Source organism: Aliirhizobium smilacinae, assembly GCF_006335145.1.
In the GTDB taxonomy this organism is placed as follows: Bacteria; Pseudomonadota; Alphaproteobacteria; order Rhizobiales; family Rhizobiaceae; genus Neorhizobium; species Neorhizobium smilacinae.
Genome location: NZ_VDMN01000001.1, coordinates 1,705,832 through 1,762,548 on the forward strand (window position 1 = coordinate 1,705,832; position 56,717 = coordinate 1,762,548).

A 56,717-nucleotide genomic window follows, 5' to 3' on the forward strand; every position below is an offset into this window, starting at 1 on the left:
GACCGCATCGATCGACATGACCAAAGCAATCCGCAACATCCAGGCCATTCTCAACAAGAATGGCTTCGATGCGGGGACGCCGGACGGCAAGATGGGTGCAAAGACGGTTACAGCAATCAAGGCGTTCCAGAGCTCGATTGGCCAGGAGCCGAGCGGCAAGGTGGACGACGCCATGGTGCGCGAGCTGCTGGCCCGCAACGGATAAGCTCCAGTCGCCGGAGCGAAGACGATCCGTTCGTCTCCGCTCCGGCTTTTTTCTTCGCGTAGAGGCACCCTGGCGCCACATTGCCAATCACGACCAAACCGACCGGGTTTGGGGTGACGCGGCATATTCGCCACTTTGCGAAGAAAACGGCCAAATCAAAGGCTTGCGATACTCTTACGCGCCTCGATGGGTTTGACACCTTGCGGCGCGCACAGGCATGTGGATCAAACATCTTCATGCCTTGTTCACCCGGCATGTGAGACACTTTCCCACCACCGCACCAGACAAGCGACCGATCGCCTGCCGGATGCGGTTGTTCTGTTTCGCCTTGTCGGGGTCAACCGTGACGATCTACCTGCCCATAGCAGAGCTTTCGGTGAATATTTTCATCATCCTCGGCATGGGCGCGGCTGTCGGTTTTCTGTCCGGCATGTTCGGTGTCGGCGGCGGATTTCTGATCACGCCGCTTTTGATCTTCTACAATATTCCGCCTGTCGTGGCGGTGGCGACCGGTGCAAACCAGGTTGTAGCCTCCTCGGTTTCCGGCGCGATCACCCATTTCCGGCGCGGCACGCTGGACATGAAGCTCGGCACGGTGCTGCTTGCCGGCGGTCTTGTCGGGGCGACGGTGGGCGTGTGGATATTTTCGTGGCTGCGCAGTATCGGCCAGCTCGATCTGTTCATCTCGCTGCTCTACGTCATCCTGCTGACAACGATCGGCCTGCTGATGCTGCAGGAAAGCCTGCGGGCGATGCGCAAGGCGAAGCTGAACCAGCCGCTTCCCCTGAGACGGCCCGGCCAGCACAACTGGGTGCACCGGTTGCCGCTGAAGATGCGGTTCAAGAAGTCGAAGATCTATCTGTCCGCCATTCCGGTCGTGACGCTCGGTTTCCTGATCGGCATCCTGACATCGATCATGGGTGTCGGCGGCGGCTTCATCATGGTGCCGGCGATGATCTATCTGTTGCGCATCCCGACCAATGTCGTCGTCGGGACGTCGCTGTTCCAGATCATCTTCGTCACCGCCTATACGACCATGGTGCAGGCCGCGACCAACTATTCCGTCGATATCGTGCTTGCCTTCATTCTGATGGTGGCCGGCGTGATCGGGGCGCAATACGGCGTGCGCGTCGGGCAGAAGCTGCGCGGCGAACAGCTGCGCGCGCTCCTAGCGCTTTTGGTTCTGGCGGTCGGTATCCGTCTTGCCATCGGCCTGTTCATCCGGCCGCAGGATCTCTATTCGGTCGCAGTCGGGGGGATCGGTTACTGATGTTTTCCCGCCTCGTCCTTCTCTTCTCTCTGCTTTTCGTGCCGGCAACCCAAGGGTTTGCGCAGATCCCCATGGGTGAGGCCTCGACCGCCAAGGAAGGGCTCGACATCGGGGTTTCGACCAACGAAATCGCCATCACCTCGGATTTCCGCGGGGCGGACCTGACTGTCTTCGGGGCGATGACGAATGCGGACGAGCTGCTGCTGGCGATCGGCAATTACGACATCATCGTCACGCTCGAAGGTCCGCGGGACTATTCCACCGTGCGCAAGAAAGAACGGATTTTCGGCATCTGGATCAACACGGATTCGATGATATTCGAGCAGGTTCCGGAAAGCTATTCGATCGCCAGCACGCGCCAGCTTGACGACCCGACCCAGTTGCCGCCGATCAATACGGCCGGCGTCGGGATCGAACATCTGGCGCTCAACCCGATCGGCTATATCCGCGACGTCGGCGAACTTTCCGACTTTCGCGAGGCCTATCGCCGGCTCAAGCTTTCCAGCGGCCTTTACCAGAAAGAGGCGAGCGGCGTTCGTTTCGTCTCGTCCAGCCTATTTCGCGCGTCGCTGAGACTGCCGGCCAATGTGCCGGATGGCGTGCATATCGTGCGGGCCTATCTGTTCAAGAGCGGCACGCTGCTGACCCAGCGCGAGATCCCGTTGCGGGTGGTGAAGACCGGCCTCGAGCAGGCGATCACCGATGCCGCGCATAACCAGCCGTTTGCCTATGGCCTCGTCTGCGTGCTGATCGCGCTGGTGACCGGCTGGGGGGCCAGCATCGTCTTCCGCAAGGATTGATCATTGCCGATCGTTCCGCCTGCGCCTTTGCTTGCGCGATCCCTACTCTAGTTAGCGACTATTGCCGCAAACCCAGACTGCCATCATGTTGAAAAGCATCCTCGACCGCCTGCCCGACTTCAACCATCTGCTCGATCCTGCGCAATTGCGCATACTGATCAGGCGAAGCGAATTCGGCCTGATCGCGATGGCGGCAGTGGTTGGCGTATTTGCCGGCCTTGCGGTGGCGGCGATGAGTTTCATCGCGCATGAGATCCAGGTGCTGATCTTCACGATCGGTCCGGACGAGAGGCTGAGCGCCGCGACCATGCTCGATCCGATGGTGGTGATGTGGGCGCCGGCGGCGGGCGGCGTGGTGATGGGGATCGTGTTCCTGATTCTCAAAAAATGGCGCAAGAAGCCGATGGTCGACCCGATCGAGGCGAATGCGCTGCATGGCGGCCGGCTATCGCTCACCGACAGTATCGTGGTTGCAGTACAGAACCTGATTTCAAACGGTTTTGGCGCGTCGATCGGGCTTGAAGCCGGTTATACGCAGCTCTCCTCCGGTATCGCCTCCAAGATCGGCCTGCTGCTGCAACTGCGCCGCTCGGACATGCGCGTGCTTGTCGGCTGCGGTGCCGCCGGTGCGATCGCATCGGCCTTCAACGCCCCGCTGACCGGCTCCTTCTATGCTTTCGAGCTGATCATCGGCACCTATACGATCGTCAGCCTTGCGCCGGTGGTCGTCGCGGCGCTGGCTGCGACCTTCGTGACGCGGCTGTTCGTCGGTGAAGAATTCATGATCGATATCGGGCAGATCGGGAAGGTCGTTCCCGCCGACTATGTTCCGGCGGTCATTCTTGGCATCGTCTGCGCCGGCGGCGGCATCCTGCTGATGAAAGGCGTTTCGCGGGTCGAGGAACAGGCGCGCAAAAGTTCGATCTCGCCGGTCTTCCGCCCGGCTCTCGGAGGCCTGATCGTCGGACTGCTGGCGCTGATCGATACGCGGGTGCTTTCGGCCGGGCATGGCGCGCTGCATGAAAGTCTCAATCAGCATATGGCGATCGGAGCGGTGATCGGGCTTTTGCTGCTCAAGTCTGTTGCATCGGCGATCACCATCGGCGCCGGTTTTCGTGGCGGCCTGTTCTTCGCCTCGCTGTTTCTCGGGGCACTGATCGGCAAACTGTTTGCCTATTCGACCCCGTTCCTGTTTGCCCATACAACGCTGACGCCGGTGATCTATGCGGTCGTCGGAATGAGCGCGATGGCGGTGGCCGTGATCGGCGGCCCTTTGACGATGACGTTTCTGGCGCTGGAAGTCACCGGCGACTTTCCAATTACGGCGCTGGCGCTTGCAGCCGTGATCACCTCGTCGCTCGTGGTGCGGACCAGCTTCGGCTACTCGTTCGCGACTTGGCGTTTTCACCTGCGTGGCGAGGGTATCAGGAGCGCCCATGATATCGGCTGGATCCGCAATCTTACGGTGGACAAGCTGATGCGTTCCGATGTGAAGACGGCGCAGGCGGCCATGACGCTGGAGGAATTCCGCAAGGAGTTTCCGCTCGGTTCGACGCAGCGGGTGATCGTGGTAGACGAAACCGACAAATATGTCGGGATGATCCTGACACCGGAAATCTATGCGGCACCGACAGAGGGCGGTGAGGAGAAGCCGGAGCTTTCCTCCTTCATCCGCTACAAGAACGACGTGCTGTTGCGAAGCATGAATGCCAAACAGGCGGCTGCGATGTTCGACCGGACGGAGGCGGAAGCGCTGGCGGTGGTGAACAACCAGATCGAGCGCAAGGTTGTGGGACAGCTTTCCGAAAGCCATACGCTGCGGCGCTACACGGAAGAACTGGACCGACGGCGGCGCGAGATTTCCGGCGAGCTTTAAAAAGAGAACGGGGCAGAGACCTTGGTCCCTGCCCCACCATTACATTACATCGCAGGCAGGATGGCGATGTCGCGCACTTCGTTGTCGGTACCGGTGATGGCACCGACTTCGGTTGCGGCGCCGGTTTCTAGGTTGACGGTGTAGAGCGTCTTGCCGGCTGCGAGATATGCGGTGTTCTTGCCGCCTTCCTCACCCTGGATGTCGAAGGCGTAGGTTGCCGGCGTTTCCTTGATGCCAAGCTTGCCGATCGCCTTCAGCGTGCCGTCATTCGGCTTGGTCTGCTGGATCAGCGCGCCGATCGTCGCGTCGATGTTGTACATCGCGGTCTTTTCCGGCTTGCCGATCGAGTTGGTATAGGCGGCAGCGACGATGTTCGGGGTCTCGCCCTTGTGCATGTCGCCGTCTTCAAAGGCGAGAACGCCATCGACCGTCACGGCACCGGTATCGGGGTGGACACGGTGATTGGTGGTGCCGCTCATGAAGCGCAGGCGGTCTGCCATCGGGTTGAAGTCGACGACGACCGGCGCTTGCGTGATGGTCAGCATCTTGTCCATCTTGGCGACTTCGGTGGCGGCACCGGTTTCGAGATTGATCGAGACGATCGCGTGTTCCGGCGTGACGCCGATCACGGTCTTGGTGCCGGGGCGGAAATCGATGCCGACCAGCTTGGTGACGCCGGTGACTTCCACGGTCTTGGTGACTTCAGGCTTTGCGGTGTCGAACATGACGAGCGTCTTGTCACCGGTGAGGCCGAGGACGGGGGCGGCGAAGGCTGAAGCGGCCGAGGCGACGAGCATGGTGGATGCGACGAGTGCGGTGCGAGCGATGTTCATATGTCTTCTCCCGTTGTGTTTTTCAAAATCGGAAAGAGCTGCCCGGCGCATGGCCTGTGAAGCGCTCTCGAAAGACAGACACATGGGCAGATGCATTTGGATGCAGCGCTTAAAAATATTTATTCGTCTGCATCCATTCCCTCCTCCGCCGTGTCTTCCATATGCGGCTCAAGAAAGGCTGCGGGAAACTTCAAGCACTGGACGAGCGCATGTCCGCCGTGGCAACAGCAGGATTAGAATATTCGCAAATCAGCGAATGCTCTGTGAGAGAGGACGGCCTGGCCTTGGCGACAGACCAAACGACGGATCTCGAAGGGGCGCTTTTCGCCTGCGCAAAGGGTGATCGCAGCGGGTTGCGCCGCATCTTCGACCATGAGGCCGGAAGGCTGGTGGCGGTGGCGCAACGGATCGTCAGACGGCGCGACCTTGCCGAAGAGGTGGTACAGGAAGCCTTCATCCGCATCTGGACCCATGCGCACCAATATGCGCCGGAACGCGGATCGGCGCGTGGCTGGATCTATGCGATCGTGCGCAACCGGGCGCTCAACATGCTGCGGGACGGAAGCCGGGAAGATCTGGTTGCCGAGGACCAGCTTGAAACGCTGCAGGACAGCGAGCAGCTGGAGCAGATCATGGGCGCATGGCACAGGCTGGACCGCAACAGCCGGCTGAAGGAGTGCCTCGGCCGCCTGGACGAGACCAGACGGCGCGGCATATTGATGGCCTATGTCGGCGGTTATACCCATGGCGAAATCGCCGGACGCCTGAGCCTTCCGCTCGGCACCGCTAAATCCTGGATAAGACGCGGGCTTTTGACATTGCGGGAGTGCATGGCATGAAGCTCGCCCCCGAAAACTTTCCTCATATCGCTGACGAATATGTGCTCGGTCTGCTTGGCGAAGCGGATGTGAGCGCGGTGGAAAACGAGATCGAGCGCAATGCCGCTTTGGCCAATGCAGTTGCGGAAGCCCGGGAGCGGTTCCTGCCGCTCGACACCAATGTCGATCCGGCAGCCGTATCGCCCGTTCTGTGGGAAGCCATCGAGACCCGGCTGCCGGAACAGGCGACGGCAGCATCGCCGCCGATCGCTTCTGTTTTGCCGAGAATTCCGATGGCCGGGAACGACAACCTGCGTTCGGGCTGGCGGGCCACGGCGATCTCGGCGATTGCCGCATCGCTGATCCTTGCCGGCGGGCTGGCGTGGAGCGTGACGCGGGTGGTCGAGCCGCTGGTGGTGGCCGTGCTTGTCAACGAGGCCGGCGACGTGCAGGCGGTGGTCGAGGATTTCGGCAACGATACGGCCAGTATCAAGCTGCTGACCGATTTCCCCGTGCCCGCGGACAGAACGATGCAGGTGTGGACGCTTCCTTCCCGCGAAATGGGACCGATGTCGCTCGGCCTGCTGGAGGATGCCCATTCGGCCAGGCTGAGCGGATCGGCGCTGCCCAAACCGCAGGATGCGCAGCTATACGAAATCACGCTGGAACAGGCGGGCGGCTCGCCGACCGGGCGGCCGACCGGGCCGATCCTGGCCAAGGGATTTGCCAAGCTGGCGCGTTGACGGCGGACGGCTCACAAGTGCGCGCAACCCCTGCCTTGGGATAATTGCAGATCCGGTTTCCTCGATTATTCTCCGCATTGCGGAGGAACCCATCGGGGGAGGATCTGATGGCCGAGATTGCGCAGCCGGTAACGCGCCCGCTCGGACAGGCGGTAAGCCTGATCTGCCGGGACGGCGTGGTTCTGCACGCTCATATCTGGCCAGCGCGAGGTGATGCGATCGCGCGCGTCATCATCAATCCCGCCACCGGCGTGCTTGCCCGCTATTACCATTATTATGCGGATTTCCTCGCCGGCGAAGGGTTCGAGGTTTTGACCTACGACTATCGCGGCATCGGCCTGTCGCGGCCGGTGGACCTGCGTGGCTGCGGATATCGCTGGCGGGACTGGGGCGAACAGGATTTCGATGCGGCGCTGCGGTTTATGAGCGGACGGGAGCCGGCGTTGCCGATGATGGTGGTCGGCCACAGTATCGGCGGCTATTTGCCGGGGCTTTCACCGGAAGTCCGCAGGATCGACCGGATGCTGACGATAGGCGCGCAATATGCATGGTGGGGCGATTATGCGGCGGGGTATCGCCTGCAACTGTTCTGGCGGTGGCATGTGGTGATGCCGGTGCTGACGGCGATTTATGGGTATTTCCCCGGCAGAAAGCTCGGCTGGCTGGAAGACCTTCCCGCAGGCGTGGCCAACGAGTGGAGTTTTCGCGGGCAGCGGATGGAGCGGACACATCCGGCGGATGAGCGCGACGATGTACTTGCCCGCTTTGCCGCCGTCACCGCGCCGATCCTTGCGGTTTACGTAACCGACGACGATATCGGCACGGCTGCGGCGATCCGCCGGACGCTTTCCTATTACCGGAATGCCGAGCGTATCGAAGCCAGTCTTGCGCCATCATTTTACGGTTTGGAGGCGATCGGCCATTTCAGTCTTTTTCATTCGAGGCATGCCAGCGGTTTCTGGAAGGATACGCTGCGCTGGCTGAAGGAGGGCGTGAACCCGTGGGACAAACCGGCTTGAGAGGGCCGGATTGAGACAGGTCAATGTGCGACAAGAGGCCGGTGCGAAGATGATTTCGACCAGGGAGGTCACCCAAGAGAGGTCGATACAATGTTCAAGCACATTCTTATTCCGACAGACGGTTCTCCGCTGTCGACCCAGGCGCTCGAAAAGGCGCTCGACTTCGCACGTGAAAGCAATGCCAAGGTGACGGTGCTGGCGGTGATCGAGCCGCTGCAGGTGTTTACCGTCTATCCTGTCGGCATGGACATCGCCTATGCCGAATACGAACAGCGGTCGAACGAACAGGCAGATGGTATTCTGGCCGACGCCAAGGCCGTTGCGGCACAGCGCGATCTCGAATGCGAGGCGGTAAAGATCCAGAACGTCGATCCGGCCGGCTGTATCGTCAAGACCGCCGAAAAACATGGCTGCGACGCGATCGTGATGGCTTCGCACGGGCGCTCGGGCTTCAAGGCCTTCATGCTCGGCAGCGTGACGATGAAGGTGCTGGCGGGCTCGAAGATCCCGGTGCTTGTTTATCGGTAAAGGGACTTGATCCGCCGGGCGTTTTTAATGCAGATTCCCGGCATGAGTGAAGACTTGCAAACCATCAGAGACATCGGCTGGAGCCTTTGGGACCCAATTGGCCTTAACACGCACAATGGTCCACCTGCTGAGGCTATCGATGAATACGATAGCTACCTTCTCGAAGCCATTGCCATGCTGCGGGATGGCAGGCCCCTGCAAGACGTCATTGCTACACTTGTGGACATCGAAAGCGAACATATGGCGCTTGGTGAGTCGCCTGACTCGGAAGAACGCGCTACGCAGACGGTTCTGGAGTTGCGGCAGATAATCCTCAACCCATGAGGCTGCCGTAGCGCACTGAATAGATGCGGTCGCGGCCAAGCAGGTGGGCGACCAGCGTTTCCTGCCGGAACAGGCCCTGCATCGCCCGGTGGCGGAGATCGAGGCCGCCGGTGAGAACGCCGAAGGCCGGCATCAGCAGACGATGGCCATCGCTGGCGAAACAGGGCCGTCGGACCGACTTTTCGCGGCGGCGGACGGTGGCGGCGGGGTGGAGATGGCCGGCGATCTCGCCTTTCGAGGAAATCAGGCTGGGCTCATGGCGGAAGGTGAGGCCGCCATAGATTAGTTCGTCGCTGGATATGCCGGGCAGGTCCGTCGTGCCATCGGGATCGTGGTTGCCGTTGATCCAGATCCAGTCGCGGCCGCGGGCCATGTCCGTGATCATGGAGCGCAGGTTTTCCGGCAGGAATTCGGAACCGCGGCGATCATGAAAATTGTCGCCGAGCGAGACGACCACTTTTGGATCGTAACGGGCGATGACGGCGGCGAGGATGTTGAGCGTGGCGATGGTGTCGTAAGGTGGCAGCATCATGCCGCGGCGGGCGAAGGCAGCGCCTTTTTCCAGATGCAGGTCGGAGACGACGAGCATGCCGGTTTCAGGCAGGTAGAGACCGCCGAGCGGATCGCAGACGGCCGCGACCCCGTGGACGAGGATTTCCTCGGTGCCAGCCGTCGGGTTGGTGCTGATCATGGTGCGGGCTGCTAGCCCGAGGCGGTGCATCAAGGTCGTTCGTCTTTCTGTATCATTCCTCATTCCTGTGACAAGCACAGGAATGAGGGAGTTCCATATTGCCGCCCCGCTCGTAGCGCCCTAGAGTCCAGCCTCCGCAATCAGTTCTTCCGCGGCCTCAGCCAGCACCGCATCCTGTGCCTCGCCCGGCACCTGCTCCTTGCCGATCTCCAGCATGATCGGCACCGCAAGAGGCGAAACGCGATCGAGGTCGCGGTGGGTGATATGGCCTTTGATTCGGGCCAGCATATCGCCCAAACGGCCGATATCCAAAAGTCCCGAAGCCGCATCGCGTCGTGTCGCTTCCAGAAGCACGTGGTCCGGCTCGTGGGAGCGTAGCACGTCGTAGATCAGGTCGGTCGAGACCGTGACCTGACGGCCGGTCTTTTCCCTGCCCGGATGACGGCGTTCGATCAAACCGGAAATCACGGCACAATTGCGGAACGTGCGCTTGAGCATGTAACTTTCATCGAGCCAGGCTTCCAGATCATCGCCCAGCATGTCCTCGTCGAACAGATCGGAGAGGCTGATGCGGCCGGCGTCGATCATCGCGCCGATGTCGTTCAAGCCCCAGATGGCGAGCGAATAATCGGTGGCGACGAAACCGAGCGGGCGGGCACCGGCGCGCTCCAGACGGCGGGTCAAGAGCATGCCGAGCGTCTGGTGAGCGAGGCGCCCCTCGAAACAGTAGGCGATCATGAAGAAGCGTTTTCCGCGCGGAAACGTTTCGATCAGCAACTCGTCCTGTTTCGGCAGCATGGAGCGTTCGAGCTGGATCGAGAGCCAGTCGCGGACCTGATCCGGGAGGGTCGTCCGACGATCGGGATCGGCCAGCATGGCGCGCACCTGATCCGCCAGATAGGTTGTGAGCGGGAATTTTCCACCGGCATAGGCGGGGATTTTCGGGTCGAGAGAATGGGCGTTGGAGACGAGGCAGACGTTTTCGCGGATGCCTTCGAAGCGCAGGACCTTGCCGGCGAACAGGAAGGTATCGCCCTGCACCAGCTGTTCGAGAAAATATTCCTCGACCTTGCCGAGCGTCATGCCCCCTCGACCCAATGTCCCCTTGGCGTTGCGCCTAACGAGTCGGACATTCAGCTCGGCGGCTTCGACGATCGTGCCGAGGTTCATGCGGTATTGCTGGGCGATCTGCGGATTGGAGACGCGCCAGCGGCCGTCCTCCTGTCTGCGGATCTTGGCATAACGCTCATAGGTGCGTAGCGCGTAACCGCCGGTGGCGACGAAATCGACGATGCGCTCGAACATTTCCCAACTGAGATCGGCATAGGGCGAGGCCGAGGTGATCTCGTGGTACAGTTCGAGCGGATCGAAGGGTTCGGCGCAGGCCATGCCGAGCACATGCTGGGCGAGCACATCGAGGGCACCCTCGCCCACCGGCGGCGTATCCTGGGCGCCGAGATAATTGGCATCCAGCGCCGCCTGACACTCCATCACCTCGAAACGGTTGGCGGGCACGAGGATTGCTTTCGACGGTTCGTCCATGCGGTGATTGGCGCGGCCGATGCGCTGGGCAAGACGGCTTGCGCCTTTCGGTGCGCCGACATGGACGACGAGATCGATGTCACCCCAGTCGATGCCCATGTCGAGCGTCGAGGTGGCGACAACGGCACGCAACTTATTGTCGGCCATAGCCGCTTCCACCTTGCGGCGCTGGCTGGCATCGAGCGAGCCGTGGTGGAGTGCGATCGGCAGATTGTCCTCGTTGAGGGTCCACAGCGTCTGGAACAGGAGCTCGGCCTGGAAGCGGGTATTGACGAAGATCAGCGTCGTCTTGTGGCGGCGGATTTCCTCGTAGACTTCGGGGATCGCGTAGGTGGAAACGTGGCCGGACCATGGAATGCGGCTGTCTGTGCCCAGAATGGTGATGTCGGGGGCGGCACCGCCGGTAACGTGGACGAGGCCCGCGGGGGGCGACGGGTTTTCGCCTTGAGGCACCAGCCAACGCTGCAGGTCCATCGGATCGGCGACGGTGGCGGACAGGCCGATGGTCTGCATTTCTGGCGCATGTTTTCGCAAGCGCGCGAGGCCGAGCGAAAGAAGATGGCCGCGCTTCGACGTGACCAGCGAATGCAGCTCATCGAGGACGACGTATTTCAGGTCCTTGAAGAACCGTGTCGCTTCCTTGTTGGCCAGGAGAAGCGCCACCTGTTCGGGCGTGGTCAGAAGGATATCGGGCGGATTGAGCTTCTGGCGCTGGCGCTTTGACTGCGGCGTGTCGCCGGTGCGGTTTTCGACCGTGACCTCCAGGCCCATCTCGGTGACCGGCTTCATCAGGTTGCGCTCGATATCGACGGTCAGCGCCTTGAGCGGCGAGATGTAGAGCGTGTGGATGCCGGTGAAGGCAGAGCCCGGCGGGATTTTTCCGCGATGGACGAGGTCGGTCAGCGAAGGCAGGAAGCCGGCGAGCGTCTTGCCGGCACCGGTCGGCGCGATCAGCAGCATGTTTTCGCCAGATTGAGCCCGGCCAAGGAGCTCCAGCTGGTGGGCACGCGGCTGCCAGCCCTTCTCGGCGAACCATTTCAGGAACGGCGTGGGCAAGGTGGCGGCTTGAATGCCGGAGGGTTTGGTTTCGACGAGATCCACGGAATGAAAGATAAGCGATCAAACGTGGAATAGAAGGCCGGCTTTCCTTATCCGCAATTCCGGACAGAAAACCGCGCAGCACTTTTCCTGGAATTGCTTACCGGACGATATAACGATCCGTACGGTGATTGATGGCAAGCGTAAGGTTGAGCGCCAGCGCCGCAAGCACCGAGCAGGCGATTATAAACGGACTGGCGACAAAGAAGGACAGGATCAGCACGACGCAATCCAGCCCGAGCTGAACGAAGCCGGCGCGCCAGCCAAAGCGATCCTGCAGGTAGAGCGCCAGAATTCCAAAACCGCCAAGCGAAGCGCGATGGCGGAACAGCACCAGCATGCCGCAGCCGATCAACAAGCCGCCGAACAGAGCAGCGGTGACTGGTTCGATATTGGAAAAGCCAATCAGTTTCGGCAACAGGCCAGACAGAACGGACGTAAGTGCCACGGCGGAAAAGGTTTTTATCGTAAAAACGAGGCCGAGACGTTTGTAGGCCAGCCAGTAGAACGGCAAGTTCAAGAGGAAGAAGGCAGCGCCAAAACTGATATCCACCGAATAGCGCAGCAGAAAACCGAGGCCGGCGGTACCACCGATCATCATATGCGCGGCGGACAGCATGGTGACGCCAAGGGCCGCCAGCATGGAGCCCGCCACGACGCCCTGCACATCCTCGATGATCGAATGTTTTTCCGAACTCGATGCCCAGAAGCCGATGGGGCTTTTCTTGTTCGTGACGTTTGCCATTGTCAGCGCACCGCGATGTATCGATCGGAACGATGATTGATAGTGAGCAGCAGGTTGAGAATGACCGCACTCAGCAGCGACCACATCACCGTTATCGGGCTGACCACGAAAAAGGCAGCGGCCATGACGCAGAGGTCGAATGCCAGCTGCACGAGGCCTGCGGGCACCTTGAACCGGTCCTGGATATAGATGGCGAGAATGCCGATGCCGCCGAGCGAGGCCCGGTGGCGATAAAGCCCGAGCAGACCGAAGCCGATAAGGATGCCGCCGAGAAGTGCTGCCCAGAACGGATCAAGGTGCTGGATGACGATGAATTGTCGTTCCAGTTCGGTGATGAAAGAAACCATCAGGATGGAAATGAAGGTCTTGAAAGAAAAGCCGACACCCAGACGTTTGAACGAGAGATAATAGAAGGGCAGGTTGACGACGAAAAACAGCACGCCGAAAGGGATGTCGAAAGCGTAATGGAGCAGGAAGGCGACACCCGCCGTGCCGCTGGTCAGAAAACCGGCCTGGCTGAGGAAGTAAAGCCCAAGTGCGGCGACCATGGAGCTGATGAACAGGCCCTGGGCATCTTCCAGCTTTGTGTGGCGAGCCGGATCAAGGCTATAAAAGCCCAGCCGGCGCTTCTGTGCGCTCTGTTCGTCGGCCAAATTATTCCCCTTTTTTCGCGATTGTGCATCGCGATAGCGGCTTCATCAAGCGTCATCAACACAGCGTGAAGGCGCGACACAAAATCGCAAGAAAACGCGGCTTCACTCCATCTTTCGCGACAGAAACAGAATGCCCTGGACAGGCTTTCCGGCATCCATGCGAATGGTGGTGCACTCGATTTCCAGAAGTTCCAGCCGGTGATGGGCAAGCAGCAACCGGATATGCGCTTCCGAATGGGCGTAACGGAGGCTATCACGCAACACGAAGCCGACGTCTACTCCGGCATCCTCGACCGAGAAGACGAACAATCCATAAGGCGCGAGGAGATCGGCGACAAGCGGGAAAACGGTTTCCAGCGAACCGAGATACATCAGCACGTCGGCTGCCGAGATGAGATCGGCGCGATGTGCTGATAAGTCGAGGCCGAACAGGCCGGAGGCTTCAGCCGCCAAGCTGAAGTCGGACTGGCCGAGATGATCGTAGAGCCCCTTCTCCTGCGCCTTGGCAAGCATGTTCGAAGAGAGGTCGAAACCTTCCAGACGCCGCGTGCTCTGTCTGATTTCCGCGCCGAACAGCCCCGTGCCGCAGCCGAGATCGACGGTGAGCGCAAACGGCGCATGTGCCGCAACCAGCTTCCAGAGTTTTCCGGGCACAGAATAATCGAGCCTTTCGACCAGCGCGGTATCGAAACGCTCGGCATATTCGTCGAACAGGCTCTCGACATAACGGCTGGGCGGACTGGCGGGCGCTTCCTGCGCGCCGATGACGGCCAGTTTCAGTGTTGCACCGAAAACGTCTTCGGGTTCGAGTTCCAGTGCACGGTGATAGGCTTCCGCTGCCGTTGATTGCTCGGCCTTCTCGCGATATTCGCCGAGACGGAACCAGCCCGCGGCCCAAACGGGTGCGAGTTCCAGTGCCTGTTCCATAAGTTCGGCGGCAGCGGCGAAGTCGCTGCCTTCCGCCAGCATGCGAGCATAATCGGCACGGCGGTCGGCGATCACGTCACCGGAAGAGAACTGGCTCATCGATATTGTCCTGAAATCCTGCCGCTCATTGCCGAAGCCACAAAAAAACTCAAGTTCTATTTGAGAGGCTGACGGCAATGCCTATCTGACGGTTGCTAGCGGTCGTTACCGCGGTTATGGCATTTTAAAGCAACGGAGACGACCAAGAATGGCGGATGGCGTGAACAAGTTCCTCGGCGACTCGATCGGCCGGACGATCATAAAGCTGATCGTGGTCTGCCTGATCGTCGGTTTCGTGCTCGCCTTCTTCGGCTTCACGCCCGACAACATCATCGACAGCATCCGTTATTATTTCCTCGACCTCTGGTATAACGGGTTCCGGGCGCTCGGACGGGTCGGCGACTACCTGCTGCTCGGCGCGATCATCGTCATTCCGATCTTCGTCATATTGCGTCTGATGAGCTACCGCCGCTGATGACCATTTCGACTCTTCCTTCGCGGCGAGGTTTTCTCGCGCTTTCCGGCCTGACAATTGCAGGAACCGGCCTGCTGCTGGCCGGCTGTTCGACCACCGCCGTGCTGACACCGACACCGGGTTCGCAGGACGATACGGTGGCTGCATTGCCGATGGTCAACAAGCTGCGTGCGAGCAAAGGGCTTTCGGCGCTGGCGCTGGATGTATCGGCGCGCAAGGCAGCGGCCATCCAGGCAATCCGGATGGCAAAGGCCGAGGAGATGAAGCATCTGATCGGGTTCGGCGACGATTTCGGTGCCCGGATGAAAAAGAGCGATGTGGCGCTGCCGGCTGCGGAAAATATCGCTGCCGGCCAGAAGTCGGTGGAAGCCGCCGTGCAGGCCTGGATCGACAGCCCCAAGCACCTGGAAAACATGCTGGGAGGTTATCGGGGGCTCGGCGTTGCCATGGCAGCGGCGAAGGACGGCAGGCCCTATTGGGCCATGGTTCTTTCCGGCTGATCAGAGCGCCTGCGCGGCCCAGTGATCGACACGGGTATCGCGCAGGTCACGGATCGACGCCGCTCCGGCGCGGTCGAGAAGCTTCGACAGGCCGCGGTTGATATCGCCCGGCAACGCAGGACCTTCATAGACCATACAGGAATAGACCTGCACGAGATCGGCACCGGCACGGATCTTTTCCAGCGCATCCTCGGCGCTTCCGACGCCACCGACACCGATGATCGGCAGAGCGGAACCGACACGCTTGCGCATGCGCGCCAGGACCGCGGTCGATTTCGCAAAAAGCGGCGCACCGGACATGCCGCCGGCTTGCTTTGCCGTGACCTGATCCTTCAGGCCTTCGCGGGACAAGGTCGTGTTCGAGACGATCAGGCCATCGAGATCATGGGCGAGCGCTTCGGCTGCGACGTCGTCGAGACCTTCTTCGGTCAGATCCGGCGCGATCTTCAAAAAGATCGGTACGAGCTTTCCGGCGCGGCCCGCCTCTTCATCGCGTGCGGCAAGAACGGCGGACAGAAGCGCTGCCAGACTTTCGCGCGCCTGCAGGTCCCGCAGGCCGGGCGTGTTGGGCGAGGAAATGTTGACGGTGAAATAGGTTGCCACCGAATAGAAACGGTGGATGCCGAGGACGTAATCGGCGATGCGGTCGGCGCTGTCCTTGTTGGCACCGATATTGACGCCGACGATACCTGCAGCCGAGCGACGCGCGGTGAGACGGCGGAAAGCAGCTTCATGGCCTTCGTTGTTGAAGCCGAAACGGTTGATGACAGCGCGATCCTCGACCAGACGGAAGAGGCGCGGCTTGTCGTTGCCGGCCTGCGGTTTCGGCGTCAACGTGCCGACCTCGGTGAAACCGAAACCGATCTTCAGCATCGCATCCGGCACTTCGGCATTCTTGTCATATCCCGCGGCAAGGCCGACCGGGTTTGCGAAACGGATGCCGGCCACCGTCTGCGCCAGGCGCGGATCGGGCTTCGGCGGACAGACCGGCGAAATGCCAGTCTTCAGCGCGGTGATCGACAGGTTATGGGCGGTTTCGGGATCGAAAACGAAAAGGCTGCGGGAGGCAATACCCGCTAGGCGGCCGATCATGGCATTTTCTCCGGGAAGGCATGCTGGCCATCGACGCCGATCAGGAGCGGCATTTCCCAAAGGACGGCCGACAGAGGCAGGATGCCATACAGATGAGGGAAGAGGTCGCCGCCACGGGACGGCTCGAATTTCAGGGCATCGCCGAGAACCAGCGTATTCACGGCGACAAGCAGCAGCCCATTGAGGCCGGCGAAATGCAGCTTTGCCGTCTCGCGCGCCTGGGCGCCGGTGGAGAAATGGATATAACCGTCGCGGTGGTCGATCTCGGCGCCTTCGAAGACGCCCTTCGCCCTGGCTTCACGCCAGATGGCTTCGGGCACGATCTTGTAAACGGTATCCGTCATCACACATCTCCATTGAGATTTTCGGCTTGTGAGAACTTTGGGGTCTTGCGAACCGTTAATGCCGATAAGCGGCGATGCGGACCGTTTGCCGCAAAGACGGCCAAATGTCCATCTCTATCGGAGGAGACAAATATGCGCAGATTGGCAAACATCATTGCCGCCGCTTCCGTGGCCGGCATGGTTTTTCATGCAGGTGCATTACAGGCGCAGCAGCGATTCCAGCTGCAGCGAACGGATAAGGGCATCGTGCGGCTGGATACCGAGACCGGGGCCATCACCGTCTGCCGGGATGAAAACAACGAACTGACCTGCCGGATGGCACCGGACGAACGCGCTGCCTATGAGACCGAACTCGACCTTCTGGAAAAGCGGGTGACCGCGCTGGAGGAACGCCTGAGCCAGACGCCGCCGGAACGATTGCCGAGCGATGCGGAAGTCGATCGGTCACTCTCGATCATGGAGAGGTTCATGCGGAGCTTCATGGGTATCGTGCGGGAATTTACCGGTAAACCGGACCCGGCACCGCAACCGGACAAGACCTGACGCATGTCACGTCATGACATGGCAGTCTGATGTGATGCTGTCGCATAAGCGATACAGATAAAGGTGCGTTCTGCTCGCTCAAGATGTGTGACGGGACAAGGCGCCCTTGTTTCGACTCGTCAAGAGAGTTACAAATTGACGCAGGCCTTGAGGAGGGCCCGGGATTTCGATCTCAGCAAAACTATGCCTTTGGGAGGAGGCGTGGGAATGCAGACACTCACAATCATCATCGCAGACGACCATCCATTGTTTCGCGGCGCGCTCGTCCAGACCCTTCAGGCAATGGCGGAGGATGTCGTGATCATCGAATGCGGCGAGTTTTCCGCCGCGCTCAAGGCGGCGGACGACCATCCGGATGCCGACCTGATGCTGCTCGACCTTGCCATGCCCGGGGTCAGCGGGTTTTCCGGGCTGATGACGTTGAGGGCGCAGTATTCTGCGCTTCCGATCGTCATCGTTTCGGCCACGGACGACCATGGCACCGTGCGCCGGTCGATCGAACTCGGTGCCTCGGGCTTCATCCCGAAATCGTCCAGCCTCGACGACATCCGTACTGCGGTCAGAACCGTGCTCGACGGCGGAATTTTTACACCCGGCATAAATTGTGGCCAGACAGAGGACGATCCGGTGCTGATCGAGATCCTCGACCGGCTGAAGACGCTTACCCCGCAGCAGAACCGGGTGCTGACCATGCTGGCCGAAGGACTGCTGAACAAGCAGATCGCCTATGAGCTCGGCGTGTCGGAAGCGACGATCAAGGCGCATGTCTCGGCGATCCTGTTGAAGCTCAATGTCGACAGCCGGACCCAGGCGGTGATCAAGCTCGGCAAGATCAACATGGCCATGGTCGCTTAGCCACATACGAGAGGATTTTATTCCTTTCGGCCTTTACGCGCCCGTGACCTTCGGTTAAAATCGCGCGCCGGGCGAGACCTTCTCCGGTATTGGCGTGCAGGTTGGAATCCACTGGGCGCGTCATCTCTGACTGAAGGTTTCAGTCGTCACGGTCCTGCGGGACGCGGATTGGGGCTGGGCAAAGGCCGGGGCACGGGCGACGATGCTGTCACATGACGCCATATGGAACGCGATCGACAGGCTTGCCGAACGTCACCAGTTGACGCCGTCCGGGCTTGCAAGACGCGCAGGACTGGATCCGACCTCGTTCAACCGCTCCAAGCGTCTCGGCCCTGACGGGCGGCTGCGCTGGCCCTCCACGGAATCGATTTCCAAAGTACTCGATGCGACCGGTGCGACGATCGACCAGTTCATGAGCTATCTGCCCGCAAATGGCCGCAGCCAGATCCCGGACGGCAATTTTCCGCCGCAGGCCAGCAATATTCCGCTGCTTGGCTTTGCTCAGGCGGGGGCCGGCGGCTTTTTCGACGATGGCGGTTTTCCTGCCAGCCAGGGTTGGGATGTGGTCGAGTTTCCAGCCGACCCGTCGCGCAAGGCGGGCGTCTATGCACTCGAAGTGCAGGGTGAATCGATGATGCCGCTCTACCGTGACGGCGATGTTCTGATCGTCGAGCCGGGGGCGCAGGTCAGACGGGGCGACCGCGTCGTGCTGAAAACCCGCGAGGGCGAGGTAATGGCCAAGGTGCTGGCACGCCAGAGCCCGAAAAGCGTCGAGGTGATGTCACTCAACCCGGAACACCCCAACCGGGCATTCGACCTTGCCGACGTGGAATGGATGGCGCGGATCATCTGGGCGAGCCAGTAAGGCCTGTCTCCTCGGCTAGCAGAAGCAGGAACAAATTCCCAAGCCGTCAGTAAAGACCGTTCGGAAAATAACGCAGATAGAGATCCTGCAGCCTGCCATTGCGCGCCAGTTCGGCAAGCGCCTGGTTGAAGGCCGCGACCAGGATAGGATCGGTGCGGCGGACCATCACCGACAGGCCTTCACCTAAGAACTTTTCCGAAAGATAGGGACCATCGAAGAGCGCGCAGCATTTTTCCGAGGCCTCGCTGGAGACCCAGAAAGGCAGCCTCAGGCCATCGGAAAAGACCGCGTCGACCTTCTTTGCCTTCAGGGCGTCTGTCATTTCCGTGTCGTTTTCGAAAGGCACGGCGGTGACGCCCGGGAAAAATGCCTTCAGCATCGCCTCATGCGCCGTCTCCTTCACAACACCGACCCGACGGCCCGAAAGTGCGCCGGCGGTATCGCCCGGAATATCGATCGAGCGGTTTCTGGCAAAACGCGCCGGAATGCCGATATAGGCGCGCGAGAACAGAAAGCGCTCCAGCCGCTCCGGGCTCATGGCGATGCCTGCCATGACCGCTTCACCGCCGTTGGTTTCGAGCGTCTTTTCCAGATCGCCGAAGGGTAAAGCCTGGATCTGGCATTTGGCCTCGAGCTTCAGCTCGGCGCAGATTTCCCGCGCGAGGTCGATATTGAAGCCCGAGAGGCGGCCGGTCTGGTCGGTGAAATTGAAAGGCGGGAAATCGGTGGTCGTCAGAATGCGCAGGCGTACGACCGTCGACAGATCGGGACGGGCCAGACGTTCGCGGCTGTCGAACATCAACGGAAGGGTATCTCCTGTCTCCGCGCTCAAGGCTTTGCCGGGTGCTGCGAAAGCGGCCGTCATCATCATGAAGACCGCAAAGAGATCGCGCGCCCCCCGCCAAACTGGGGATGTAATCATCCGGTGCCTCATTATGATCGTCTGCGGGTCAGGCTGGGGCGCCCCTTTCGGTTCGCTCCTTGGGGACGGTGTAACAGAACCATGCGCTTCGGGGAATATCCACCGCAGGGATCGGCGATTTGTGACGATGAGCCTGACGCCGGGACACCGGACGGTATTTCGGACAACCACCTGAGTCGCCCCGGGGAGCGGTGGGCAGAGGCCGATCCGGAGAAGGAAGCCGCAGCACTTGCCGCGCTCGGTTTCTCAAAACCGTTGATCGCCAGGTTGCGCGAGCAGGCGCTCCGTCACGGCACGTCGATCGAGCCGGAGCTGCTTCGCTCCGGAAAAGTGGGCGATGAGGCCTAGTACGGGGCGATCGCGCGGCTGCTGCGGCTACCTTTCATCGGCATCACCGATCCAAGCCTCGTACAAGACGCACTGTCCCTTGGACAGCCAACTCTCGAGACCGACGGTGATCAGGCTTGCCCATCGCGGCTGGGCGCCGGAGACCGTCATCGCACCGGAAGCGGGACGGCTGGCTGCAGCCTTAACGACCACGCCAACGCTTGGCCGCTTTCCGGACTATTCGATATGCCACCTAAGTCATTGTCAAGGCAGCTGGAGCGGGTGAAGTGCGTAAATGGAGCGGGTGAAGGGAATCTATAGAGCCACCTAACATACTGCAATACATCAGCTTTTCTTAGAAGGTCTACCGCGATACCGTTGGCAATACCGTTATTTTGCATCGCTGCGACACGAGGGCTGTCTAGTTGCTCTGATTTATAGCGCTAGCTGCGTGAAACGCTAGCCAGTCTCTCGATTAGGTAGCCGAAGCAGCCTATCTTCCCTGCGCACAGTAGAAATGCGCCAGGAGTAAATAGTGGAAGTTCGCGACATTCTAGAATCTGAGGAGATGCGCCACGTCGTCGAGGCGTTGACCGCATTGCGGCAAAAGTTCTCCTCTCATAATCATAGCGAGGAGCGCCTCTGGCCGATGGCGCAAGTACGCAACGGCCCCTACAAGGCCGAAAAAATCCTTCAGATCATTTCGGATGAACGCGATTACTACGCCGGATATAAGGACGTTCTTGCAGCAAGTTTTGCTGGTTGGCTTGTTCTTCCCCGTGATCGGGAGATCCGCGAGATTCTAATGGCTCAGGCGGTGCTGACGCACATGGATCGGGCTGAGCTCGCTGTCGGGAATGACGGGCTAACCGTCGAAAAAGACATTGCGGCTCGATACCTTTTCACCGGGCTGGACTTTCTGATCGAGGTTTTCGACTGTCTGGGCGGTTACCAAGCCTTTCGCTCCGGCGCAGCTATTGACGCTTTGATTATTGCCTACGACCCCGTCGAGAAGCCGATAAACACCGCCGTAAGAGCGCTAGTGTATCTGCATCACGCCGTTGATCGCTTCGGTCGACCCGGATTCGATTTCACGCCCAGCCTCAATAAGGCTGTGGTGATATTTGACGCTCTGAAAGAGCCCAAACGCGGCTTCGATTTCAAACAGAAGTACGTGTCGCGGTCGCTTCTTCATGATCGGTGGAGCAAAAACAAGCAGACCTTGGCGATGTTGTATGCAGCGTCGACGATCAAGGTCAATCGGCGGACCCTGCTCTATTTCCTTCTGGACGGTTCGTTTTCATATCACGAACATCGAAAATACATAGATCTCTGGATGGGGCGTGCACGCTTTGTCGCGTCCCACATTTTCTCGCGCATGAAGGATCAAGACCTCCAAAAACGCACCCGCCAGCTTTTGGGCGAAGGTCAGGCTATGTCTTTTGCTCCTCCGAAATTGAGTGGTGTCGAGAATGAATGCTTTGAAGAAGTTTTTCGGAATTATATCAGATAGATAATCTCACTTAGCTGTCTAATTTTTTAGCCACTATCCATGGAACCGGCAACAATTTAAAACAAGTGAGACACCTGTCATCTTCTGTTTCGTCAATAACGACAACATAGGAGACAGGAAATGACCCACCCGATTGCCTTAGATCGGAAACTTGAAGAAAGCCCGATGCCGCCAATCGTCTTTCCCAAAACAGGGTTTGTTCGCCTCAAACAGATACTCGCACCTAGGGGGCCTCTGCCAATCAGCCGCTCGGGTTTTTGGGCAGGCGTAAAAAACGGAAGGTTTCCGAAGCCCCGTAAAATATCGGCGCGGGTCACTGTATGGAGGGCAGAGGACATCCATGCCCTCCTCGCGAAGATTGATCAGGGCGACCTGACTTGAATTCGAGCATGTCTGCAACGACGACAAAGGTCTCGGACTAGGCACGCTATGCCCGCCACCTCGCTCTCCCCTGAGCGATTATAAATAAAACCAACCCCTTATTGCCCACGCCCGCCGGAGAGCCATCGGCCTCCGAATGCGGACCTGTGCCCAATGGAGCTATTTATGCACCCCCTAAACAAGAAGGCCAGTATCCACTCGTGGATATTGGAACATCACCGCCAGCTTAACGAAGCAGTGCGACGTCGCCTTCCAGAGTCACAGCTGAGATCGAATGCAATCTTACGCCAGCAGGCCGACGTGATGGTCCGCCTATCGAGAATTTCACTGGCCTACCACGTAGGTTGGAATTCACTCGACGATGGAAGAAGAAGTGCCGCCTGCCGATTTGAATGGGCACGTCTTCAGATGTTCATGGCTGCCGAGATTGAACCTATTCTCCGGCATTCCGACAGGCAGTTCTTTCACGTAACCGTGGCCGACAAACGGTGGCGCGTTGCGCCATCTATAGCGACGCGCGCAAGCTTCGATGCCGTCCGTCGGAAGGTTCGCTCTTCGATCCAGAAGCTCCGCGACGAGGGTTACAACCCCATTTTCGTGGCTGCATTCGAGATGTCTGGTGATCGCAACTTGCGCAACGACTACGCATTCGAGCCGCACGTTCACATCCTTATCGGAGGCGTACCGGAACTGGCATTGAAAGGCGCGTTCCAGGTGCGATTACCTCGCGCGTCGAAGGGGCGCGACAAGCCTCTGCGGGTAGTCGATGTCCCAACCGACCAGCTCGGATACCTGCTGGGCTATCTCACGAAAATGAAGCCTCAGGATAGGGTTCAATACATCTCCAAGGGCCGGAAAAACCGGAATACGAACCGAATGCCCCCTGCCGAAGCGGATCACTGGCTGCGTTGCATGGCAACCATGCCGATTGCGCAAACGATCCAGTTCGGCGGCTTCGCAAAGCCTGTCACCTCCCGATTTTCCCACCTCGAAATGGCAACCATTATTGGAGATCTGAAATGAAAGATTCAACGAAGCACCGTGTTAAGCGTTCTAACATAGCTGCCGATGGCAAGAAGTCGGGCGTGGGCGATAAGGGGTTGGCAACTGCACCTATGATCAGGCCATCTCCGTCTAAGTGCCGCAATACGCCTTCTCACGAACAACCTGCGGCACCGGCACTATCACAAAAACAGGGGCTAGCCCCGGAATCCGCCCAGCGCTTTCATAGCGATACAAGAGTCCAACTATCAAACGTTTCGGTTACGCTTGTTCGCGGTGACGACGACCTTCTGTATTATCGTTTTTATGCGGAAGGCCGACACGCTCTTATTCCCGCGCCGGAGGTCATTACCAACGACAGCCGAGTATTTGGCGAGCTTGCGAAGATTGACGTACTCGCTACTCTTCCAGAACAGAAGCGCCTTATCAAAGCTCTCATCGCCGGGGCACAAGTGGAGGACGGGTCGAAAGTCGTAACGAGGCTAGGTTACGAGGATGCGGATATTCCTAGATACTTTGTGTATGGCGATGGCAGCATCATCAGTCCTGTCGAGGTATCGAACATCTATCCTTTGGTGGGGAGCAACAAGGTGTTCGCGTCCAAAGGGCGGTTTCAAGCGTATGAATTTTTTGTTTCGGCGGCGTTGAGGAACCAGTCGATCCCTATCACTGTATTCTTTTTCGCCCTGTCCGAAGTGATCAAGCCGTTTGCGGTAGCGGCTGGCCTCAACGTCGAAAACAAGATCATGGAGCTGGTGGGCGGTTCGACCAATTATAAATCCGCCCTCACGAGTATCGTTGCCGCCTCCGCGTGGGGTTTTGCCACGCAACAGGATGGCTACGCAAAACGCTGGAATATGACTGATAATAAGATCGAGGAATATTTTCGAGATTATAATAGTCACCTTCTGGTTCTAGATGAGGCTACGCTTGCGTCGAAGGATGTCCATAAGCGCGGTGAAATGATCGCGAACGTCGTACACCGCGTGTCCTCCGGTCAAGGCCGTGGCCGTAGCGGCGTCGAAGACAGAGGCCACTCAGTGACCGTGCTGTCAAATTCCAATCAACCGATAAGGTCATTGCTACCACCTGAGCAGGACGTCATTGATGCCCTTGAGGTGCGTCTGATCTCTTTCCAGATGCCGCAGCGGGCCAACGGGTTCTTCGACACAATCCCGTTGAACAGCGACGCAGTTGGTACGGCAATGGGACGAGTTTTTCGGACCGTTCAGAAACATCACGGGCTGGCCGCACGGCGCCTGATCCGCAAGCTTCTTAATCTAGCCATATCCGACAAGGCGCATTTGCAGAACATCATCGAGAAGGCGGTTGCCAAATTTCTTAAGGCAGCGGGGATGATAAGCGCGGACGTCGGCACGTTGGACCATCGGCGTATTCAGCCTTTCGCACTGGCCTATGCGACGGCCGTGGTGTCTTTTAAGACCGGAGCCTTTCACAAGCAGCGATGGGGGAAAGTCAGGAGGTCCATTTTAAGGGCTTGGACCGATCACGCCTCTTTAGGTCGAGAAACGAGCCAGGATTCCCACCTCCATTCTTACATGACGGATTCAGGTAACAGTTTTGTCGACTGCAGAAGTGGATCAAAACCCGAAATCTCTGATGGCACGTTTGGCAAACTGGCGGGCTTCTTCATCACCGGCAGAGACGGGCGACTTTATTTAGCTGTTCCCGCATCGCAGGTAGAGAGCATGGGGCTCTCGAAGGCAGCCTTGAAGACGTGGAAATCGAAGGGACTTCTTAGAGCCGATAGTGGCGGGCTTCAAACGAAATTGCGCCTGAGGAAGGTCAAAGGCCAGGAGAAACAGGACGCATTCTATCGTTTCCTACTCGCTGCCGTACCAGACAAAGTAAAGCTCCTCGAATGAACGTTTAATGCGTTGGTCGGCACACCCATGGCTAGCCCTTTTTTTTGCAGCACCGCACCAAAGCTGTGCCCGTTGAAAAGTCGACGAAACGTTAAGATATTGATTTTCTTAGACTAATGATGTATTGTGACAACGTTCGCATCGATTTTGATCGAACTCGAATGTCGACCGAGAGCGCCGCTTTGGGCGCTCTCTTTGATTCAAGGAAGCTAAAAATGAGCACACCGCAATTCGACATACCGGCACTCGGCAAAGCCAAGGTCACCCTACCGCACGTTTCCATTCTGAATGGCCCGCGACCTCAGTCTGCCGCACGCGCTGCGGATGCACAAATCGCTTCGGTCGCCGCTGGCGTCGCCACCGTGATCCTCGTCGGCCTTGATGATCAAAACAAACCGCACGCGTCATGGTTTGAAGCAGAGCAGGCCGATGCCGCAGCCGTCGCGGCTGACCTGATGGGCTTTGCCCTCGTTGACATCTCGAATGATGAACTCGCTGCCATCGCCTCGGTTCTGCCAAAGGGCAAGCTATTCGAAAGCGGCAAGGCGTTCGTGCCGTTCGTCAAGCGAAGCGTCTATGATCAGCTCGCGGCCCACCTCGACGAAGATTATCTGACCAATGCTGCCGGTCGCGTCGCGGCTGCACAGGCGGCGGCAAACAGCTATGCCGTTGCGAAAAAGGTAGAGATCCCGCCGCGGCTGCCGGAGGACTGGTCAAAACTGATGATCGGCGATCTCGTGCTGGCGACCGAGGATCCGACCGAAGGCTGGTTCGAGGCGATCATCGTTGAGGCTGTAGGCAGCGACAAATACCGGCTTCGCTGGAAGGACTATCCCGACTTGCCGACCTTCACCTGCAACGTTGTCGATTTAGCCCTGCTGCACCCGCTGTCCCCGGCACGGTGACGCGCCATGCAAACGATCACAATCGTTCCGATGACAGATGCCGGCGGTCAGGGGGCTATCGCCATGTCGATATCATCACCTTCTCAGCAAGAACGTATCCGGCGGCTGAACGACACGCTGCGCACCACCTTCATCTCCGGGCGGGTGCTGCTGACGGCGTGCGTGCGGGCACTGGATGACAATCAACGGGCGATGCTGCTGCAGGCGGTGAGTGGGTTCGCCGCGTTCACGCCCAGCAACGATCCCTATGGCGAGCATGACTTCGGTCGCGTGGAGGTCGCTGGTTGCGGCTACTTTTTCAAGATCGATTATTACGACCTGGACTACCGGTATGAATCGCCCGACCCGGCAGATGCCACCGTCACCGCCCGCGTCATGACCATCATGCGGGAGGACGAATATTGAATCGGCGTGAACTGCAAACCCGAGTAAGGCAAAGCCGCGATCACGTCGCGGCTTCTTTTTTGCCTGCACCTCTCGGTTTGCGGCCTGCCTTCAAGGGCGCGGGACGTTCATCGCTCACGGCCTCAATGAAAAACATACCCACCGGCACATTCAAAGCGGATGCGAGGGCTTCCAGCACTGAGATGGTGAGGTTCTCTTCTCCACGTTCGATGCGGCCGACATATGAGCGATCAATCGACGCCTCAAGCGCCAACCTCTCTTGGGAGAGGTTGCGTTCGACACGCAGCTTACGCAGGTTCCAGCCTATCAATTCGCGAGCATTCATAGCCCGCACATGCGCACATCGTCCACTTGACAATCGACGGACTGTGAGTCCCATATTAATTTTGCTGTTTCGGCCTTTGGCTTGACTCGCTCACAACCACCACAAGGAAATCACATGACTGCCTATCTCGATGCCATGCGCCGTTATGCAACCTTCAAAGGCCGATCAACCCGGTCACAGTTCTGGCTTTATCACCTCGGCGTACTCGTTCTCGCGATCGTCGGCTTCATCATCGACATCGCCATTGCCGGGCCACGCGGTCCTGAGCCGCTCGTCTCCGCGGTCATCATCATCGCTCATTACATCCCTTCGCTGGCGATTATCGTGCGGCGGCTGCACGACACCAATCAAAGCGGCTGGCTCGTGCTGGTATGCCTCATTCCGTTGATTGGCCTCGTCGCTTTCATCGTGTTCGGCTGCATGGCATCGACACCCGGCACAAATCGTTTTGGCGCACCCGTGGGCGGCGATCCAGTTGTTGCGGCGGCTAGCGGCACCAAAGTCGAGCGGATCGAAAAGCTGGCGGCCCTGCGTGCCTCAGGTGCGCTCAGCGACGCTGAGTTCGAAAAAATGAAAGCTGACGTCCTGAGCGGCGCTGCCGCCTAACGTTGGTGGTGACCGGCCGTCTGAATAGGAATTAGAAGATGTTCAAAGCAATTTTTAGTGCGATCAGCTTTGCCCTGATGATCGGGCCGGTCCCGGCGATGGCTCAACAATATACCTACACCTCTGGTGAGGTGTGGGCGGTGACTCAAGACCTGCCATTGGCCCCGGTCACTGAAACCGGTCCCAAGCCCACCTGCAACCTCCGCACCCAGATATGGGATGATAAGGGCCTGGATATCCAGTATGTGCTGATCAACCGGGATTTCGTAGAGCCATGGGCGCGGGTTCATTCCGATAGCTGGAAGCTGCCCGCCGGTCGAACCACCGACATCACGCTCGACATGGCGGGTGGTGAAGTGCCGGTGTCGGTAACAACGGCGACCGAGACCGCGCTGGCGGGGCCGATACGGCGTGAGAGACGGAACTCCGACAACTATTTTATCTTAGAGCTTTCTGTTCAGACCATGCTGAACACCAAAGGTCGGGGGGTGGGCTTCCGCGTGCGATTTGCCGGAAATGAGCCTGCTTGGCCGGTATCGGCTCCCGATCGTTATGAGGCCTATCAGGTCAAAACCGCGCTTAATAAATGCATCGCCGACCTTCGACGCAAGGCCGCGACCTTCTACCCCGTAGAAGGAAACGCAGCGTCAGGCGGGCCGACGTCGCCCTTTGCTGAGGAACCCGAAGGCCAAGCGCAAAAAGCGCCTGCTGAGCAGCCACAAAGTGATCGGCCACAGCGAGAAAAGCTTGCCCCCTCTAGCAACGAATGGAGGTTCGCTAAAGAAGAGGAGGAAGGGACTGTCCTTTGTCTCGCCGAGACTGAACAGAGTGAAATCAAGGTAGGCTTTATCGGGCAGCCGGGCGCCGCCATGAGCGGGTTCGTATCAGGAGTTTTCGACAAAGACACCCGTGCGGTTTGGACGGTCGACGGCCGCACAACAGCATCGTCCAGCGGCTCGCTGGATGAGTATTTCGAATGGTATGCCTTCAACGACCTGCCCGATAGTCTCTTAGACGACGTTGGCAACGGCGAGGAACTACGGGTTGCCGAGTTCGGCGGGAAGGGCGCCTCAGTCCGCCTTAGCGGCGCTGGCGCCGCCATTTCCGCGTTTAAGCGCTGCATGGCGAACGAATAGACGGAAATGCAGCAAATAGCGTCCGAACGAGTAACCGGTCGTCGAAAGCTTTTGCGCGAAGCGCCCGCGCTTAGGAGATGCAGCTCCTAGCTAAGGTTCCGCGGGATTGCTCTTTATCTACTTCTAATGTAGCATCTCAATTGCCCCATAAGGGCTTTGGAGATCTCCAGCCCTCCTCAATCAGCACTGACTTCCTAGGCCCGCTTCGGCGGGTTTTTCTTTGCCTTGTGTATTTGCAACTTGTAGCACGACCCGCCGAAGCGGACCCGCCTGGTGGAGTGCAGTCAGCCTGAAACAACGTGCGGATCAGCGAGCCTGGCGAGATACGTCATTCCATCGCACCCGGGCACCGGCGCGTCGAGCGAGACTGTCTTTAATTGGTCGAACTCTCGGTTGTAAGCCCGGTGACAACGCCAAAGAGCGTTGCTAAATACGCCACTGCGCCTGGACAGCGCTCTCCTGAAGGGTCGGCTCATTGGCGTGCGCCGGCCCTTTTTCCTCATCGCCATGAACCTCTGCACTCGTTCGGCAAAGAGAAAGCCGCCTCAGCGGGCGGCTGTGGGTGGACATAATGTCAACGGACGAGGCGCGCTGCCGTCACATTTCCACTTCGATGGCACGGTTATTGCTGAGTTAATGGCAAAGATTAACTCGCGAGGAACTCTGCTTTGGAACAGGACACATTGCACCTATTTCGGCCAATCAAGCTCATCTCGGCCGTGGGTGAACGGGACATTGTGATAGAGTCCGTCGAAGATGCGGCCAGAGAGCTGCTTACGGAATGGCCAGACGATGACGGCGAAAGTTATTACGTAGCGGTCAAAGCATGTTTCGATTGCCTGCATGATAACGCTGCAACGGATTCTGTTCGCAGCGCTTTTGTACGAGCTGCCGTGGAAGCCGGCATTTTGGTCGAGCATTTAACCGGTCACTAAGACATCGGCATTTTTTGTCACCATGACCGCGCATGACAATCTTCACGCAAGCGGCGTCGGCAATGCTTGGATGGTGCCTAAAACCCCCTAGTACAGCCCGCCGGGCCGCGCGAGTATCGCGTACGGGCCCCATTCACCCGTAAGGTCGTTCATTCTCAGGAACCGCAAAGCGCTCCAGTCGTTAGCTCCTCCAAAAAATGGAGAAAGCATTGCCCACCTATCGATTCAATTTCCATAGCGCTAACACTATTAAAAAAGATCACACCGGCCAAGATCTAGCTTCGGATTTCGCCGCGTTTGAAGAGGGCGTTGCAGCCGCACGAGAGATCGTAAGCCAGCGCGTCCGCATAGGTGAACCTTTAGGACGTGACGCCTACGAGGTTTTGGACGAGTGGGGGCAAGTCGTGCATATAATCACACTGAGATCCGTAGTGAACCTCGGGTGAACCCGACATTACGAGGCGGGAGCACGCTGTTGCCGTCACGGTATGCTGCTTGTGATCACATGATCAAGCACGGGGGAACCGATTGGACGTGATGCTTACGAGGTTCGGAACAAGGGCGGAATTTCCCGGCTCTCTATCTTGCCAAAATGTTGATGATCTGACTTTCTCGAAGAGAGAAAACGCGAGAACCGGAGCAAGTATGGTAGCGGCAGGCCGAATCTTTCTTTCCCATGCCAGCGAAGACAAGGACTTCGTTCAGAAGGTTTATGGACGACTGGACGCGTCGAGTGTGTTTTACGACACCAAAACAATCGCACCCGGACAAGCTACCTTAAACGCCATGGAAAAAAGCGTCGGAGAGTCGTCGGTGTTCGTGCTTTTTCATTCGAGCCATTCGGAAAAACCGTGGGTAGACTTCGAGAAAGACCAAGCGCGGATCCATAAAATTCTAGACTCACGGACCAAAATTCTTGTCTGCCCAATCGGGGGGGCATCTCATTCAAGTCTTCCCGATTGGATGAAGCGTTACTGGACTACGACCGCTGATTACAAGGTCAACGACATCGTTCGGGCAATTATCCACCTGCAAGACCAGACATTGATTGATGCAGGAGTGCCAAAGGAGATTTTTGTCGGCCGAGAAGACCTCACGCGCGGTATCGAGCTCGATATCTTATCCGCTCCGACGCAGGTGGGCACGCCTTTGCAACATCTCATCTTGGCTGGTATTCCCGGGATGGGACGAACCTCTGTCGCGCGAAGCGTTGTGAACACCTCATTTTCTGGCATGAGACCCGCGGGACCAGTCTTCGACCTGCCGGATATGGCTGAAGCAGCAGATATTCACCTGCGCTTGATGGAGGATCTTGATGGCGCTCTGTCTAAACAAGAGATCGAACGGCAGCTGTCAGCTTTCCAACGTTTGGGCCCCGAAGAGCAGGCCTCGATGGTTTTGAGGTCGTTGAGTCATTGGGCTAAGTTAAACCAAGTTGTAGTGCTACGAACCAGATGGGGTCTTAGGGATCGTAGCAGGAACTTGAAGCCTTGGCTCGAAGCCCTTTTCCGGCTTTCCACTGAGGTTCGAAATCTTCGTCTTGTTTATATTTCGGAACGGAAGCTGCCCGCGGAGATACTGGCGCACGTCAAAAGCGCTCGCCAGTATGAGGTCACCGACTTATCCGAGCAAAATATCCAATACATTCTGAGCAAAAAAACCAACAGTCGGTACTTTGACATGGATTCGGCTGTAGCGATTTCCAAGAAAATACGAGGACATCCTGCGACGGCTCACCATGTAGCGTTTCTCACGAACAGTGGCTTAAGCCTGAATTCTATGGATCTTAATCCCGAGCCGATCTACGCATTCCAAGATAAAACGTTAGACGCGATATTCTCAAGTGGGATACTTGAGCCGATCCAGAAAAAAATACTCACTATCTTAGGGTGGTTTCCGAAGCTTCCTTTAAACCTGCTCACTGAGTTGATCGGTTCGAATGATCGCAAAAACCTAGTAGATAAAGTTTGGGACTTGCTTGATTATTCGCTTATTCAACTGGGAGAAGGAGGGAATTATAGCGTTCCTGAGGTGGTAGCAGCCAGAATTCGTCGTGATTCCGATATGGATTCGGCCTCGCTTTTCACCGCCGTCCGTAAGTTGATAGAGGCCAGGATCAAAGCTGGACATCTGGAGGCGGACCTAATCGACGCCCTAATTATCGCAGTCGTGAACTTGGAGGGAGTCATACCCGAAGAGCTACGTTCTGTTCTTACAGGGTCGAATCTTCTTAGCCTTGTAACAGAGCAGTTTCAGACCGCAAAAACCTTACCCAAGAAGCAAACCGAGGCGTTTCGGCGTGTTTACACTCTTTCTAAGATGGCGATAGGAATGAGGACGTCGGATGATGCCGTTGAGCAAATATTGTTCACAGGGGGCGATGCTGCGATCCGAGGAGGCATATACCCGGAGGACATTATCAGCTTTATGTCGGAGAAAGCGCTTCCCTCTGTCTACTACCTGATCGGAAGTCACGCGTTTTACATTGAAAAGGATTACGGGAAGGCTGCTAAAAACCTGTCTACCTCGCTTAGACTGAAACATTTTAGGAACAGGAATGTTCGGCTGTTGGCGAAAGCATACATTAGAGATCAAAAGTTCTCAGCGGCGAAAGAGGCCTTAGACAAAATCCCCGATTTCCAGTTGTTTCGTGACACAGGCCTCCTCGTCCTGAAAATCAGATCCTTACGCGGCATGAGAAGTTTCAAAGAGGCTCAAGACCTCGAAAAGCAGCTCGATGTCGCTCCCGACGTTTTCGCTGAAAAATCTATCTACTTAGCGGGCCGCGCTTTTCGGGAAAACGATTTTCCCACGGCAAGAAAATATATCCTTGCTGCGAAAGCTTCCCCTAAGGGCAGCCGTCTTAGTATTGCCCTGCTAGAGTGCGCAATTGCCATTGAAGAGGGCGACCTAAGCCTTCTCGCCGAAACTGTCGAACTCGCCTTGGCTGCCGGTCGGCATTATGACGCGTGGCAAATGCAGGCTCGTACTGCAATAAAAAAGCGCGACTGGGGCGAGGCTTTAGCTCTGCTATCTCGGATTGATCGCAAGGATTATTTCGATCTTCATCTCGAAAGCCGAGCGCTGCAAATAAAGAAAGAAGAGGCTGACATCGCTCGCGATCCTGCGGCGTTGGCCGAAATCGACGCGCGGATTGAAGCTATACTTGTGGCGGGATATAAAACAATTGATGGTTATCGCGACGTGTAGATGCGTCTAACACTTATCAACGATACCAAGACTTATACCGTACCATCGGGGTATACCCCTGTGTGACATGCCTATCGTTACAAGTCAGGCCGTAACATCTGGGTTGACGGCAGCTATTTGTGACAAGGTAGCCTTGGGCCTAAAGCTTGAGGTTACACATGGCCCGCATTGGTTACGCACGCGTTAGTACAACTGACCAAGACTTACATAGTCAACTTGATCGCCTTCGCAGTGAAGGCTGTGAGATTGTCCGATCCGAAAAGGTTTCGGGTGCCAGTAGGGAGGGCCGCACCGAGCTGGCTACCGTTATCGAGTTTCTGCGGCAGGGCGATGAGCTCCTTGTTACTCGGCTTGACCGGCTCGGGCGTGATACCCGCGATGTGCTCAACATCGTCCACGAGTGTCAGCAACGCGGGGCGTTTGTCACTATCTTGGACCCTCATGTCTCTACTCGCGGGGAAATGGGCCATGTCATTCTCACCGTACTCGGTATGGTCGCACAAATGGAGCGTCGGTTCATAAAAGAACGACAGCGAGAGGGGATCGAGAGAGCAAAAGCAGCGGGCCTTTATAAGGGCGGCAAAACTCGCATAGACATCAGCCGCGTGAGATCCCTGTACCAAGAAGGATCGAGGCCAACGGCGATAGCCAAGGCCATCGGGTGCTCAAGGATGCAAGTGTACAGAATACTTAAGTCAATGCGATGAACCATTGTAAATCGCGTCGATTATTTCATAAAATATGCGAAAAATGGTGATGCTATCGCCGAGAGAAGCAAAAATGAAACCGTGAATATATTGTCAGTTAACATTCTTGCCCCACTAGTTGTGTAGGCTTCGGCCCAAGACCTGAAATACGGAAGGCAAATCCAAACAACGGTACATATATATATAATTATCGTGAGGAATATTGACGACAGGGCGGTAGGCAACACAGGTATCATCAATTGGTTTTCGAAGTTATAGGAAAGCAATGAGCTAATGCCCGCCGTGCTCCACGCACTCATCGCAACGCCTTTCACGCAGTCTGCATCACTTAGCATCAGAAACGCGGATCGGTCGACCTTCTTGACCGGTCGGCCGTCGCACACATAAACGACTTCGCCTTTGGCCTCCCGAACCAAGCCACTTAGAAAGCCGGTGTAGGTGATTTCATTCTCGTCGACCGTCTTGGCTTGGAGTGAAACCGCCTTTGCAAAGTCACCGCCGAAAAAGTTAATGTCCTGCATAATCGAGCTATAGCTCGTCAAAAATGACCAGCCGGAGAGCTGTGAACGCCCCTCAATAAAGAAGCTGAAGCCACCATTGCCAAACAAGTCGCTAGCCGCTTCATTGACACGGGCCTCCGTAATCCCCGGACTTGCCTCAATTAGTGCCGAAATCGAACTCGCAATCTCAGCCGCCGTTAAATCACCCCTTGTGAAGAGAAGACTTCCACCCGCCGAAGGCATTTTCCCATCTATGGCTCGTTCGATTGTCGCCTCTGAGGCTTTAGCCGAGACAAATAGCCTTGGGTTACTATAGATCCAGCCACTTTCCCCGATCGCTAAAGCTTCTTTACCAAGTTCATTTTCCGACTCATCTGGACGCTCCACACGGGGAGCAGCCAGCATTATTATCTCGCTCAAGCTCATCTGTTGCCGCTGCACGCTCTCCAACAAAACAATACTTATTTTTGCGTCATGAGGGACCGTAGCTACTCTGTGCGAAACATACAGAAACACCGGAAGAAAAATTAACACCAAGAATAAGGACACTACTACATCAGCAACAGCTAAGAATATAACTTCGACAGGATTTTTACAGTAAGCTATCAATCTAGAGAATGTGACTGTTTGGAAAAATGATATAGCATCAACCAATACGAACGATATAACTACAAAAACAGAGAACGGCCTCAGGGAAATTATACTCACCAAAAATGGCAACGTATGCTTGTCAAATTCTTCATTGCTAAAAAAATACTGAGCGGAGTAGACAAAGAATATCGACACAAACCCAATGATACACAGCCTAATCAACCGGCGCAGAAAACCTCTTCCCAACGCAGCGGCCAGCAATGCGTTAAACAGGGAGACGCGTTCGGACACCGTCTGATGGCCGGAGCCGAAGATATAAATCGACAGCCTCTCTTTTAATTCTGCCTTTAGGATTCGGTCAAGAAAGTGAGCCACGGCAAGCGGACTGGCCAGCCCGACCACTGCCAGCAAGTGGAGTACTGTTTCCACGGCTCGAATCTCCCTAGGGCACAGAGTTTAGTTTAGAATCGTAGTCGATAATTGCGCCCTCAATCGCGGCAAGTAGAGGCACGAAACCCGCCCAATCAATCGTCGTGCGCTTCGGACGAACAATTTGACCAACCAAATCAGCTTTGCCGAAATGCGTCGCGCTATCGAAGTCGTTATCTTTCGAAAATTTTCTTCCCCCGATGTCTTGTGCTGACAACCAAGCCGAATCGAAGAGGTCCTCGATAGCTGAGCTTGACGCGGAACTACCGAAGGGGATCTTTATTATATAAAGATTTGAAACAAGGTGATAAAAAGCAGCAGTGGTCTTTAAGTCTTTCTTCCACCTGTTCCCAGCAACACTAAGCACCGCGCGACCTTCATCATCATTGTCCACCACGATAATAACTGGATGCCTTGGGATAGTCTTAAACGGCTCCATAATTTTCGTGTATTCAGTAATGAATGGTTTCAGATTGGAGGCCCCCTCTCCTATCTGGTAGAATTTTCGCTTGTCCGTATGCTTGTAGAAGCTCGCCTTAACCTCACCGTCGCCTCCGGCATCGAAAAGCGTTGGAAATAACGCACCCAAACTCTTTATGGCTGCACTTATATAAAGCCCGTCGGTAATGCCTTCTCCGACAATTACGGGCTTCTCCATGCCGTGAAACGAACGGTAGTTCAGTAAATGTCGATACAATGTAGTAAACGATTTCTGCTGCTTGCAGAATTCGGCTTCACGTTCGCGAAATGCTACTGGCTGCTGTTTTTTTGGAAGATAGTCGATAGAAACTTTAAGTCGGCTGCGCCGTATTGAATAGATAAAGTCCATCCTTCCTTGAAGTTTGTAAGCCGGGAAGCGATGCCACTCTCCGTTTATTTTTTCATGACAAGTGCCCCCAGTGAAAAGGTGGTCGCACATGCTGCGAGCAAGCTTATAGTAGGTCGCAGACACATTGACGGCCTGATTCACAGTCAGGCCAGTGACATCTTGCCTCGATTTTGGAAGCTGCATTCGACTCTTGTCGTGATTGATCCGAAAGCCGGAGGCATAGACGCGGCCGACCAAACCATCACCAGCGACCCAACGGTCTGTGGTCCCTGAGACAAGTCGAGCAATTGCAGGAGAGAATGCTTTCTCGTTCGTGGAGAAAGTTAAGTCGTCAGCGTATCGTGTGTAGCTGCAGTTCCCATTTGCGGCCAATTTATTTAGCTGAACATCAAGAATGTGGCCGATGAAATTGGAGATAACGGGTGAGGTTGGAGCACCTTGCGGCAACTGATTTCGAAAACACACGAGTTGCGCAATCATCGTCGCGATTGCTGGATCAAGCTTGAAATTCTGGTCGGCAACAAAAAATGCTCTGACTCTACCGAAGCTAATCGATGGAAAGAAATCTTCCAGATCGGCGTTGAACACATAGCGTTTTTTAACGTGAACCGTAGCGTTGGTAGTAATACTGTATTTATCTTTGAAACCATGAGCTAAAACGCAGCTAGAAGGGTGCGAGCCATCAAATGCCGGATCGATCCGGCGCTGCTCTAGGTCGTTGTAGATTTCGGACAGCAGCCTTGCTAGCTTTCCCTGAATTCGCTTCAACCCGTCTTTAGGAGCAGTTATATGCCGCCACCCGCCATTTTTTTTAGGAATTTGGTAGTCAACATACTTCTGATGCGGTGCCGCCTTGTACAGCCAAAAGCTGAGAACCTTGGTTTGCTCCTTTAGCACTGCGGCCAATTGATCCAAGGACTTTACGTTTCTGAGTCTAGAGACCGACTGCGTGACTATAGGTGGCAAGGCTCGCGGATACTCGTTGGCGACCGTCAGGTGACGATAGGATTTTACAGTATAGCGGTCCGTACTGTATTCAGCATTGACCGTAACGGCGTAGTCAACCATCGCGAAACACGACAGAAAAATCTATCCGCGAGCAGAAGGGAAATTTGCTGAGTCGGAATCATCCGTCAATTGCATTTTTCAACGCACGGGCGAGCATGCGTAGATTTTCGGCTACGTGTTGTCCGCCTCGATAAAATCTGCTGACGCCTTAAGAACAGTGTACCCACCGGAAGGCCACCCTGCGGATCGGAGTGGGTTTTACGAGGTATGTTGGTTAGGCAGCAACGGGGCAAGGAGTAAGGAAATCTAGCTAATCCTTGTTATCTGTCGTCGCAGAACTAGATCGTTGATCGTCAAGCAGGTCTGCCCACCATTGCACCTTCGTCTCCAGCTGCTGGTGCTTTTTCGCCAACGATGGACCCAGCTAGCAGCCTTCGGGCCCCTCTCAACGGCATATGGTGCTGATGCGGGCGTGGTTAGGGCCGGGAGGACGTTTCTGTTAAATCTTTTGATAAACAAACCCGTTGAGGGATCACGGGCAGGCAGATTTCTCAAAGTCTAAAATTATGCATCAGAGCTTTTTCGGGCAAAACCAGCTTTCTTGAATTAACCCGGTTGCAACTTAATGGAGATATAGAGAGGTTGTTATCGGGAGCGTTGTATGCAAATCCTCCGAAATCCGCGCCACTTCCTCTTGGCCATTACGGTTTTTTCTTACGTATCCATTTATGGCTTGGCATTGGCTGTCGGCTTCAAGATCGATGTGCGGGATAGTCTGCAGAGTATAATCGGGATCGCCCTCATTACTGCCTCCCTCAGTCTGCTGGCATCAAGATTGCAGATGCAGGCACTACGCGCAGTAGCTGAATGTGTGGGGTGTGGTTTACTGCTGATTGCGCCCATCGCGCTGTCGACATATCTGGCTATAGGAACAAACCTTCCTCTGGCAGATGCGCAGCTCGCTGCTTGGGATCGCATGCTCGGTATCGAGTGGGTCACTTTGATGCGATGGATTGATGAGCGCGACTTGCTGTCACAATTTCTCAACTGGGCTTATCGGACATTCTCGTATCAGCTTCTACTCTGGCCGGTAGTCCTGATCCTTTGCAACAGAGTCGAGCGAGCCTATCAAATGGTAAGCGCATATGCTGTGCTGTGCCTCGCCTCCAGTGCGATGTCGATTTTGTGGCCAGCGGTGGGGACCTACACATATTACGGCTTCGATGCAGATAGCCTTGCTAATATAGATCGCACCTACGGCTATTATTTTCTCGACCAGTTTCATGCTGTCCGGGATAACCCGAACTTTGTGTGGAGGCTCGCGGAAAGCGTCGGCATTCTCACATTTCCGTCAGTCCATGCAGGCGTTGCTGTGCTGTGTGCGTGGGCGATGTGGGAGGTGCGCTTTTTCCGCTATCCGGTTCTTATGATTAACATAGGCATGGCAATTTCGGCGGTTCCAGACGCAAACCACTATGTGGTCGATGTGATAATGGGCTGTTGCGTAGCGTTGTACGCTGTTGCTTTTGTGGTCATGATGACGAGACGCAGATCGGCACCTGTTCTTCATTATGCCCGGATTGATGCTCGATAAGCATTTCTACCTTGTAACGGAAGTTGGCGAAATACCGCTCTGCCCTGTGGGTGTGGGTAACCCGTTCGGGCTGGTACCTGACGGATCGAGTAACAAAGTCACGATTATTTTTGTTGCTATGGTGTTGCTTTGAATCAAGATTCGGAGCGGTAAAATTTAGAAAAACCATTTAATAGCAACGGAGTATTGGAATTCTGGAAAAGGTGCAGCCAGCCCTTTGCTCAGTCTGACTTTATAGTGCGCGCTTCGTCGAGCATGTCAGCCCACCACTGCATCATCTTCACGCGCTCTTCCCAGTAGGTGGCGCGGTTGTAAACTCGGCGAACCTTGGAACCATCCAGATGCGCGAGTTGGGCCTCGATGGCATCAGGTTTGAATTCACCCGATTCGTTCAAAATGCTACTCGCGGACGAGCGGAAGCCATGCGCCGTATGCTCATCACCGCCGACCCCCATTCGCCGCAATGCCGAGTTCATAGAGTTCTCCGAAAGAAGCTTCTTGCCAGACATCATCGACGGGAACACGTAGACGCTCTCGCCGTACAGTTCCTGCATTTGCATGATTACTCCAACCGCTTGATGTGACAGCGGGATATGATGCTCACGACGCATCTTTGCCTTTGCTGCAGGTATCGTCCAAATAGCACTCTTGAGATCAAGCTCGCCCCACTCCATCGAACGCGTTTCTCCGGGACGCGCAAAGCACAGCGCCTGAATCTTCAGCGCTGCCACCAGCGACGGCCAACCTTCGTAGCCGTAAATCGCTCGCATGACGCCTCCAAGTTCGCGGCGTGTCGTTAAGGCGGGGTGGCTGGTAGGAACGTGACGCTGAAGCGCACCGCGCAGTGCCGATGTCGGATCCGCCTCGGCCCGCGCCGTTGCGATGGCGTAGCGGAATACACGCCCAATCGTCGAACGTGTGGCCAACGCGCTTTCGACCCTACCGCTTTTCTCAATGCTGGTGAGTACCGAAAGAACGTCCTTGGCTGTGATTTGCGTGATCGGGTATGGCGCAATTTTAGCTGCAAGAACCGTCAACATCCACGTATTTTTAGCGATGGTGGGTTCTGCTCGCCTATCTCGGCGGAGCTTGTCAATGAATTCTTCAGCGATCAGGCCAAACGTGTTGCCAGCAGCCGCCTTTGCTTCTAGTTGCTGCCGCTTCTTCGCGAGCGACGGGTCATGCCCCTCAGCCAGCTTTCTCTTAGCGTCGTCTTTGCGACCACGTGCCTCGGCGAGCCCCACGGCAGGGTACATGCCAAGCGTTAGGGTCTTTCGCTTGCCAAAATAAGAGTAGTCAAACCGCCACGACTTGCCGCCTGCCTTGGAAATGAAGAGATAAAGGCCGCCCCCATCTGGCAATTTGCGGGGCGCATCTGATGCCTTTGCATTACGTACTTGGATGTCAGTCAAAGCCATTTTACGGTATCGGCCCTCGCACAGCTCGCACAATACCGAGTTTTTTACCGTGAAATAGGCTGGATGTCACGCGCGACAAAACGCAAACATGGACAACCTGCTGCCGCCATCCGCAGCTTAACAACCGATCAAGCAGCTGTTTTCATTTACTTAAATAGACATCCATGGATGACCGTGGACGAATGACACAATTGATGGGGAGAGGTAGCTGGAGCGGGTGAAGGGAATCGAACCCTCGTATTCAGCTTGGGAAGCTGCTGCTCTACCATTGAGCTACACCCGCTTGCGCTTCGCAGGTTTCCAACAACGGATCGCGGCTGTCAAGACCGGTCAACATGCCCGGTCGGGGCCAAGCGTCACGTTCAGCCGCGGAAATGCTTGGAGAGTTTGAGGCCCTGCGCCTGATAGTTCGAGCCAAGGCCCGAGCCGTAGAGACCTTCCGGGTGCTCCAGCATGTGTTCGTAGACCAGCCGACCGACAATCTGGCTGTCTTCGAGGATGAACGGGACTTCGTGGCTGCGCACTTCGAGCACGGCTCGGCTGCCGCGGCCACCTGCGGCTTCATGTCCGAAGCCGGGATCGAAGAAACCGGCATAGTGGACGCGGAATTCACCGACCAGCGGGTCAAAGGGCGTCATTTCGGCGGCATAAAGCGGCGGTACATGCACTGCCTCGCGCGAAACGAGAATATAGAACTCGTCCGGGTCGAGGATCAGCTCGTTGCGGCCGCGGCTATAAAGCGGCTCCCAGAAATCGAAAAGGTCGTGCTGGGCCTTCTTGTCGACATCGACAACGGCGGTGTGGTGCTTGCCGCGATAGCCGATCAGACCGTTTGCATCGCCCTTCAGGTCGATCGACAAAGCGATGCCGCCGCCCGATACGTTCGGCGTTGCGGATGCGACCAGCGTTTCCTTTTCATGAAGATGCAGCAGCTCCGGTTCCGACAGAAGCGCGTTGCCGATGCGGAAACGGATCTGTGACAGGCGCGAACCCTGGCGCGCAACGATCGGGAAGGTGCGCGGCGAGATTTCGAGATAGAGCGGGCCGGAATAGCCGGCCGGGATCTTGTCGAATTCCTGGGCGTAATCGGTGATGACGCGGGTGAAGATATCGAGGCGGCCGGTGGACGACTTCGGGTTGGCCGAGGCGGACATCTCCGCCGGCAGATCGAGGCGTTCCATCAGCGGTACGATATAGACGCAGCCAGTTTCCAGCACTGCGCCTTCGGACAGATCTACAACATGCAGCTTCAGCCGATCAAGCTTGTCGGAGACGAGGCTGGATGGGCCGGGCATGAAACTGGCACGGACGCGAAACGCCTTCGAACCAAGACGCAGATCCAGGCTCGCCGGCTGGATCTGGTCACGATCGAGTTCGCGCTCGGCAATCAGCCGTCCCGTTTCGAAGAGCGCCGCGATTGCGCGGTCCGCCAGAATTCCCGTTTCGCGTGTCATGATATTTCTTTCAAATTTTGGCGGTGACAAAACCAAATACAGGCCATTGACGCAAGCAGATGCGAGGCGTAAGCCAGCTTTATCCCGTGGTGATTTGCCGGTCGGCTTGCAGCCACGTTAAACAAGTGGCTAAAAAGACCGGGTTGCTAAAACCGGTCTGCTTTTGCGGCCGGTTTTTTTGTTTTGGAATGGGGATTAGCATGACGAACAAATGGCGCCCGGCAACCACACTCGTTCACGGCGGTACGCTCCGCTCGCAATATGGCGAGATGTCGGAAGCGATCTATCTGACGCAGGGCTTTGCATATGACAGTTCGGAAGCGGCCGAGGCGCGCTTCAAGGGCGAGACCGAGGGCTATATCTACGCCCGTTACGGCAGCCCGACAAACGACATGTTCGAAAAGCGCATGTGCGCGCTGGAAGGTGCGGAAGAAGCCCGCGCCACGGCATCCGGCATGGCCGCCGTGTCTGCCGCGCTTTTGTGCCAGTTGAAGGCCGGCGATCATATCGTCGCAGCCCGCGCACTGTTCGGTTCCTGCCGCTGGGTGGTCGAGACGCTCGCTCCGCGTTACGGCATCGAATGCACGCTGGTCGACGGCCGCGACCTCGCTAACTGGGAAGCCGCGATCCAGAAGAATACCAAGGTGTTCTTCCTCGAGAGCCCGACCAACCCGACGCTCGAAATCGTCGATATCGCAGGCGTGGCCAAGTTGGCCAACCAGATCGGCGCCAAGGTCGTGGTCGACAACGTGTTTGCGACGCCACTCTTCCAGAAGCCTCTGGAACTCGGCGCCCATATCGTCGTCTATTCGGCCACCAAGCATATCGACGGCCAGGGCCGCAGCCTTGCCGGCGTCATCCTGTCGGACAGCGAATGGGTGACCGAGCATCTGCAGGACTATTACCGCCATACCGGCCCGGCGATGTCGCCGTTCACCGCCTGGACGCTGATCAAGGGACTTGAAACCCTGCCGATCCGCGTCAAGGCGCAGACGGACAACGCCTCGAAAATCGCAGACTTCCTCGCCGAGCACAAACATGTCGCCAAGGTCATCTATCCCGGCCGCAAGGACCATCCGCAGGCGGATATCATCGCCAAGCAGATGACCGGCGGCTCGACCCTGATCTGCTTCGAACTGAAGGGCGGCAAGGAAGCGGCCTTCAAGCTGCAGAACGCTCTGGACGTGGTGACGATTTCCAACAATCTGGGCGACACGCGCAGCCTGATCACGCATCCAGCGACGACGACGCACAAGAACCTCACCGACGAGGCGCGTGCCGAACTCGGCATTTCGCCGGGGACCGTGCGCTTCTCGGCCGGCATCGAAGACGGCGAGGATCTGCTGGAAGATTTCGCCAAGGCGCTGGCGGCGATCTGAGGCTTTTCAGTCTATCGATATGGTGAATTCGAAAGCCGGATTCACCATATCAGTTATCCCTAATTCCAAGAACAGATCACAGTTTCTCGCGTAAACCGCGAGTTTTCTTGACGTTTGCGGCCTCTTGTACGATATGCGGGGATGTAGATTGCAGGTTCTACAGCCTGGCTCGCTTACAATAAACGATGTCCGGCGCTGTAGTTTTGAGGTGTTTGTCCATGTACCGCGCCCGGACAAGAGATATAGAAGTTGCCGTAGAGCCGTTCTATCTGGAAGATCAATCCAGTCCGGAAGAGAGCCGCTATGTCTGGGGCTATCGCATCGTCATCGAAAACCATTCGATCCATACGGTGAAGCTCGTTCACCGGTATTGGCATATCACCGACCAGAACGGCCTTGTCGATGAGGTCGATGGCCTTGGCGTCGTCGGCGAACAGCCGCGGCTGCAACCGGGCGACAGCTATGAATATTCTTCGGGCTGCCCACTCGACACGCCATCCGGATTGATGTTCGGCTATTACGACATGCAGACGGAAGAAGGCGAGGTGTTCAAGGTTGACATTCCCGCCTTCTCGCTGGATTCACCCGGCCTGAACCGGGTGCTGAACTGAGATTTTCGGCTCAGGCCGGCGCGAATTCCGCCATTTCGTAACGATAGGTCGTCGAGCAGAACTCGCAGGTGACGGCGATCTGACCATCCTCCTCGCTCGCCTCGATTTCTTCGGCGGTGAAGCCGGAGAGTACGCCCTTGATCTTTTCGCGTGAGCAGCCGCAGCGGTCGAAAACAGTCTGTGGATCGTAAACCCGCACTCCGCGCTCGTGGAACAACCGGTAGAGAAGCCGCTCGGTGGCGACCTGCGGATCCGTAAGTTCGTCGGTGTCGATCGTTTCGACCAGCGACCGTGCCTCGCTCCAGGTGTCATCCGCCAGATCGGTCTCGCGCTCGTCGCCATCACCACCATGAAGATCCGGATGGCGCATGCGCTCCGGAGCTTGCGGCAGAAACTGCGCGATCAAGCCACCTGCCCGCCAGTTATGGCGCGGTTTGCCATCCTCATCGCGGTCGAAAAGCTCGGCCACGCCAAGGCGGACACGGGTCGGGATCTGCTCGGACTGACGGAAATAGACGCCGGCAATTTCTTCCAGCGACGAGCCGTCCATCGGCACGATACCCTGATAGGGCTGCATGCCGCGTCCCTGATCGATGGTGAAGGCAAGCACGCCGTTGCCGAGAAGCTCCGGTGGCGACGTTCTGCCATCCTGGACGGCAGCGGCAAGCGCATGTTCGTCGTAACGAGCATAGGCGCGCAGCGCGTCGGGCGCGGAGAAGTCAGCCACCAGAAGATCGACCGGACCGTCGCCCTTGGTCTGGACGGTGAACTTTCCTTCAAACTTGAGCGAGGTGCCAAGCAGCGCCGTCAGCACGACCGCTTCGGCAAGCAGCCTTGCGACCGGCGCCGGATAATCATGGCGACCAAGGATGGTATTGAGGAGCGGACCAAGCTGCACCGCGCGGCCACGAACATCCAGACCTTCGACCTGGAAGGGAATTACCCTGTCGTCACCGGCAAAGTGGAGGTCGTTTAATTCCACAGTTGCTTCCGCCATCATCTCACTCCTTCACGCCGAGGTTCTCGGGCCTTGCCCCCGACCTTTACACAAACGGGCTCGAAAGCGGAACCGCTGGCCGCAGGAAAGTAACAGGGGTGTCTGTTGAAGCGCCGACATCAGCACAGCGCGTTTTGAAAGCCGACAGATGGTGCCGGCTTCAGGCCAATTCAAGACCGCAAGTGGTGCAGGATCAGACCGCGCCGAAGCACCAGGCCAGGATGGACTTCTGCGCATGAAGCCGGTTTTCCGCCTCGTCGAAGACAACCGACTGGGGACCGTCGATCACCGCATCCGTGACTTCTTCGCCCCGATGGGCCGGCAGGCAGTGCATGAACAGTGCATCAGCCTTGGCCTGCTTCATCAGTGCCTCGTTGACCTGATAGGGCTGGAAGATGTTGTGACCACGCGCCTTGTGCTCCTGGTTCATCGATACCCAGGTATCGGTGACGACGACATCGGCACCGGCGACGGCGCGCTCGACATCATGGGTGAGCATGATCTCGCCGCCGTTGTTGCGCGCCCAGTTCAAAAATTTGTCATGCGGCTCCGAGCCCATCGGAACGGCCATGTTCATCTTGTAACCGAAACGGGCGGACCCTTCGACCAGCGAATGCAGTACATTGTTGCCGTCACCCGTCCAGGCGATCGTCTTGCCGGTGATAGGGCCGCGATGTTCTTCGAACGTCATCAGGTCGGCCATGATCTGGCAGGGGTGCGTGTCGTCGGTCAGCGCATTGATGACCGGCACCGTCGCATGTTCCGCCAGCTCCAGAAGGCGCTTGTGATCGGTGGTGCGGATCATGATGGCATCGACGTAACGGGAAAGAACCTTGGCCGTGTCTCCGATCGTTTCGGCGCGGCCGAGCTGCATCTCGGTGCCCGACAGGAAGAGCGTCTCGCCGCCCAGCTGGCGCATGCCGACATCGAAGGACACGCGCGTGCGGGTGGAGGGTTTCTCGAAGATCATTGCCAGCATCTTGCCGGCCAGGGGCTTGTCCGCCGTGCCGGCCTTGGTGGCCTGCTTGCGGGTCTTCGCATCATCGAGGATAGAGCGCAGATCGACCGCAGAAACGGCGGAGAGATCGAGAAAATGCTTGGGAGATGCCATTACCTTGTTCCCTTGGGGAGGGAACCGGAAAAGGTGCCCTCTCTACGTATCCTTAAGCGGATTTTTTCAGCTGCTCAGCGGTCAATGTCTCTGCGGCACGCTCGATGCGGCGAAGGCCTTCGCGTGCCTCTTCGGCGGTAACGACGAGCGGCGGCAGAATACGGACGACATTGTCGCCGGCCATCACGGCCAGCATCTTTTCGTCGCGCATGCCGGAAATAAGATCGCCAGCCGGTACCTTGGCTTTGATGCCGAGGAGAAGCCCTTCGCCACGGATTTCCTCGATCACGGCCGGGAACCGATCCTTGAGGGCCGCAAGGCCCTGGCGGAAGACAAGCGCTACGTCGCGCACGTTTTCAAGGAAACCGTCTGCCAGCACGATGTCGAGCACGGCATTACCGCAGGCCATGGCCAGCGGATTGCCGCCATAGGTCGTGCCGTGGATGCCGGGCTTCATTCCGGATGCTGCTTCTGCCGTGGCAAGGCAGGCGCCGAACGGGAAGCCGCCGCCGATGCCCTTGGCGATCGCCATTATATCGGGCGTGATACCGGCCCACTCATGCGCAAACAGCTTACCGGTGCGGCCGACGCCGGTCTGCACTTCGTCGAGGATCAGCAGCAGGCCTTTTTCGTCGCAGATGCGGCGCAATTCGCGCATGAATTCCTTCGGCACCGGGCGCACACCGCCCTCGCCCTGGATCGGCTCGATCAGCAGTGCGCCGGTGTTTTCGTTGATCGCCGCATTGAGTGCGTCGAGATCACCGAACGGAACCTGGTCGAAGCCCTGGGCTTTCGGACCGAAGCCCTCCATATATTTTTCCTGACCGCCGGCAGCGATCGTGGCGATCGTGCGGCCGTGGAAGGCACCTTCGAAGGTGATGATATGGAATTTTTCCGGATGACCCTTGGAGTAGTGATACCGGCGGGCAGTCTTGATGGCGCATTCCAGCGCTTCCGCGCCGGAATTGGTGAAAAACGCCTTGTCAGCGAATGTGGCTTCCGCCAGCCGGCGAGCCAGCCGCTCCTGCTCCGGGATTTCGTAGAGGTTGGACAGATGCCAGACCTTTTCGGCCTGCGACTTCAGCGCCTCCACCAGATGGGGATTGGCATGGCCGCAGGATGTAACCGCAACGCCCGCGCCGAAATCGAGATATCGCTCGCCACTTTCCGTCACAAGCCAAACGCCCTCACCGCGCTCAAAGCGCAGGGGAGCCCGGGCAAACGTGTCGAAAAGCGCAGTCTCAGCCATGGCGACATCACTCCTAAGGAGTCCGACAAGGGACATTCCAGAAAATCAAAATGCCGCCCTCGGGGCGGCGGCGGCACTATCGCCACTCAGACCTGCCATGTCAATAAAACTCACGGAAATATGGGGATTCGGAGTATTTTGCTGCGCGTTCACAACCCAACCGGTAGCTGTGGCATAAATGACTCTGTCGGACAGCAAGTTGGGGAAAACCCGGAAATCGATTCGCCGCGATTCCGAGGACTCTTGTCACGGAGTCTGCCGACCTCTAGGTTAAAGATCAATTACTAGACTGCATGCGGCGGAACTAGTCACCAAAAGCATAGATATAGTGCCTGTTGCGGAATGTTTCCGCGGCATTGGTGAGGGATTCTGCATGCCACCAACGTTCAAAGGCGGAGAACGGGCATGAACTGGACGGACGAGCGCGTCGAGAAACTGAAGAGATTGTGGTCGGAAGGCTTGAGCGCCAGCCAGATTGCTGCACAACTTGGAGGCGTAAGCCGCAATGCCGTGATCGGCAAGGTCCATCGTCTCAATCTGCCGGGTCGTGCGAAAGCCGGTGGGTCGATTGCGACAAACCGCGCAGCAAAGCGTCCAGCCGCCGCTGCTCCTCGCCCCCAGACCTTTGCAGCCCGCCCGGCAACGCGCCCTGTAGCCCGCCCGGTTGGCGCGACCGCACTTAAGGAAGAGGCCGAGTTCGAGATTTCCCAGGAGCTGGTCTATCGTCCGGCCTCCAACGTCGTCCTGCCGATCTCCCGCAAGCTCGCCCTGACGGAACTGACCGAACGCACCTGCAAATGGCCAGTCGGCGATCCGCTGACCGACGAGTTCCATTTCTGCGGTTGCGAGTCCCCGGACAATTCGCCGTATTGCACCTATCACGCAAAGCTCGCCTACCAGCCCGTCAACGAGCGTCGCAGGCCCAGCGCCGCACGCGGTTGATCGCTACAATTCAAAGATTACGATCAAGCGGGCTCAGGCCCGCTTTTTTTGTGCCTGCCGCCTGATCTTGCGCCTTGCGCAAAGCAGCCTTGTCGACCCGAACCTTGCCCGCGGCAACAGAAACACCTATTTAACAGCTGCGAGGACGACCTCCCCCAGAATGGGTATATGAGCCGGGACGACCCGGATAACCCACGGGGTCCCACATGCGTACGACACGCGACCGTATTCGCCACGCCATCAGTTTCGAACTCATCGGACTTGCAATCTTCACGCCGCTCGCAGCGTTCGTCTTCGGCTTGCCGGTCGAACATGTCGGCGTTGTCGGCATCGTTTCCGCGACACTCGCGACCGGATGGAACTACGTCTACAATCTCGGCTTCGACCACCTGATGCAGAAATTCCGCGGCAGCACGCAAAAGACAATCGCTTTGCGTGTGGCACATGCCGTGGTGTTCGAACTTGGTCTTCTGGTCGTGCTGATGCCGTTCATCGCCTGGTATCTCGGCATAAGCCTTATGCAGGCACTGGTGATGGATATAGCGTTTGCCCTGTTCTACCTGGTCTACGCATTCTTCTTCAATCTGGCCTACGACCGGGTGTTGCCTCTGCCTGAATGGCGGGAGAAGGTACAAGTCCAATAAGCAATCGACCCGGATGCGTTATGCGCTCCGGGCCGATCTAACTTTTGGTGCAGGGTAGGAAACGATCAGGATTCCATCGAATAACCGGCACCGCGGACGGTGCGGATGACATCCTGCATGTTGGAGAAATTGAGCGCCTTGCGCAGGCGACCGACATGCACGTCGACGGTGCGTTCGTCGACATAGATGTCATGGCCCCAGACGCCATCGAGCAGCTGCGAGCGTGAGAAAACGCGGCCGGGCGAGACCATCAGGAACTCCAGAAGACGGAATTCGGTCGGCCCGAGGCGCACTTCACGGCTCTTGCGATGAACGCGATGGGTTTCGCGATCAAGCTCGATATCGCCACAACGCAGCACGCTGGAGAGAACTTCCGGCTTGGCGCGGCGAAGCATCGCCTTGACGCGTGCCATCAGCTCGGGCGTCGAAAACGGCTTGACGACATAGTCGTCGGCACCGGTAGCGAGACCGCGAACACGTTCGCTTTCCTCGCCGCGCGCCGTCAGCATGATGACCGGCAGGCGCTCGGTTTCCGGCCGCATGCGCAGCCGCCGGCAAAGCTCGATGCCGGAAACGCCCGGAAGCATCCAGTCGAGGATGAGGAGATCGGGCGCACGTTCCTGCAGCCTGATCTCGGCTTCATCGCCTCTCAGAATGGTTTCGACCTCGTAACCCTCGGCTTCAAGGTTATAACGAAGGAGGACGCTAAGCGCCTCCTCGTCTTCCACGACCGCAATTCTTGGCTGCATGCTCAATACGCTCCGTCACACATACTCAGTCGGCGATAGCGCCGACCGTATTGGCCGTGTCGTCCTTCGGACGTTCGCCTTCCGGCACTGCACCCGTCGTCATGTAGTAGATGGTTTCCGCGATATTGGTCGCATGGTCACCGATGCGCTCGATGTTCTTGGCGCAGAATAGGAGATGAGTGCAGGTGGTGATGTTGCGCGGATCTTCCATCATATAGGTCAGAAGCTCGCGGAACAGCGACGTGTACATCGCGTCGATTTCTTCGTCGCGCAGACGGATCGCTTCCGCCTTTTCGGCCGAACGGCTGGCATAGACATCCAGCACGTCCTTCAGCTGAACTGCTGCGAGATCCGACAGATGCTCGAGACCGCGGGCCAGCTTGCGCGGAACGCCAGTGCCCTGAACGGCAATAACGCGCTTTGCCGTGTTCTTGCCGAGATCGCCGACGCGTTCGAGGTCAGCTGCGATGCGCAGCGTACCGATGATTTCGCGCAGGTCGTTTGCAACCGGCTGGCGGCGCGCAATCGTAACGATCGCCTTGTCCTGGATCTCGCGCTCGGCGTGATCGAGAATGACGTCGTCGGAAATGACCTTCTGCGCCAGTGCAGAGTCGGAGTTGACCAGAGCGCGCACGGCATCGCCGCACATCTGCTCCGCCAGGCCGCCCATTTCAGAAATGCGACGGCGCAGATACTTCAGTTCTTCGTCGTAGGCCGACAGGATATGACTTGATACCATCTTATTGTCCTCAAAATCCGTAACAGCGGGCAACAGGCGACGGCCAATCAGCCGAAGCGGCCCATGATGTAATCCTGGGTGCGCTGGTCATCCGGATTGGTGAACATCTTGTCGGTATCGTTCTCCTCGACCAGCTGGCCGAGATGGAACATTGCGGTGCGCTGGGAAACGCGGGCGGCCTGCTGCATCGAGTGCGTGACGATGACGATCGTGTAGTTGGCACGCAGTTCGTGGATCAGCTCCTCGACCTTGGCGGTGGCGATCGGGTCGAGCGCCGAGCAGGGCTCGTCCATCAGGATGACTTCCGGAGAGACGGCGATGGCACGGGCGATGCAGAGACGCTGCTGCTGGCCGCCGGACAGGCCGGTGCCGCCTTCATGCAGACGATCCTTGACTTCGCCCCACAGGCCCGCACGCTGCAGGCTGGCTTCGACGATGGCATCCATCTCCGCCTTGCCGCGGGCAAGACCGTGGATGCGCGGGCCGTAGGAGATGTTTTCGTAGATCGACTTCGGGAACGGGTTCGGCTTCTGGAACACCATGCCGACACGGGCACGCAGTTCGACGACGTCGATTTCCTTGTCGTAGATATCATCGGTGTCGAGCGTGATCTTGCCGGTGACGCGGCAGTTCTCGATCGTGTCGTTCATGCGGTTCAAAGTTCGCAGGAAGGTCGACTTGCCGCAACCCGACGGGCCGATGAGCGCAGTTACCGTGTTTTCGCGGACGTTCAGGTTGACGTCGAAAAGCGCGCGCTTCTCGCCGTAATACACCGACACGTCCTTGCCAATCATCTTGTACGCGACTTCATTCATCTTCTTGTCCAGCGCCTTCTCAACTGCTGCTTCTGACAACATATTCATTGTGTCGATCTCCTACCACCGGCGTTCGAAACGCCGCCGCAACAGAATTGCGCCTACGTTCATGACAATGAGGAAAAGGAGCAGGATGATGATCGCTCCCGAGGTTCTTTCGACGAAGGCGCGTTCCGCCTCGTTTGCCCACATGTAGATCTGCACCGGCAGAGCCGTCGACGGATCCATCGGGGTCGTCGGATAGTTGGCGACGAAAGCGACCATGCCGATCAAAAGCAACGGCGCGGTTTCGCCGAGCGCATGCGCCAGGCCGATGATCGTGCCGGTCAGGATGCCCGGCATGGCAAGCGGCAGGACGTGATGGAAGATGGTCTGCATCTTCGAGGCGCCAAGGCCGAGAGCCGCCGCGCGGATCGAGGGCGGGACCGCCTTCAGAGCTGCGCGGGTGGCGATGATGATCGTCGGCAGGGTCATCAACGTCAGGACGAGACCACCGACCAGGGATGCAGAACGCGGCAGGCCCATGAAGTTGATGAAGACCGCCAGACCCAGCAGACCATACACGATCGACGGTACCGCTGCGAGGTTGTTGATGTTGACTTCGATCAGATCGGTGAACTTGTTCTTCGGTGCAAATTCCTCGAGGTAGATCGAGGCGGCAACACCGATCGGCAACGCAAGGACCAAGACGATCAGCATCATGTAGAATGAACCGATCAGGGCCACGCCGACGCCGGCGGCTTCCGGACGGCTGGAATTACCGTTGACGAAAATGCCGGTGTTGAAATGCTTGCCCAGCGCGCCGGCTTCGGCAAGCTGGTTCATCCAGCCGACCTGCTGGTCGGAAACCTTGCGGTTGTTTTCCGTGACCGTGAGGTCGATCTGTCCCTTGAAGGCACTGTCGACATCACCGGCTGCAAGCAAGGAGACTGTCTGTGTGGTGCCGACGATCTGCGGATTGGCGACAACCATGTCACGCAGCTGACCACGAACGGCATCCGAGATCATCTGGTTGACTGCGCGAAGACCTGCGCGGTCGCCTTCGGCAACACCGAGCGCCTTGGCAACGGCATTGCGGGCAATGAGCGGATAGTTCGCCGTCAACAGCTTCTGCGGATCGGTGGCGCGCTCATTGTCCTTGTCGATGATCTGTTCGGAAAACTCGACAGGAACGGTGATCATCGTCTGCTGGAAGGCGGTGTAACCCTTGGAAACGACCGACCACAGAAGCAGCGCCAGAAACAGAAGCCCGAAAGACAGGGCGGCAATGCCATAGGCGCGGAAGCGGCGTTCTGCAGCGTAGCGGCGCTTGATGCCGATATCGCGACGGGCGGGCTTCGCCAGGACGCCGGCGGGGGAAGAAACCACGTCGGTCATTCGTACTGCTCCCGGTATTTGCGCACAATGAAGAGCGCGTAGATATTGAGGCAAAGCGTGATCACGAAGAGCGTGATACCAAGCGCGAAGGCGACGAGCGTCTGCGGCGAGGTAAATTCAAGGTCGCCCGTCAGCTGGCTGACGATCTTGACGGTCACCGTGGTCATCGGCTCGAAGGGATTGAGCTGCATGCGGGCGGCAACACCGGCGGCAAGAACCACGATCATGGTTTCACCGATGGCGCGTGAGGCGGTCATCAGCAGAGCGCCGACGACACCCGGCAGAGCTGCCGGCATGACGACCTTCTTGATGGTTTCCGACTTGGTCGCGCCGAGACCGAGCGAACCGTCACGCAGTGCACGGGGCACGGCAGTGATGATGTCGTCGGACAGCGAGGAAACGTAGGGGATCAGCATGATACCCATGACGAAACCGGCCGTCAGAACGCTCTGCGCCTGGATGAAGTTCATGGCATTGCCGGTGACGATGCCGTTGATATCGGCCGACAGGTCACGCAGGAACGGACCGACCGTGGTCAGCGCGAAGAAGCCGTAGACGATGGTCGGAATGCCGGCGAGCACTTCGAGCAGCGGCTTGGCGACCGACCGAAGCCTCGGCGACGCGTATTCCGACATGTAGATCGCCGAGAACAGGCCGACCGGAACAGCGACGAGCATGGCGACGAGGCCGATGTAGAGCGTTCCTAGAAGCAGCGGGATAAGACCGAACTGGCCTTCCGACGCCGTGGTACCGGCTGCAGCAAAACGCGGATCCCAGACCGTGCCGAAGAAGAATTCCCAGGCCGGAACGCGGCCGAAGAAGTGGCCGGCTTCCGTCAACATCGACATGACGATGCCGACGGTCGTGATAATCGCGATCGACGAAGCGACAACCAGCGCGCCAAGGATGACACGTTCGACCCTGTTGCGAGCGCGGAAGCGATGCGAGATGCGGTTGTAGGAAAGACCGGCACCGATCAGAGCCACAATCAGGACAACAGCCGTCATGACACGGTTGCTGATCTTGTTCATCGCATTGAGATCGCCGGCGGATGCGACCATGTACGGCTCGGGATCACCGGCAAGCGCGACGCCCTTGGTACCGAGCGTATTGCGAAGTTCGGCAGGATTGCTGCCGACTCTGTCGATCTCTTCAAGCGTCAGGACATCCATGCCGCGAGCGAGCGATGAGACCATGCCGAAGGCAAGCCCCTGCTCCGCCACCGACCGGGCTTTCACGTCCTCGGGAAAGCCGCCGCGGACAGTGGAGTTGATATAAAAAGGGCTGGCAATCAGCCAAGCGGCGAGAACGACCGCCGCTGGCAGCACCGCGCAAATTGCGACGAACGCGCCATAATAGCCAGGGCGGGAATGTAGCTTGGAGGACAAGCCGCCGGCAATTGCCAGCGCATGTCGAGTCCCGACGACATAACAGACGACCGCAATGATCGCCAAAATCAACAAGATCAGTGGTGTGCTCATTAGAATCCCCCGGCCTACCGCCATCGGCGGCAGCCACTACCGCACAATTCCCATCACCGGAACCGAATTAGTTGCAAATACCCAAGTCAATTCAGGGTCGCCTTGCGAGGCGCCGACACAAAGCCGAAAAGAGACCGGCGCCGCCCAAAAGCGGCGCCGGATCGTTAATTACATGGTCTTGCCGGCGGCGAAGTCCTTACGGACCTGTTCGCGCTGATCGTCCGGAGCGGCAACGAGGCCGTATTCGGCGAGCGGGCTTTCCGGGCCAACCATATCGTCAGAGATGAAGAACTCGACGTATTCCTTCAGGCCCGGGATGACGCCCAGGTGAGCCTTCTTGACGTAGAAGAAGAGCGGGCGGGAAACCGGGTACTTGCCGGAGGAGATCGTTTCGGTCGAAGCGACGACGTTCGAAACGGTTGCAACCTTCAGCTTGTCCTTGTTGTTCTCATAGAAAGCCAGGCCGAAAACGCCGAGGCCGGTCTTGTTGGCAGCGATACGAGCGAGCGTTTCGGTGTAATCGCCGTCGATGTCTACAGCAACGCCGTCCTTACGGACTGCAACGCACTTGGCAGCAGCCTGCTTGGCATCGGTGATGAGAGCCTTGATGGCGTCAGTTGCGCCGGCTTCCTTGCAGCCTTCAGCCATGATCTTCTCTTCGAAGACTTCGCGGGTGCCGTGCTTGGAGCCCGGGATGTAGGCAGCGATCGGGCCCTTAGGCAGGGTAGCGTTGATGTCCGACCAGTTCTTGTAAGGGTTGGCGACGAGCTTGCCGTCAACAACAACTTCAGCGGCGAGAGCCTTGTAGAGATCCTTCGGCTCGATCTTCATGTCGCCGTTGGAGCTATCGGCAGCAAATACGATGCCGTCGTAACCGATGCGGATTTCCTGAACGTCGTTGACGCCAGCGGCCTTGCAGGCCTCGGCTTCGCTCTTGTTGATCGGACGCGAAGCGTTGGCAACGTCGATCGTGCCTTCACCAACGCCCGAGCAGAAAGCCTTCAGACCACCGCCTGTGCCGCCGGATTCAACAACCGGAGCCTTGAAGTTCGGGAAGGTCTCGGCAAAAGTTTCAGCAACGATCTTGGCGTACGGCAGAACGGTGGACGAGCCGGCAACCTGAACCTGGTCGCGCGCAGCGGCAACGCCGGCGAATGCGACAGAGGCCACGAGGGCAGCTGCAGAAAGTTTCAACATGTTCATCGATATTCTCCCATGATGGGTTTTGTGAAAGCGTCTGTCGCCGGCTTTCGCACCTGCCGGCTTCTGGCCCGCTCCTATTAGCGGTCCTTGACCTCAGCTTTTATGTCACTTCGATGAAACATTTGTGACAAATTAAGTATTTGATTTCAAATAATAAAAATGCTGCACACCAGTGCAATGCATCAGATTTATGTCAGAACCGCACGGTAAACTCGGATCCCTTGCCAAGTTCCGACTTCACAATCAGCCGCGCGCGGTGCCTGGTGAGGATATGCTTGACGATCGCAAGGCCTAGTCCGGTGCCTTTCTTTGATCGGCTGTCGGCCACGCTGACCCGATAAAAACGCTCGGTAAGTCGCGGCACATGCTCTGCAGGGATGCCCGGGCCGCGGTCAACGACACTGACCTCGACAGGTTGCGATGGCTCGTTGCGCAGGAAGACATCGACGAACTTGCCCTCCTGACCATATTTGCAGGCGTTCTCGATCAGGTTCTCGACAACCTCCACCAGTTCGTCGCGATCGCCCAGAACCTCGACCTTCTCATCCGGCAGATACAGGCGGATTTCGACTCCGAGTTCCTCGGCGAGCGGCAGCAGCGCATCACGGACATGACCGATAACCGGGCGCAGATCGACGGATTGATCCGGCGCGATATGGGATTTCAGTTCGAGCCTGGACAGCGAGAGAAGATCATCGACGAGGCGGCTCATCCGGGTCGCCTGATCCAGCATGATGCCGAGGAAACGCTCCTTCGCCGCATCATCGGAACGTGCCGGGCCCTGCATGGTTTCGATGAAACCGCGCAGCGAGGCAAGCGGCGTGCGTAGCTCGTGGCTGGCATTGGCGACGAAATCGGACCGCATGCGATCGAGACGGCGAAGCTCGGAAATATCCCTGAACGACAGCAGGAAAAGCTCTTCGCCCGCGTCCACGGGCTCGATAGGCGCGATCCGCAACAGGTAGACGCGCTCAGACGGGAGACGCTCGGAATGTTCGATCTGATTGGGTTCTCCCGTCGCGATCGTCTCGTTGACCATGTCGAGAATACCCGGCGAGCGCAGACGCGCGGAAAGGTGCGAGCCGATCGGCAGCAGGCCAAGCGCCCTTTCAGCAGCCTTGTTTTCCCATCGAACGACCGCTTCGGCATTCAACAACAGAACCGGGATATCGAGGGCCGAGAGCGTGGCTGCTATCCCTGGTAACGGATCCCGGGAGAACTCGTCTTCCTCGGTCTCATCAGGCTCCGGAACGGAAACAACGACCGGGCGACGTGCCGCGACGATGGCCACCAGGATCAGCCAGGCACCTGCGACCACGTACCACGACAGGCCCGCAGCAACAGCCGCGACTGCAACGACCGTCAACAGGAACAGGAGAAGCCATTCCCTTCTCACCGCAGCGATGAGACCTCCGCCTGCCTGCCCTGCACTCGACGCCATGACATCCTCAACTGAAGTCCGGGCCAGATTCCCGGTATTTGTCTGATAAACTTGCGTTCATATAAGTCTTCCATGACACTTGTGCATCAAAGCCTATGGAAAACCTATGTTGGAATGCCACCTTTCAGATAGCGTGGCGCCGAGGCGTATCGCGCCGCCACCATAGATGCCACAGGCAAAGAGGAGAGCAAGCATGTCAACAGGCGAAAGCAGGACGGTCGACCTGACGATCGGGGGAAAAAAGCGCCGGTTCGACATCGACGACCCAACTCTGCCGGGCTGGATCGACGAACGAGCGCTTTCCTCTGGAGACTATCCTTACGACGACAAGTTGAACCGGGACAAATACGAGAAGCAGCTGGAGAAGCTGCAGATCGAGCTGGTGAAGATGCAGTTCTGGATGCAGGCGACCGGAAAGCGGATGGTGGCACTGTTCGAGGGCCGGGACGCGGCCGGCAAGGGTGGAACGATCTTTTCCATCCGGACCTATCTCAATCCGCGCTCAGCGCGTGTCGTCGCCTTGACCAAACCGACGGAGACCGAGGCCGGGCAATGGTATTACCAGCGCTACGCGACGCATTTTCCAAGCAAGGGCGAGATCGTGCTCTACGACCGTTCCTGGTACAACCGTGCCGTGGTCGAGCCCGTGATGGGATTCTGCACGCCCGCTCAATATGACAGCTTCATGCGGGCGACGCCGCGCTTTGAAAAGCTGCTGGTGGAAGATGGTGTCCATTTCTTCAAGTTCTGGCTCGATATCGGCCAGGAAATGCAGCTGAAGCGGTTTCACGACCGACGCCACGATCCATTGAAGATCTGGAAGCTCTCGCCGATGGATGTCGCTGCACTGACGAAATGGGACCAGTATACCGAAAAGCGCAATAAAATGCTGGAGGAAACCCATACGAAGGACGCGCCCTGGGCGATCCTGCGGGCCAACGACAAGCGACGGTCACGGTTGAATGCGATCCGCCACATCCTGCTATCGCTCGATTATGAGGGCAAGGACAAGGACGCGATCGGCGAGATCGATGACAAGATCCTCGGTTTCGGACCGAAGTTTCTCAAGTAGCGGGCAATTTCCACCAGGGCTGCCGGGTCACTGACCCGG

At 57.6% G+C, this 56,717-nt stretch carries 58 protein-coding genes, 1 tRNA gene and 1 riboswitch (2 of these 60 running past the window's edge); of the genes, 33 read left to right on the forward strand and 26 right to left on the reverse strand.

All coding sequences use genetic code 11. The features are described 5' to 3' along the window. From FHP24_RS08290 to FHP24_RS08305, 4 genes are all read left to right on the forward strand, one after another. Positions 1-205 carry the 3' end of a peptidoglycan-binding protein gene (locus FHP24_RS08290; protein WP_139675396.1) on the forward strand. It extends 3,695 nt beyond the left edge of the window, so only the last 205 of its 3,900 coding nucleotides appear in the window; the start codon falls outside the window, past its left edge; its stop codon occupies positions 203-205. A 343-nt stretch (positions 206-548) separates the two neighbouring features. Beyond that, positions 549-1,475 (forward strand): sulfite exporter TauE/SafE family protein, encoded by a 927-nt coding sequence (locus tag FHP24_RS08295; RefSeq protein ID WP_139675397.1) that lies wholly within the window; start codon positions 549-551, stop codon positions 1,473-1,475. Next, on the forward strand, positions 1,475-2,275 hold the full coding sequence (locus tag FHP24_RS08300; protein ID WP_139675399.1) for a TIGR02186 family protein: 801 nt from the start codon (positions 1,475-1,477) through the stop codon (positions 2,273-2,275). Before FHP24_RS08295 ends, FHP24_RS08300 begins: the two co-directional genes overlap by 1 nt. A gap of 85 nt (positions 2,276-2,360) precedes the next feature. Then, complete coding sequence (locus tag FHP24_RS08305) at positions 2,361-4,151, forward strand: chloride channel protein (RefSeq protein ID WP_139675401.1); 1,791 nt, start codon at positions 2,361-2,363, stop codon at positions 4,149-4,151. Positions 4,152-4,195: 44 nt separating this feature from the next. Here FHP24_RS08305 and FHP24_RS08310 read toward each other — a convergent pair whose 3' ends face one another. Then, the gene (locus tag FHP24_RS08310) at positions 4,196-4,984 is read right to left on the reverse strand and encodes a DUF4394 domain-containing protein (RefSeq protein WP_139675403.1); all 789 of its coding nucleotides are present in this window, start codon (positions 4,982-4,984) and stop codon (positions 4,196-4,198) included. Positions 4,985-5,268: 284 nt separating this feature from the next. Here FHP24_RS08310 and FHP24_RS08315 point away from each other — a divergent pair, with 284 nt between their 5' ends. From FHP24_RS08315 to FHP24_RS08335, 5 genes are all read left to right on the forward strand, one after another. Then, a complete protein-coding gene (locus FHP24_RS08315; RefSeq protein WP_246091635.1) occupies positions 5,269-5,823 on the forward strand; it encodes a sigma-70 family RNA polymerase sigma factor in 555 nt (184 codons plus the stop codon). Next, on the forward strand, positions 5,820-6,545 hold the full coding sequence (locus FHP24_RS08320; protein WP_139675407.1) for an anti-sigma factor: 726 nt from the start codon (positions 5,820-5,822) through the stop codon (positions 6,543-6,545). Before FHP24_RS08315 ends, FHP24_RS08320 begins: the two co-directional genes overlap by 4 nt. Positions 6,546-6,652: 107 nt before the next feature. After that, on the forward strand, positions 6,653-7,564 hold the full coding sequence (locus FHP24_RS08325; RefSeq protein WP_139675409.1) for an alpha/beta hydrolase family protein: 912 nt from the start codon (positions 6,653-6,655) through the stop codon (positions 7,562-7,564). 90 nt (positions 7,565-7,654) lie between these two features. Then, on the forward strand, positions 7,655-8,092 hold the full coding sequence (locus tag FHP24_RS08330; RefSeq protein ID WP_139675411.1) for a universal stress protein: 438 nt from the start codon (positions 7,655-7,657) through the stop codon (positions 8,090-8,092). A gap of 27 nt (positions 8,093-8,119) precedes the next feature. Next, positions 8,120-8,416 (forward strand): hypothetical protein, encoded by a 297-nt coding sequence (locus FHP24_RS08335; RefSeq protein WP_139675413.1) that lies wholly within the window; start codon positions 8,120-8,122, stop codon positions 8,414-8,416. Here FHP24_RS08335 and pdeM read toward each other — a convergent pair. The 5 genes from pdeM to FHP24_RS08360 all read right to left on the reverse strand — a co-directional run bounded on the left by pdeM (position 8,406) and on the right by FHP24_RS08360 (position 14,177). Then, entirely contained in the window at positions 8,406-9,137 is a 732-nt protein-coding gene (gene pdeM / locus FHP24_RS08340) for a ligase-associated DNA damage response endonuclease PdeM (RefSeq protein ID WP_139676187.1), read from the reverse strand. The genes FHP24_RS08335 and pdeM overlap by 11 nt on opposite strands. Positions 9,138-9,227: 90 nt before the next feature. Next, entirely contained in the window at positions 9,228-11,750 is a 2,523-nt protein-coding gene (locus FHP24_RS08345) for a ligase-associated DNA damage response DEXH box helicase (protein WP_394344601.1), read from the reverse strand. 97 nt (positions 11,751-11,847) lie between these two features. Continuing rightward, positions 11,848-12,492: a YitT family protein gene (locus FHP24_RS08350; RefSeq protein WP_139675415.1), complete on the reverse strand. Its 645-nt coding sequence runs from the start codon at positions 12,490-12,492 to the stop codon at positions 11,848-11,850. 2 nt (positions 12,493-12,494) lie between these two features. Continuing rightward, positions 12,495-13,145, reverse strand: a complete 651-nt coding sequence (locus FHP24_RS08355; RefSeq protein WP_246091637.1) for a YitT family protein — start codon at positions 13,143-13,145, stop codon at positions 12,495-12,497. Positions 13,146-13,247: 102 nt separating this feature from the next. After that, the gene (locus tag FHP24_RS08360; protein WP_139676190.1) at positions 13,248-14,177 is read right to left on the reverse strand and encodes a class I SAM-dependent DNA methyltransferase; all 930 of its coding nucleotides are present in this window, start codon (positions 14,175-14,177) and stop codon (positions 13,248-13,250) included. 142 nt (positions 14,178-14,319) lie between these two features. On the opposite strand from FHP24_RS08360, the gene FHP24_RS08365 reads away from it, so the two are divergent. Both FHP24_RS08365 and FHP24_RS08370 read left to right on the forward strand, forming a co-directional pair. Further along, entirely contained in the window at positions 14,320-14,586 is a 267-nt protein-coding gene (locus FHP24_RS08365) for a DUF6460 domain-containing protein (RefSeq protein WP_139675417.1), read from the forward strand. Continuing rightward, positions 14,586-15,086 (forward strand): CAP domain-containing protein, encoded by a 501-nt coding sequence (locus FHP24_RS08370; protein ID WP_139675419.1) that lies wholly within the window; start codon positions 14,586-14,588, stop codon positions 15,084-15,086. Before FHP24_RS08365 ends, FHP24_RS08370 begins: the two co-directional genes overlap by 1 nt. Here FHP24_RS08370 and FHP24_RS08375 read toward each other — a convergent pair whose 3' ends face one another. Together FHP24_RS08375 and FHP24_RS08380 are read right to left on the reverse strand one after the other, a co-directional pair. Next, complete coding sequence (locus tag FHP24_RS08375; RefSeq protein ID WP_139675421.1) at positions 15,087-16,178, reverse strand: quinone-dependent dihydroorotate dehydrogenase; 1,092 nt, start codon at positions 16,176-16,178, stop codon at positions 15,087-15,089. It lies immediately after the preceding gene. Next, a complete protein-coding gene (locus FHP24_RS08380; RefSeq protein ID WP_139675423.1) occupies positions 16,175-16,522 on the reverse strand; it encodes a DUF952 domain-containing protein in 348 nt (115 codons plus the stop codon). The genes FHP24_RS08375 and FHP24_RS08380 overlap by 4 nt, the downstream gene beginning before the upstream one ends. Before the next feature lie 132 nt (positions 16,523-16,654). On the opposite strand from FHP24_RS08380, the gene FHP24_RS08385 reads away from it, so the two are divergent. From FHP24_RS08385 to FHP24_RS08395, 3 genes are all read left to right on the forward strand, one after another. After that, a complete protein-coding gene (locus tag FHP24_RS08385; RefSeq protein WP_139675425.1) occupies positions 16,655-17,065 on the forward strand; it encodes a hypothetical protein in 411 nt (136 codons plus the stop codon). A gap of 207 nt (positions 17,066-17,272) precedes the next feature. Continuing rightward, on the forward strand, positions 17,273-17,920 hold the full coding sequence (locus FHP24_RS08390; RefSeq protein WP_139675428.1) for a response regulator transcription factor: 648 nt from the start codon (positions 17,273-17,275) through the stop codon (positions 17,918-17,920). A 202-nt stretch (positions 17,921-18,122) separates the two neighbouring features. Then, a complete protein-coding gene (locus tag FHP24_RS08395) occupies positions 18,123-18,785 on the forward strand; it encodes a S24 family peptidase (protein ID WP_139675430.1) in 663 nt (220 codons plus the stop codon). 46 nt (positions 18,786-18,831) lie between these two features. Here the strand turns inward: FHP24_RS08395 and FHP24_RS08400 are convergent, their stop codons facing one another. Beyond that, on the reverse strand, positions 18,832-19,707 hold the full coding sequence (locus tag FHP24_RS08400; protein ID WP_139675432.1) for a transporter substrate-binding domain-containing protein: 876 nt from the start codon (positions 19,705-19,707) through the stop codon (positions 18,832-18,834). An 81-nt stretch (positions 19,708-19,788) separates the two neighbouring features. On the opposite strand from FHP24_RS08400, the gene FHP24_RS08405 reads away from it, so the two are divergent. From FHP24_RS08405 to FHP24_RS08435, 7 genes are all read left to right on the forward strand, one after another. Further along, positions 19,789-20,055 carry a hypothetical protein gene (locus tag FHP24_RS08405; protein ID WP_139675434.1) on the forward strand — a complete coding sequence of 89 codons (267 nt, stop codon included), beginning with the start codon at positions 19,789-19,791 and terminating at the stop codon, positions 20,053-20,055. 514 nt (positions 20,056-20,569) lie between these two features. After that, complete coding sequence (locus tag FHP24_RS08410; RefSeq protein ID WP_139675436.1) at positions 20,570-21,547, forward strand: hypothetical protein; 978 nt, start codon at positions 20,570-20,572, stop codon at positions 21,545-21,547. 120 nt (positions 21,548-21,667) lie between these two features. Further along, on the forward strand, positions 21,668-21,928 hold the full coding sequence (locus FHP24_RS08415) for a helix-turn-helix transcriptional regulator (protein WP_246091638.1): 261 nt from the start codon (positions 21,668-21,670) through the stop codon (positions 21,926-21,928). Positions 21,929-22,342: 414 nt separating this feature from the next. After that, complete coding sequence (locus FHP24_RS08420; RefSeq protein ID WP_139675438.1) at positions 22,343-22,951, forward strand: hypothetical protein; 609 nt, start codon at positions 22,343-22,345, stop codon at positions 22,949-22,951. Beyond that, a complete protein-coding gene (locus tag FHP24_RS08425; protein ID WP_139675440.1) occupies positions 22,948-24,816 on the forward strand; it encodes a DUF927 domain-containing protein in 1,869 nt (622 codons plus the stop codon). Before FHP24_RS08420 ends, FHP24_RS08425 begins: the two co-directional genes overlap by 4 nt. Positions 24,817-25,031: 215 nt before the next feature. Continuing rightward, positions 25,032-25,721, forward strand: coding sequence for a hypothetical protein (locus FHP24_RS08430; RefSeq protein ID WP_139675442.1), 690 nt, complete (start codon positions 25,032-25,034; stop codon positions 25,719-25,721). 6 nt (positions 25,722-25,727) lie between these two features. Beyond that, positions 25,728-26,126 (forward strand): DUF3768 domain-containing protein, encoded by a 399-nt coding sequence (locus FHP24_RS08435; RefSeq protein ID WP_246091639.1) that lies wholly within the window; start codon positions 25,728-25,730, stop codon positions 26,124-26,126. A 40-nt stretch (positions 26,127-26,166) separates the two neighbouring features. Here the strand turns inward: FHP24_RS08435 and FHP24_RS08440 are convergent, their stop codons facing one another. Beyond that, entirely contained in the window at positions 26,167-26,451 is a 285-nt protein-coding gene (locus tag FHP24_RS08440) for a helix-turn-helix domain-containing protein (protein WP_139675444.1), read from the reverse strand. A 114-nt stretch (positions 26,452-26,565) separates the two neighbouring features. Here FHP24_RS08440 and FHP24_RS08445 point away from each other — a divergent pair, with 114 nt between their 5' ends. The 6 genes from FHP24_RS08445 to FHP24_RS08470 all read left to right on the forward strand — a co-directional run bounded on the left by FHP24_RS08445 (position 26,566) and on the right by FHP24_RS08470 (position 33,045). Then, on the forward strand, positions 26,566-27,057 hold the full coding sequence (locus FHP24_RS08445) for a DUF805 domain-containing protein (protein WP_139675446.1): 492 nt from the start codon (positions 26,566-26,568) through the stop codon (positions 27,055-27,057). 38 nt (positions 27,058-27,095) lie between these two features. Further along, positions 27,096-28,193 carry a hypothetical protein gene (locus FHP24_RS08450; RefSeq protein WP_139675448.1) on the forward strand — a complete coding sequence of 366 codons (1,098 nt, stop codon included), beginning with the start codon at positions 27,096-27,098 and terminating at the stop codon, positions 28,191-28,193. Between the two features lie 668 nt (positions 28,194-28,861). Next, complete coding sequence (locus tag FHP24_RS08455; RefSeq protein ID WP_139675450.1) at positions 28,862-29,128, forward strand: DUF982 domain-containing protein; 267 nt, start codon at positions 28,862-28,864, stop codon at positions 29,126-29,128. Positions 29,129-29,325: 197 nt separating this feature from the next. Next, positions 29,326-29,574, forward strand: a complete 249-nt coding sequence (locus FHP24_RS29410) for a DUF6894 family protein (RefSeq protein WP_139675452.1) — start codon at positions 29,326-29,328, stop codon at positions 29,572-29,574. Between the two features lie 91 nt (positions 29,575-29,665). Continuing rightward, complete coding sequence (locus FHP24_RS08465; protein WP_246091682.1) at positions 29,666-32,338, forward strand: toll/interleukin-1 receptor domain-containing protein; 2,673 nt, start codon at positions 29,666-29,668, stop codon at positions 32,336-32,338. Between the two features lie 158 nt (positions 32,339-32,496). Then, positions 32,497-33,045 carry a recombinase family protein gene (locus FHP24_RS08470; RefSeq protein ID WP_139675455.1) on the forward strand — a complete coding sequence of 183 codons (549 nt, stop codon included), beginning with the start codon at positions 32,497-32,499 and terminating at the stop codon, positions 33,043-33,045. Between the two features lie 20 nt (positions 33,046-33,065). Here the strand turns inward: FHP24_RS08470 and FHP24_RS08475 are convergent, their stop codons facing one another. Both FHP24_RS08475 and FHP24_RS08480 read right to left on the reverse strand, forming a co-directional pair. Then, on the reverse strand, positions 33,066-34,565 hold the full coding sequence (locus FHP24_RS08475) for a hypothetical protein (RefSeq protein WP_139675457.1): 1,500 nt from the start codon (positions 34,563-34,565) through the stop codon (positions 33,066-33,068). Positions 34,566-34,578: 13 nt separating this feature from the next. Next, positions 34,579-36,462, reverse strand: a complete 1,884-nt coding sequence (locus tag FHP24_RS08480; protein WP_139675459.1) for a retron Ec67 family RNA-directed DNA polymerase/endonuclease — start codon at positions 36,460-36,462, stop codon at positions 34,579-34,581. Positions 36,463-37,063: 601 nt separating this feature from the next. Here FHP24_RS08480 and FHP24_RS08485 point away from each other — a divergent pair. Then, on the forward strand, positions 37,064-37,996 hold the full coding sequence (locus tag FHP24_RS08485) for a phosphatase PAP2 family protein (RefSeq protein ID WP_139675461.1): 933 nt from the start codon (positions 37,064-37,066) through the stop codon (positions 37,994-37,996). A 221-nt stretch (positions 37,997-38,217) separates the two neighbouring features. Here the strand turns inward: FHP24_RS08485 and FHP24_RS08490 are convergent, their stop codons facing one another. From FHP24_RS08490 to FHP24_RS08500, 3 genes are all read right to left on the reverse strand, one after another. After that, entirely contained in the window at positions 38,218-39,414 is a 1,197-nt protein-coding gene (locus FHP24_RS08490; RefSeq protein WP_139675463.1) for a tyrosine-type recombinase/integrase, read from the reverse strand. A 209-nt stretch (positions 39,415-39,623) separates the two neighbouring features. Next, positions 39,624-39,697 (reverse strand) — tRNA-Gly (locus FHP24_RS08495). A 79-nt stretch (positions 39,698-39,776) separates the two neighbouring features. Next, positions 39,777-40,868: a 2'-deoxycytidine 5'-triphosphate deaminase gene (locus FHP24_RS08500; protein WP_139675465.1), complete on the reverse strand. Its 1,092-nt coding sequence runs from the start codon at positions 40,866-40,868 to the stop codon at positions 39,777-39,779. 76 nt (positions 40,869-40,944) lie between these two features. After that, positions 40,945-41,022, forward strand: a riboswitch (SAM riboswitch). Positions 41,023-41,068: 46 nt separating this feature from the next. Between FHP24_RS08500 and FHP24_RS08505 the strand changes: the two genes are divergently transcribed. After that, positions 41,069-42,247, forward strand: coding sequence for an O-succinylhomoserine sulfhydrylase (locus FHP24_RS08505; RefSeq protein WP_139675467.1), 1,179 nt, complete (start codon positions 41,069-41,071; stop codon positions 42,245-42,247). Between the two features lie 218 nt (positions 42,248-42,465). Further along, positions 42,466-42,858, forward strand: coding sequence for a Co2+/Mg2+ efflux protein ApaG (apaG, locus tag FHP24_RS08510; RefSeq protein WP_139675469.1), 393 nt, complete (start codon positions 42,466-42,468; stop codon positions 42,856-42,858). A 10-nt stretch (positions 42,859-42,868) separates the two neighbouring features. Here apaG and FHP24_RS08515 read toward each other — a convergent pair whose 3' ends face one another. The 3 genes from FHP24_RS08515 to FHP24_RS08525 all read right to left on the reverse strand — a co-directional run bounded on the left by FHP24_RS08515 (position 42,869) and on the right by FHP24_RS08525 (position 46,215). Then, positions 42,869-43,855 carry an Hsp33 family molecular chaperone gene (locus tag FHP24_RS08515; RefSeq protein ID WP_139675471.1) on the reverse strand — a complete coding sequence of 329 codons (987 nt, stop codon included), beginning with the start codon at positions 43,853-43,855 and terminating at the stop codon, positions 42,869-42,871. Between the two features lie 193 nt (positions 43,856-44,048). Then, the gene (gene argF, locus FHP24_RS08520; RefSeq protein ID WP_139675473.1) at positions 44,049-44,966 is read right to left on the reverse strand and encodes an ornithine carbamoyltransferase; all 918 of its coding nucleotides are present in this window, start codon (positions 44,964-44,966) and stop codon (positions 44,049-44,051) included. A gap of 52 nt (positions 44,967-45,018) precedes the next feature. Continuing rightward, complete coding sequence (locus FHP24_RS08525) at positions 45,019-46,215, reverse strand: aspartate aminotransferase family protein (protein ID WP_139675475.1); 1,197 nt, start codon at positions 46,213-46,215, stop codon at positions 45,019-45,021. Between the two features lie 405 nt (positions 46,216-46,620). Here FHP24_RS08525 and FHP24_RS08530 point away from each other — a divergent pair, with 405 nt between their 5' ends. Beyond that, positions 46,621-47,157 (forward strand): GcrA family cell cycle regulator, encoded by a 537-nt coding sequence (locus FHP24_RS08530; protein WP_139675477.1) that lies wholly within the window; start codon positions 46,621-46,623, stop codon positions 47,155-47,157. A gap of 206 nt (positions 47,158-47,363) precedes the next feature. After that, positions 47,364-47,801 (forward strand): PACE efflux transporter, encoded by a 438-nt coding sequence (locus FHP24_RS08535; protein ID WP_139675480.1) that lies wholly within the window; start codon positions 47,364-47,366, stop codon positions 47,799-47,801. A gap of 65 nt (positions 47,802-47,866) precedes the next feature. Here the strand turns inward: FHP24_RS08535 and phoB are convergent, their stop codons facing one another. From phoB to phoR, 7 genes are all read right to left on the reverse strand, one after another. Further along, positions 47,867-48,550, reverse strand: coding sequence for a phosphate regulon transcriptional regulator PhoB (gene phoB, locus FHP24_RS08540; RefSeq protein ID WP_139675481.1), 684 nt, complete (start codon positions 48,548-48,550; stop codon positions 47,867-47,869). A gap of 25 nt (positions 48,551-48,575) precedes the next feature. After that, positions 48,576-49,289, reverse strand: coding sequence for a phosphate signaling complex protein PhoU (gene phoU, locus FHP24_RS08545; RefSeq protein WP_139675483.1), 714 nt, complete (start codon positions 49,287-49,289; stop codon positions 48,576-48,578). A 47-nt stretch (positions 49,290-49,336) separates the two neighbouring features. Continuing rightward, a complete protein-coding gene (gene pstB / locus FHP24_RS08550; RefSeq protein ID WP_139675485.1) occupies positions 49,337-50,152 on the reverse strand; it encodes a phosphate ABC transporter ATP-binding protein PstB in 816 nt (271 codons plus the stop codon). Positions 50,153-50,164: 12 nt separating this feature from the next. Continuing rightward, positions 50,165-51,481: a phosphate ABC transporter permease PstA gene (gene pstA, locus FHP24_RS08555; RefSeq protein WP_139675487.1), complete on the reverse strand. Its 1,317-nt coding sequence runs from the start codon at positions 51,479-51,481 to the stop codon at positions 50,165-50,167. Continuing rightward, entirely contained in the window at positions 51,478-52,962 is a 1,485-nt protein-coding gene (pstC, locus tag FHP24_RS08560; protein WP_139675489.1) for a phosphate ABC transporter permease subunit PstC, read from the reverse strand. Before pstC ends, pstA begins: the two co-directional genes overlap by 4 nt. 168 nt (positions 52,963-53,130) lie before the next feature. Continuing rightward, entirely contained in the window at positions 53,131-54,165 is a 1,035-nt protein-coding gene (locus tag FHP24_RS08565; protein ID WP_139675491.1) for a substrate-binding domain-containing protein, read from the reverse strand. Between the two features lie 193 nt (positions 54,166-54,358). Beyond that, positions 54,359-55,570 carry a phosphate regulon sensor histidine kinase PhoR gene (phoR, locus tag FHP24_RS08570; protein ID WP_139676193.1) on the reverse strand — a complete coding sequence of 404 codons (1,212 nt, stop codon included), beginning with the start codon at positions 55,568-55,570 and terminating at the stop codon, positions 54,359-54,361. A gap of 229 nt (positions 55,571-55,799) precedes the next feature. Here phoR and ppk2 point away from each other — a divergent pair, with 229 nt between their 5' ends. Continuing rightward, positions 55,800-56,678, forward strand: coding sequence for a polyphosphate kinase 2 (gene ppk2, locus FHP24_RS08575; protein WP_139675493.1), 879 nt, complete (start codon positions 55,800-55,802; stop codon positions 56,676-56,678). Between the two features lie 27 nt (positions 56,679-56,705). Here the strand turns inward: ppk2 and FHP24_RS08580 are convergent, their stop codons facing one another. Further along, positions 56,706-56,717: the end of a hypothetical protein gene (locus tag FHP24_RS08580; RefSeq protein WP_139675495.1), read on the reverse strand. Its footprint extends 1,191 nt past the window's final position; 12 of the gene's 1,203 nt are visible here — the last part of the coding sequence; its start codon lies beyond the right edge, outside the window; it ends in the stop codon at positions 56,706-56,708.

Bases quoted from the DNA above. Each gene is read 5' to 3' on its own strand.
- FHP24_RS08300 (WP_139675399.1), top strand. From the start codon at position 1,475: ATGTTTTCCCGCCTCGTCCTTCTCTTCTCTCTGCTTTTCGTGCCGGCA.
- FHP24_RS08305 (WP_139675401.1), top strand. From the start codon at position 2,361: ATGTTGAAAAGCATCCTCGACCGCCTGCCCGACTTCAACCATCTGCTC.
- FHP24_RS08310 (WP_139675403.1), bottom strand. From the start codon at position 4,984: ATGAACATCGCTCGCACCGCACTCGTCGCATCCACCATGCTCGTCGCC.
- FHP24_RS08320 (WP_139675407.1), top strand. From the start codon at position 5,820: ATGAAGCTCGCCCCCGAAAACTTTCCTCATATCGCTGACGAATATGTG.
- FHP24_RS08325 (WP_139675409.1), top strand. From the start codon at position 6,653: ATGGCCGAGATTGCGCAGCCGGTAACGCGCCCGCTCGGACAGGCGGTA.
- FHP24_RS08330 (WP_139675411.1), top strand. From the start codon at position 7,655: ATGTTCAAGCACATTCTTATTCCGACAGACGGTTCTCCGCTGTCGACC.
- FHP24_RS08335 (WP_139675413.1), top strand. From the start codon at position 8,120: ATGCAGATTCCCGGCATGAGTGAAGACTTGCAAACCATCAGAGACATC.
- pdeM (WP_139676187.1), bottom strand. From the start codon at position 9,137: ATGCACCGCCTCGGGCTAGCAGCCCGCACCATGATCAGCACCAACCCG.
- FHP24_RS08350 (WP_139675415.1), bottom strand. From the start codon at position 12,492: ATGGCAAACGTCACGAACAAGAAAAGCCCCATCGGCTTCTGGGCATCG.
- FHP24_RS08365 (WP_139675417.1), top strand. From the start codon at position 14,320: ATGGCGGATGGCGTGAACAAGTTCCTCGGCGACTCGATCGGCCGGACG.
- FHP24_RS08370 (WP_139675419.1), top strand. From the start codon at position 14,586: ATGACCATTTCGACTCTTCCTTCGCGGCGAGGTTTTCTCGCGCTTTCC.
- FHP24_RS08375 (WP_139675421.1), bottom strand. From the start codon at position 16,178: ATGATCGGCCGCCTAGCGGGTATTGCCTCCCGCAGCCTTTTCGTTTTC.
- FHP24_RS08380 (WP_139675423.1), bottom strand. From the start codon at position 16,522: ATGACGGATACCGTTTACAAGATCGTGCCCGAAGCCATCTGGCGTGAA.
- FHP24_RS08385 (WP_139675425.1), top strand. From the start codon at position 16,655: ATGCGCAGATTGGCAAACATCATTGCCGCCGCTTCCGTGGCCGGCATG.
- FHP24_RS08390 (WP_139675428.1), top strand. From the start codon at position 17,273: ATGCAGACACTCACAATCATCATCGCAGACGACCATCCATTGTTTCGC.
- FHP24_RS08395 (WP_139675430.1), top strand. From the start codon at position 18,123: ATGCTGTCACATGACGCCATATGGAACGCGATCGACAGGCTTGCCGAA.
- FHP24_RS08400 (WP_139675432.1), bottom strand. From the start codon at position 19,707: ATGATTACATCCCCAGTTTGGCGGGGGGCGCGCGATCTCTTTGCGGTC.
- FHP24_RS08405 (WP_139675434.1), top strand. From the start codon at position 19,789: ATGCGCTTCGGGGAATATCCACCGCAGGGATCGGCGATTTGTGACGAT.
- FHP24_RS08415 (WP_246091638.1), top strand. From the start codon at position 21,668: ATGACCCACCCGATTGCCTTAGATCGGAAACTTGAAGAAAGCCCGATG.
- FHP24_RS08420 (WP_139675438.1), top strand. From the start codon at position 22,343: ATGGCTGCCGAGATTGAACCTATTCTCCGGCATTCCGACAGGCAGTTC.
- FHP24_RS08425 (WP_139675440.1), top strand. From the start codon at position 22,948: ATGAAAGATTCAACGAAGCACCGTGTTAAGCGTTCTAACATAGCTGCC.
- FHP24_RS08430 (WP_139675442.1), top strand. From the start codon at position 25,032: ATGAGCACACCGCAATTCGACATACCGGCACTCGGCAAAGCCAAGGTC.
- FHP24_RS08435 (WP_246091639.1), top strand. From the start codon at position 25,728: ATGCAAACGATCACAATCGTTCCGATGACAGATGCCGGCGGTCAGGGG.
- FHP24_RS08440 (WP_139675444.1), bottom strand. From the start codon at position 26,451: ATGAATGCTCGCGAATTGATAGGCTGGAACCTGCGTAAGCTGCGTGTC.
- FHP24_RS08445 (WP_139675446.1), top strand. From the start codon at position 26,566: ATGACTGCCTATCTCGATGCCATGCGCCGTTATGCAACCTTCAAAGGC.
- FHP24_RS08450 (WP_139675448.1), top strand. From the start codon at position 27,096: ATGTTCAAAGCAATTTTTAGTGCGATCAGCTTTGCCCTGATGATCGGG.
- FHP24_RS29410 (WP_139675452.1), top strand. From the start codon at position 29,326: ATGGAGAAAGCATTGCCCACCTATCGATTCAATTTCCATAGCGCTAAC.
- FHP24_RS08465 (WP_246091682.1), top strand. From the start codon at position 29,666: ATGCTTACGAGGTTCGGAACAAGGGCGGAATTTCCCGGCTCTCTATCT.
- FHP24_RS08470 (WP_139675455.1), top strand. From the start codon at position 32,497: ATGGCCCGCATTGGTTACGCACGCGTTAGTACAACTGACCAAGACTTA.
- FHP24_RS08480 (WP_139675459.1), bottom strand. From the start codon at position 36,462: ATGGTTGACTACGCCGTTACGGTCAATGCTGAATACAGTACGGACCGC.
- FHP24_RS08485 (WP_139675461.1), top strand. From the start codon at position 37,064: ATGCAAATCCTCCGAAATCCGCGCCACTTCCTCTTGGCCATTACGGTT.
- FHP24_RS08490 (WP_139675463.1), bottom strand. From the start codon at position 39,414: ATGGCTTTGACTGACATCCAAGTACGTAATGCAAAGGCATCAGATGCG.
- FHP24_RS08500 (WP_139675465.1), bottom strand. From the start codon at position 40,868: ATGACACGCGAAACGGGAATTCTGGCGGACCGCGCAATCGCGGCGCTC.
- FHP24_RS08505 (WP_139675467.1), top strand. From the start codon at position 41,069: ATGACGAACAAATGGCGCCCGGCAACCACACTCGTTCACGGCGGTACG.
- apaG (WP_139675469.1), top strand. From the start codon at position 42,466: ATGTACCGCGCCCGGACAAGAGATATAGAAGTTGCCGTAGAGCCGTTC.
- FHP24_RS08515 (WP_139675471.1), bottom strand. From the start codon at position 43,855: ATGGCGGAAGCAACTGTGGAATTAAACGACCTCCACTTTGCCGGTGAC.
- argF (WP_139675473.1), bottom strand. From the start codon at position 44,966: ATGGCATCTCCCAAGCATTTTCTCGATCTCTCCGCCGTTTCTGCGGTC.
- FHP24_RS08525 (WP_139675475.1), bottom strand. From the start codon at position 46,215: ATGGCTGAGACTGCGCTTTTCGACACGTTTGCCCGGGCTCCCCTGCGC.
- FHP24_RS08530 (WP_139675477.1), top strand. From the start codon at position 46,621: ATGAACTGGACGGACGAGCGCGTCGAGAAACTGAAGAGATTGTGGTCG.
- FHP24_RS08535 (WP_139675480.1), top strand. From the start codon at position 47,364: ATGCGTACGACACGCGACCGTATTCGCCACGCCATCAGTTTCGAACTC.
- phoB (WP_139675481.1), bottom strand. From the start codon at position 48,550: ATGCAGCCAAGAATTGCGGTCGTGGAAGACGAGGAGGCGCTTAGCGTC.
- phoU (WP_139675483.1), bottom strand. From the start codon at position 49,289: ATGGTATCAAGTCATATCCTGTCGGCCTACGACGAAGAACTGAAGTAT.
- pstB (WP_139675485.1), bottom strand. From the start codon at position 50,152: ATGAATATGTTGTCAGAAGCAGCAGTTGAGAAGGCGCTGGACAAGAAG.
- pstA (WP_139675487.1), bottom strand. From the start codon at position 51,481: ATGACCGACGTGGTTTCTTCCCCCGCCGGCGTCCTGGCGAAGCCCGCC.
- pstC (WP_139675489.1), bottom strand. From the start codon at position 52,962: ATGAGCACACCACTGATCTTGTTGATTTTGGCGATCATTGCGGTCGTC.
- FHP24_RS08565 (WP_139675491.1), bottom strand. From the start codon at position 54,165: ATGAACATGTTGAAACTTTCTGCAGCTGCCCTCGTGGCCTCTGTCGCA.
- ppk2 (WP_139675493.1), top strand. From the start codon at position 55,800: ATGTCAACAGGCGAAAGCAGGACGGTCGACCTGACGATCGGGGGAAAA.